This window comes from Metapseudomonas resinovorans DSM 21078 (assembly GCF_000423545.1).
Taxonomy (GTDB): domain Bacteria; phylum Pseudomonadota; class Gammaproteobacteria; order Pseudomonadales; family Pseudomonadaceae; genus Metapseudomonas; species Metapseudomonas resinovorans.
The window spans coordinates 55,921-112,283 of sequence record NZ_AUIE01000023.1 but is presented as its reverse complement, the minus strand read 5'-3'; the positions used below and the strand labels follow the sequence as shown (position 1 = coordinate 112,283).

General features: G+C 64.1%; 51 protein-coding genes and 1 pseudogene (1 of these 52 running past the window's edge). 20 read left to right on the top strand and 32 right to left on the bottom strand.

Features of this window, described 5'->3' with window-relative positions; translation table 11 throughout:
- Positions 1 to 44: 44 nt before the first annotated feature.
- Positions 45 to 959 (top strand): LysR substrate-binding domain-containing protein, encoded by a 915-nt coding sequence (locus G559_RS0117015; RefSeq protein ID WP_245586514.1) that lies wholly within the window; start codon positions 45 to 47, stop codon positions 957 to 959.
- A gap of 61 nt (positions 960 to 1,020) precedes the next feature.
- Here the strand turns inward: G559_RS0117015 and G559_RS0117010 are convergent, their stop codons facing one another.
- The 3 genes from G559_RS0117010 to G559_RS0117000 all read right to left on the bottom strand — a co-directional run bounded on the left by G559_RS0117010 (position 1,021) and on the right by G559_RS0117000 (position 4,141).
- Positions 1,021 to 1,932: a dimethylarginine dimethylaminohydrolase family protein gene (locus G559_RS0117010; RefSeq protein WP_028629384.1), complete on the bottom strand. Its 912-nt coding sequence runs from the start codon at positions 1,930 to 1,932 to the stop codon at positions 1,021 to 1,023.
- Between the two features lie 13 nt (positions 1,933 to 1,945).
- The gene (locus G559_RS0117005) at positions 1,946 to 3,193 is read right to left on the bottom strand and encodes a Zn-dependent hydrolase (protein WP_028629383.1); all 1,248 of its coding nucleotides are present in this window, start codon (positions 3,191 to 3,193) and stop codon (positions 1,946 to 1,948) included.
- Positions 3,194 to 3,301: 108 nt separating this feature from the next.
- On the bottom strand, positions 3,302 to 4,141 hold the full coding sequence (locus tag G559_RS0117000; protein WP_028629382.1) for a helix-turn-helix transcriptional regulator: 840 nt from the start codon (positions 4,139 to 4,141) through the stop codon (positions 3,302 to 3,304).
- Positions 4,142 to 4,250: 109 nt separating this feature from the next.
- Here G559_RS0117000 and G559_RS0116995 point away from each other — a divergent pair, with 109 nt between their 5' ends.
- The 3 genes from G559_RS0116995 to G559_RS0116985 are packed head-to-tail and all read left to right on the top strand — an operon-like array spanning position 4,251 to position 7,038.
- Positions 4,251 to 5,018, top strand: coding sequence for a (Fe-S)-binding protein (locus tag G559_RS0116995; protein WP_028629381.1), 768 nt, complete (start codon positions 4,251 to 4,253; stop codon positions 5,016 to 5,018).
- Positions 5,018 to 6,430 carry a lactate utilization protein B gene (locus G559_RS0116990; RefSeq protein ID WP_028629380.1) on the top strand — a complete coding sequence of 471 codons (1,413 nt, stop codon included), beginning with the start codon at positions 5,018 to 5,020 and terminating at the stop codon, positions 6,428 to 6,430. The genes G559_RS0116995 and G559_RS0116990 overlap by 1 nt, the downstream gene beginning before the upstream one ends.
- Entirely contained in the window at positions 6,427 to 7,038 is a 612-nt protein-coding gene (locus G559_RS0116985; protein ID WP_028629379.1) for a LutC/YkgG family protein, read from the top strand. The genes G559_RS0116990 and G559_RS0116985 overlap by 4 nt, the downstream gene beginning before the upstream one ends.
- On the opposite strand, the gene G559_RS0116980 is transcribed toward G559_RS0116985, so the two are convergent.
- From G559_RS0116980 to G559_RS0116965, 4 genes are all read right to left on the bottom strand, one after another.
- The gene (locus G559_RS0116980) at positions 7,027 to 8,052 is read right to left on the bottom strand and encodes a LacI family DNA-binding transcriptional regulator (protein ID WP_028629378.1); all 1,026 of its coding nucleotides are present in this window, start codon (positions 8,050 to 8,052) and stop codon (positions 7,027 to 7,029) included. The genes G559_RS0116985 and G559_RS0116980 overlap by 12 nt on opposite strands.
- Before the next feature lie 184 nt (positions 8,053 to 8,236).
- Positions 8,237 to 9,847, bottom strand: a complete 1,611-nt coding sequence (locus G559_RS0116975; RefSeq protein WP_028629377.1) for a 5-guanidino-2-oxopentanoate decarboxylase — start codon at positions 9,845 to 9,847, stop codon at positions 8,237 to 8,239.
- Positions 9,848 to 10,097: 250 nt separating this feature from the next.
- Positions 10,098 to 11,612 (bottom strand): threonine ammonia-lyase, biosynthetic, encoded by a 1,515-nt coding sequence (gene ilvA / locus G559_RS0116970; protein ID WP_028629376.1) that lies wholly within the window; start codon positions 11,610 to 11,612, stop codon positions 10,098 to 10,100.
- A gap of 299 nt (positions 11,613 to 11,911) precedes the next feature.
- The gene (locus tag G559_RS0116965) at positions 11,912 to 12,106 is read right to left on the bottom strand and encodes a hypothetical protein (protein ID WP_028629375.1); all 195 of its coding nucleotides are present in this window, start codon (positions 12,104 to 12,106) and stop codon (positions 11,912 to 11,914) included.
- Between the two features lie 160 nt (positions 12,107 to 12,266).
- On the opposite strand from G559_RS0116965, the gene mltA reads away from it, so the two are divergent.
- From mltA to fnr, 3 genes are all read left to right on the top strand, one after another.
- Positions 12,267 to 13,436: a murein transglycosylase A gene (mltA, locus tag G559_RS0116960; RefSeq protein WP_036997527.1), complete on the top strand. Its 1,170-nt coding sequence runs from the start codon at positions 12,267 to 12,269 to the stop codon at positions 13,434 to 13,436.
- A gap of 172 nt (positions 13,437 to 13,608) precedes the next feature.
- Positions 13,609 to 14,592, top strand: coding sequence for a sensor domain-containing diguanylate cyclase (locus G559_RS0116955; protein ID WP_028629373.1), 984 nt, complete (start codon positions 13,609 to 13,611; stop codon positions 14,590 to 14,592).
- Between the two features lie 286 nt (positions 14,593 to 14,878).
- Entirely contained in the window at positions 14,879 to 15,664 is a 786-nt protein-coding gene (gene fnr, locus G559_RS0116950) for a fumarate/nitrate reduction transcriptional regulator Fnr (RefSeq protein ID WP_051246729.1), read from the top strand.
- Between the two features lie 37 nt (positions 15,665 to 15,701).
- Here the strand turns inward: fnr and G559_RS29055 are convergent, their stop codons facing one another.
- Both G559_RS29055 and G559_RS0116940 read right to left on the bottom strand, forming a co-directional pair.
- Complete coding sequence (locus G559_RS29055) at positions 15,702 to 16,544, bottom strand: iron-sulfur cluster-binding protein (RefSeq protein WP_051246726.1); 843 nt, start codon at positions 16,542 to 16,544, stop codon at positions 15,702 to 15,704.
- Positions 16,541 to 17,590, bottom strand: coding sequence for a 4Fe-4S dicluster domain-containing protein (locus tag G559_RS0116940; protein ID WP_245586513.1), 1,050 nt, complete (start codon positions 17,588 to 17,590; stop codon positions 16,541 to 16,543). Before G559_RS0116940 ends, G559_RS29055 begins: the two co-directional genes overlap by 4 nt.
- A 223-nt stretch (positions 17,591 to 17,813) precedes the next feature.
- On the opposite strand from G559_RS0116940, the gene G559_RS0116935 reads away from it, so the two are divergent.
- From G559_RS0116935 to ftsH, 6 genes are all read left to right on the top strand, one after another.
- On the top strand, positions 17,814 to 18,356 hold the full coding sequence (locus G559_RS0116935; RefSeq protein WP_028629370.1) for an Hsp20/alpha crystallin family protein: 543 nt from the start codon (positions 17,814 to 17,816) through the stop codon (positions 18,354 to 18,356).
- 79 nt (positions 18,357 to 18,435) lie between these two features.
- Positions 18,436 to 19,407 carry a ribose-phosphate diphosphokinase gene (locus G559_RS0116930; protein ID WP_028629369.1) on the top strand — a complete coding sequence of 324 codons (972 nt, stop codon included), beginning with the start codon at positions 18,436 to 18,438 and terminating at the stop codon, positions 19,405 to 19,407.
- A gap of 16 nt (positions 19,408 to 19,423) precedes the next feature.
- Positions 19,424 to 19,981: a phosphoribosyltransferase family protein gene (locus G559_RS0116925; RefSeq protein ID WP_028629368.1), complete on the top strand. Its 558-nt coding sequence runs from the start codon at positions 19,424 to 19,426 to the stop codon at positions 19,979 to 19,981.
- A gap of 477 nt (positions 19,982 to 20,458) precedes the next feature.
- Complete coding sequence (locus G559_RS0116920) at positions 20,459 to 21,445, top strand: fimbrial protein (RefSeq protein WP_028629367.1); 987 nt, start codon at positions 20,459 to 20,461, stop codon at positions 21,443 to 21,445.
- Between the two features lie 294 nt (positions 21,446 to 21,739).
- Complete coding sequence (locus G559_RS0116915; RefSeq protein ID WP_028629366.1) at positions 21,740 to 24,220, top strand: putative bifunctional diguanylate cyclase/phosphodiesterase; 2,481 nt, start codon at positions 21,740 to 21,742, stop codon at positions 24,218 to 24,220.
- A 280-nt stretch (positions 24,221 to 24,500) separates the two neighbouring features.
- Complete coding sequence (gene ftsH / locus G559_RS0116910; RefSeq protein ID WP_028629365.1) at positions 24,501 to 26,339, top strand: ATP-dependent zinc metalloprotease FtsH; 1,839 nt, start codon at positions 24,501 to 24,503, stop codon at positions 26,337 to 26,339.
- Between the two features lie 40 nt (positions 26,340 to 26,379).
- Here ftsH and G559_RS0116905 read toward each other — a convergent pair whose 3' ends face one another.
- The 10 genes and pseudogenes from G559_RS0116905 to G559_RS30700 all read right to left on the bottom strand — a co-directional run bounded on the left by G559_RS0116905 (position 26,380) and on the right by G559_RS30700 (position 34,976).
- The gene (locus G559_RS0116905) at positions 26,380 to 26,625 is read right to left on the bottom strand and encodes an acyl carrier protein (RefSeq protein WP_028629364.1); all 246 of its coding nucleotides are present in this window, start codon (positions 26,623 to 26,625) and stop codon (positions 26,380 to 26,382) included.
- Positions 26,618 to 27,757: a dihydrolipoamide acetyltransferase family protein gene (locus G559_RS0116900; RefSeq protein WP_028629363.1), complete on the bottom strand. Its 1,140-nt coding sequence runs from the start codon at positions 27,755 to 27,757 to the stop codon at positions 26,618 to 26,620. Before G559_RS0116900 ends, G559_RS0116905 begins: the two co-directional genes overlap by 8 nt.
- 36 nt (positions 27,758 to 27,793) lie before the next feature.
- Positions 27,794 to 28,768, bottom strand: a complete 975-nt coding sequence (locus tag G559_RS0116895; protein WP_028629362.1) for an alpha-ketoacid dehydrogenase subunit beta — start codon at positions 28,766 to 28,768, stop codon at positions 27,794 to 27,796.
- Positions 28,765 to 29,754, bottom strand: a complete 990-nt coding sequence (gene pdhA, locus G559_RS0116890; RefSeq protein WP_028629361.1) for a pyruvate dehydrogenase (acetyl-transferring) E1 component subunit alpha — start codon at positions 29,752 to 29,754, stop codon at positions 28,765 to 28,767. Before pdhA ends, G559_RS0116895 begins: the two co-directional genes overlap by 4 nt.
- Positions 29,751 to 31,508: an acetate--CoA ligase gene (acsA, locus tag G559_RS0116885; protein ID WP_028629360.1), complete on the bottom strand. Its 1,758-nt coding sequence runs from the start codon at positions 31,506 to 31,508 to the stop codon at positions 29,751 to 29,753. The genes pdhA and acsA overlap by 4 nt, the downstream gene beginning before the upstream one ends.
- Before the next feature lie 63 nt (positions 31,509 to 31,571).
- Positions 31,572 to 32,240 (bottom strand): dienelactone hydrolase family protein, encoded by a 669-nt coding sequence (locus G559_RS0116880; RefSeq protein ID WP_028629359.1) that lies wholly within the window; start codon positions 32,238 to 32,240, stop codon positions 31,572 to 31,574.
- Between the two features lie 17 nt (positions 32,241 to 32,257).
- The gene (locus tag G559_RS0116875; protein ID WP_028629358.1) at positions 32,258 to 32,941 is read right to left on the bottom strand and encodes a phosphoribosyltransferase; all 684 of its coding nucleotides are present in this window, start codon (positions 32,939 to 32,941) and stop codon (positions 32,258 to 32,260) included.
- A gap of 84 nt (positions 32,942 to 33,025) precedes the next feature.
- Entirely contained in the window at positions 33,026 to 33,934 is a 909-nt protein-coding gene (locus G559_RS0116870; RefSeq protein ID WP_028629357.1) for a universal stress protein, read from the bottom strand.
- 280 nt (positions 33,935 to 34,214) lie between these two features.
- Positions 34,215 to 34,511, bottom strand: a pseudogene (locus tag G559_RS0116865) (agmatine deiminase family protein); the annotation flags it as partial.
- 294 nt (positions 34,512 to 34,805) lie between these two features.
- Positions 34,806 to 34,976, bottom strand: coding sequence for a hypothetical protein (locus tag G559_RS30700; protein WP_169338775.1), 171 nt, complete (start codon positions 34,974 to 34,976; stop codon positions 34,806 to 34,808).
- A 307-nt stretch (positions 34,977 to 35,283) separates the two neighbouring features.
- Between G559_RS30700 and G559_RS0116855 the strand changes: the two genes are divergently transcribed.
- The 3 genes from G559_RS0116855 to G559_RS0116845 all read left to right on the top strand — a co-directional run bounded on the left by G559_RS0116855 (position 35,284) and on the right by G559_RS0116845 (position 37,058).
- Positions 35,284 to 35,493, top strand: coding sequence for a cold-shock protein (locus G559_RS0116855; protein ID WP_028629355.1), 210 nt, complete (start codon positions 35,284 to 35,286; stop codon positions 35,491 to 35,493).
- 310 nt (positions 35,494 to 35,803) lie between these two features.
- Complete coding sequence (locus G559_RS0116850; RefSeq protein ID WP_028629354.1) at positions 35,804 to 36,601, top strand: alpha/beta fold hydrolase; 798 nt, start codon at positions 35,804 to 35,806, stop codon at positions 36,599 to 36,601.
- A gap of 55 nt (positions 36,602 to 36,656) precedes the next feature.
- Positions 36,657 to 37,058: a hypothetical protein gene (locus G559_RS0116845; RefSeq protein ID WP_028629353.1), complete on the top strand. Its 402-nt coding sequence runs from the start codon at positions 36,657 to 36,659 to the stop codon at positions 37,056 to 37,058.
- Between the two features lie 12 nt (positions 37,059 to 37,070).
- Here the strand turns inward: G559_RS0116845 and G559_RS0116840 are convergent, their stop codons facing one another.
- Genes G559_RS0116840 through G559_RS0116825 form a run of 4 tightly spaced genes read right to left on the bottom strand, consistent with a single transcriptional unit; the run spans position 37,071 to position 40,510 of the window.
- The gene (locus G559_RS0116840) at positions 37,071 to 37,625 is read right to left on the bottom strand and encodes a PqiC family protein (RefSeq protein ID WP_028629352.1); all 555 of its coding nucleotides are present in this window, start codon (positions 37,623 to 37,625) and stop codon (positions 37,071 to 37,073) included.
- A gap of 26 nt (positions 37,626 to 37,651) precedes the next feature.
- A complete protein-coding gene (locus G559_RS0116835; RefSeq protein ID WP_028629351.1) occupies positions 37,652 to 39,292 on the bottom strand; it encodes a PqiB family protein in 1,641 nt (546 codons plus the stop codon).
- Positions 39,276 to 39,893 carry a paraquat-inducible protein A gene (locus G559_RS29050; RefSeq protein ID WP_371926446.1) on the bottom strand — a complete coding sequence of 206 codons (618 nt, stop codon included), beginning with the start codon at positions 39,891 to 39,893 and terminating at the stop codon, positions 39,276 to 39,278. The genes G559_RS0116835 and G559_RS29050 overlap by 17 nt, the downstream gene beginning before the upstream one ends.
- A 20-nt stretch (positions 39,894 to 39,913) precedes the next feature.
- Positions 39,914 to 40,510 (bottom strand): paraquat-inducible protein A, encoded by a 597-nt coding sequence (locus tag G559_RS0116825; RefSeq protein WP_028629350.1) that lies wholly within the window; start codon positions 40,508 to 40,510, stop codon positions 39,914 to 39,916.
- Positions 40,511 to 40,750: 240 nt separating this feature from the next.
- On the opposite strand from G559_RS0116825, the gene G559_RS0116820 reads away from it, so the two are divergent.
- A complete protein-coding gene (locus G559_RS0116820; RefSeq protein WP_051246721.1) occupies positions 40,751 to 42,511 on the top strand; it encodes a SulP family inorganic anion transporter in 1,761 nt (586 codons plus the stop codon).
- A gap of 20 nt (positions 42,512 to 42,531) precedes the next feature.
- Here the strand turns inward: G559_RS0116820 and G559_RS0116815 are convergent, their stop codons facing one another.
- Entirely contained in the window at positions 42,532 to 43,071 is a 540-nt protein-coding gene (locus G559_RS0116815) for a cysteine hydrolase family protein (protein ID WP_028629348.1), read from the bottom strand.
- A gap of 232 nt (positions 43,072 to 43,303) precedes the next feature.
- Here G559_RS0116815 and G559_RS0116810 point away from each other — a divergent pair, with 232 nt between their 5' ends.
- Positions 43,304 to 44,170, top strand: coding sequence for a GNAT family N-acetyltransferase (locus tag G559_RS0116810; protein WP_028629347.1), 867 nt, complete (start codon positions 43,304 to 43,306; stop codon positions 44,168 to 44,170).
- Positions 44,170 to 45,093, top strand: a complete 924-nt coding sequence (locus G559_RS0116805) for a polysaccharide deacetylase family protein (protein WP_028629346.1) — start codon at positions 44,170 to 44,172, stop codon at positions 45,091 to 45,093. Before G559_RS0116810 ends, G559_RS0116805 begins: the two co-directional genes overlap by 1 nt.
- A gap of 5 nt (positions 45,094 to 45,098) precedes the next feature.
- On the opposite strand, the gene G559_RS0116800 is transcribed toward G559_RS0116805, so the two are convergent.
- The 7 genes from G559_RS0116800 to G559_RS0116770 all read right to left on the bottom strand — a co-directional run bounded on the left by G559_RS0116800 (position 45,099) and on the right by G559_RS0116770 (position 54,238).
- Positions 45,099 to 46,058: an HlyD family secretion protein gene (locus G559_RS0116800; RefSeq protein ID WP_028629345.1), complete on the bottom strand. Its 960-nt coding sequence runs from the start codon at positions 46,056 to 46,058 to the stop codon at positions 45,099 to 45,101.
- A 3-nt stretch (positions 46,059 to 46,061) separates the two neighbouring features.
- Positions 46,062 to 46,415: a DUF3302 domain-containing protein gene (locus tag G559_RS0116795; protein ID WP_028629344.1), complete on the bottom strand. Its 354-nt coding sequence runs from the start codon at positions 46,413 to 46,415 to the stop codon at positions 46,062 to 46,064.
- A gap of 117 nt (positions 46,416 to 46,532) precedes the next feature.
- Positions 46,533 to 49,082 (bottom strand): efflux RND transporter permease subunit, encoded by a 2,550-nt coding sequence (locus G559_RS0116790; RefSeq protein ID WP_028629343.1) that lies wholly within the window; start codon positions 49,080 to 49,082, stop codon positions 46,533 to 46,535.
- An 18-nt stretch (positions 49,083 to 49,100) separates the two neighbouring features.
- Positions 49,101 to 50,153 carry a WD40/YVTN/BNR-like repeat-containing protein gene (locus G559_RS0116785; RefSeq protein ID WP_028629342.1) on the bottom strand — a complete coding sequence of 351 codons (1,053 nt, stop codon included), beginning with the start codon at positions 50,151 to 50,153 and terminating at the stop codon, positions 49,101 to 49,103.
- Positions 50,154 to 50,219: 66 nt separating this feature from the next.
- Positions 50,220 to 51,578 (bottom strand): DUF1329 domain-containing protein, encoded by a 1,359-nt coding sequence (locus G559_RS0116780; protein ID WP_028629341.1) that lies wholly within the window; start codon positions 51,576 to 51,578, stop codon positions 50,220 to 50,222.
- 40 nt (positions 51,579 to 51,618) lie between these two features.
- Positions 51,619 to 53,541, bottom strand: a complete 1,923-nt coding sequence (locus G559_RS0116775; protein WP_051246718.1) for a DUF1302 domain-containing protein — start codon at positions 53,539 to 53,541, stop codon at positions 51,619 to 51,621.
- 133 nt (positions 53,542 to 53,674) lie between these two features.
- On the bottom strand, positions 53,675 to 54,238 hold the full coding sequence (locus G559_RS0116770) for an RBBP9/YdeN family alpha/beta hydrolase (protein WP_051246711.1): 564 nt from the start codon (positions 54,236 to 54,238) through the stop codon (positions 53,675 to 53,677).
- A gap of 377 nt (positions 54,239 to 54,615) precedes the next feature.
- On the opposite strand from G559_RS0116770, the gene G559_RS0116765 reads away from it, so the two are divergent.
- Positions 54,616 to 55,620 carry an AraC family transcriptional regulator gene (locus tag G559_RS0116765; RefSeq protein ID WP_028629338.1) on the top strand — a complete coding sequence of 335 codons (1,005 nt, stop codon included), beginning with the start codon at positions 54,616 to 54,618 and terminating at the stop codon, positions 55,618 to 55,620.
- A 553-nt stretch (positions 55,621 to 56,173) separates the two neighbouring features.
- Here the strand turns inward: G559_RS0116765 and G559_RS0116760 are convergent.
- On the bottom strand, positions 56,174 to 56,363 hold the 3' end of the coding sequence (locus G559_RS0116760) for a YeiH family protein (RefSeq protein WP_028629337.1). It continues 821 nt past the right edge of the window; the window shows 190 of its 1,011 coding nt (coding positions 822–1,011); its start codon lies off the right edge, out of view; its stop codon occupies positions 56,174 to 56,176.

The following is a 56,363-nucleotide window of genomic DNA, read 5'->3' as shown; positions in this document are numbered from 1 at the left end:
CGATATATCTTGCTGACAATCATTCCAAAATGTAATGAACTCCGATGCGCCGCCAGCTCCCAAGCATGATCTCCCTCAGCTGCTTCGCCGCTTTCGCCCGACACATGAGCGTCACCCGCGCAGCGGAGGAGCTGAACCTGACGCAAAGTGCCGTCAGCCGACAGATCAAGAACCTGGAGGACATGCTTGGGTGCACGCTGGTCGAGAAGGTTCGGCAGCGCCTGCTGCTGACCGACCAGGGCCGTGAGTACGTGCAGGAAGTCAGCCTGCTGCTTGACCAGCTGGAAGCCGCCACCATGCGCGTACGCAGCAGCCACTCAGGGCGGCTGCGGGTCGGCGCCGAACCCTCTTTCACCACTCGCTGGCTGCTGCCCAAGCTCAAGGAGTACGCCCGCGAGCATCCTGAAGTCGAACTGGAAATCATGAACGACCTGCGCCGTCTCTATGACCGGCACGAAGGTTATGACGTCGGGATTCTCTACGGCGACGGCGACTGGCCGGAGTTCGATGCGCGCTTCCTGATGGCTGGCGAAATGGTGGCTGTCTGCACGCCGGACCTGCTGGAGCGCTTCGGTCCGATCGTCGAGCGGCGCGACATCCTGCGCTATCCCTTGCTCCACCACAGCTCCCTCACCAGCCTGACCAAGTCCTCGACCCAGCTCTGGCTGCACAGTGCCGGCCTTTCCTCCAAGGAGATCGAGGCCCTGCCCGGCCAACGCCTGGAACACTTCCAGTTCGTCCTCGACGCCGCCCTTCACGGGCTGGGCGTCACCGTGCTGCCGCGCTTCTTTGTGGCGAAGGAAGTGGAAGACGGTCGCCTGGTCATTGCCTGCCAGGAGCCCCTGGTATCCGGGAAGTACTACGTCGTGGTGCCGAAGCAAAGCCGCGATGCCAAGATTGAGCGCTTCGCTGAATGGCTGTTGCAGTGGAGTGAAGAGCCAGCGAACACCGACGGCTGAATGCTGGCCTTGTGGGGTTCGATTTCAATCGCCTCCCACAAGGCGTCGCAGGAGACGGTCTCTAGACCGAATCGCGGCGCAGGGGCTGGCACATGCAATGCACGCCGCCACCGCCTTTGGCGATCATGCTGATGTCCGGGTCATAGACCTTGAGGCCCAGGGCCAGGCACTTCTCCTTCAGCGTCTTGCTGGTGGACGGCAACAGCACCCTGCCCTCGCCCAGCGCCACCACATTGCAGCCCAGCTCCATCGCATCCTTGAAGGGAATATCGACGATCTCGATGCCCTTGGCCTTCAGCCAGTCAACCAGCTCCGGCTCCACGGCATCCACGCACACGGCGGCCAGACGCTCGGCCAGCATCACGCAGAGGGCGTCCATGTGTACGAAGAAGGGGTCCATGCCGTAGAGCTTCACTTCCCAGCCTTCAGCCTCCAGCCAGCCCTTCATCTGCTGCACCGCCGGCTCCTGGGAGCGCTCGCCGGTATAGCCACAGAGAATCACGCCCGGCTGCAGCATCATGAAGTCGCCGCCTTCGAAAGACCCGGCGGTGACCATGTCGTAAATCGGGATGCCGTTGTCCTTGTAGAACTGGATCACCGGCGCGTACTCGCCACGACGCCACCACTGGGCCATCTGGGTGACAATCGGACCGAAGGGCGTCATCACGCTGGAGTCTCGGGCGAACACCTGATACTTCAGGCTCGGGTCCGTCGGCAGCATGTGCACCGTCACGCCCGCCTCTCGATACGCGTCCACCATCTCCGCGTGCTGGGCACGCGCCACGGATGCGTCGAAGCGATAGCCAAGGCGCAGGCTCTTGCGCGAGATGGAGCTGGTTTCCAGCCAGTGGTAGTGATCCACCGGGCCGAGCAGGACGTCACGCAGGACGCCGTACTCGGAATCAGCCCCCCAGTTTTCCAGGCGAGGGGTGTCGCCACCGTCGCGGCGGTGTTTCAGGGTGAATGCGCTCATCAGGTTCTCCAGGTCAGGATTGAGCCATGCGCAGCATGGCGTGCAGCAGGACGTTGGCGCCGGCTTCAAGGTCGGCAGGTGCGGCGTTTTCCGCCTCGTTGTGGCTGATGCCCCCTTCGCAGGGGACGAAGATCATGCTGGTGGGGGCGACTCGCGACAGGTACACCGAATCATGGCCGGCGCCGCTGCACATCCGCAGATGCGAATAGCCGAGCGCATCCACCGCGCCTTGCACGGCCGCCACGCAATCGCCATTGAACGTCACCGCAGGGGAATGCCATTCCTCGCGAATGTCGGCCTGCAAACGATGGCGACTGGCCTCTTCGGCAACGATGCGGCGAAAGTCGATGTCCAGCCGCTCCAGCACGGCCTGGTCCGGGTGGCGCAAGTCCACCGCCAGTACCAGGCGCTCCGGCACCGTATTGCGCGAGCCGGGCTCGGCGCGGATGTCGCCAAAGGTCACGCGAGCCCAGGGCCCATGTTCCTCGGCCAGTTGGTAAAGGCGCGGAAGGATGGCGCCAAGCCCCATGAATGGATCGCGACGCACCGTCATCGGCGTGGGGCCGGCATGCACCGGCTGCCCCTCCAGGGTCAGGTCGTACCAACGGATACCTTGCACCCCGGTGACCACGCCCACCTGTAGGCCCTCGGTTTCGAGGATCGGCCCCTGCTCGATATGCACTTCGAAGGAGGCCGTCAACGGGCGAGCCCGCGCGGGGTGCTCGCCCAAGTAGCCGATGCGAGCCAGCTCGCTGGCGATACTCGCGCCCTGCTTGTCAGTGCGGCCGTGGCCATAGGCAAGGTCGAAGGCACCCGCCCAGACACCCGAGCCGATCATGGCCGGCGAGAAGCGCGCGCCCTCTTCGTTGGTCCACACCGCCACCTCCAGCGGGGCACGCGTGCGAATGCCGGCGTCGTTCAGGGTCTGGATCACCTCCAGCCCCGCCAGCACGCCATAAACGCCATCGAAGCGGCCACCGGTAGGCTGGGTATCCAGATGCGAGCCGGTGAGCACCGGCGGCAGGTCGTCTTCAAGGCCGGCGCGGCGGGCGAAGACGTTGCCCATCTGGTCCACGCTGATCTCGCAACCTGCTTCGCGGCACCAGCCCACGAAAAGGTCGCGCCCGGCCTTGTCCAGGTCGGTCAGGGCCTGGCGGTTGCAACCGCCCTGCTCGGTGGCACCGATCCGCGCCATGTCCATGAGGCGCCCCCAGAGGCGCTCGCCGCTGATGCGCAATGAATGGATGTGTGTGTTGGCCATGCAGCTGTCTCCCGGTTGGCCACCGGCGCGCGGCCGGTGGTGACGATGGGGGACAGCCTAGGTTCGGCCATCGGGCGGAACCATACCCAGATTAGGGTAAGTGCCCGGTCATGCCGCGCCCGGCGTGGCGATGGCAGCCAGGAACAGCGAGAACAGTTCGCCCTGGGAGCTGATGCCGAGCTTGGCATGGATATTCTTGCGATGGACCCGCACCGTATCCGCGCTGATGGCCAGTTCATGCGCCACCGATTTCGACGAGTGCCCCCGCAGGATCAGCCGCGCGACTTCAGCCTCCCGATCAGTCAGGCAGTCACCACCGAAACGGTTGAAGGCGCGTTCCAACTGCGCGTGCAGGGCCTGCCCCGCGCCATCGCCGCTGACCGCTTCCGCAGCCCAGTGCCTGCGGGCAGCAGCGGCCACCAAAGGCTCGATAGAGGCCAACACGGCAAGCTCCTCGGGCGCGAAGGCGCCGTGCGAAGCGATTCGTCCCATCGACAGGGCAATGCCACCTGCGCGCTCCAGGCCGATGAGAATGTTCACTTCATCCGCCAGCCCGTGGGAGGCGTAGAAGTTGCGGTAGTACTCGGACTCCTGGAACTGGTCGGGGGCGATATCCGCCAGCCGCACCAATCCCTGACGACGCCCCTCGACACACGCCAGATGCACCGGGTCCAGCAGGTAAGGGCCGGCCAGATAGCGATGAACCTCCTCGCGCCGCGCGGGCAGCACCCGCCCTTCCTCCAGCATGAGCGGGGGCTGGCCCGGGGCATGGGCGACGATGAAGGCCGTGTCGATGGGCACGGCAGCGAAGAGTGCCTGCAGCAGGCGCGCGGGAAATTCCGGCTGGCCGATGGTATCGATCAGGCTGGCTTCCAGTCGTAGCCACTGGGCAAGGTCGAAGACGGAGGAGCTCAAGGCATCGCGACTCGGGAAAGGAAAACGCTGCATTCTCCACCAGCCCCGGACCGCAGGTCACCCCTGTCCGGTATCGCGTTGACATGGATGTTATCGCTAACATAGAGTCCGCCACACCCAACTTCGACTCAGCCGGTGCCCGATGTCCAACCCGAAACCTCGCGTGGCGCTCTTTCACACCTGCCTGGTGGACCTCTACCGCCCCAGTGTCGGCTTCGCTGCCGTCCGCCTGCTGGAACAGGCCGGCTGCCAGGTGGAAGTGCCCGCGAACCAGACCTGCTGCGGGCAGCCGGCATTCAACAGCGGCGCCACAGGACTCGCACGTGATCTCGCGCGGAAGCTGATCGAGGCGTTCGACGGCTATGACTACGTGGTGGGCCCCTCCGGCTCCTGCGTCAGTCTTCTCAAGCTGCACTACCCGCAGCTGTTCGAGGACGACGCAGCCTGGCATGGACGTGCGCTCGACCTGGCCGGCCGCAGCCATGAGCTGTTGAGCTTCCTAGACGACGTCATGAACTTCCGCCCCACCGCCCGCCTGCCTGGCATTGCCACTTATCACGACAGCTGCTCCGGCCTGCGTGAGCTGGGCATCAAGCACCAACCACGGCGCCTGTTGGCCGGGGTCGACGAGCTGGAACAGGTGGAAATGGACGAAGCGGAAACCTGCTGCGGCTTCGGCGGCACCTTTTGTGTGAAGTACCCCGACATTTCCGCACGCATGGCCAGCCAGAAGGTCGCGAACATCCATGCCAGCGGCGCCGACATCGTGCTCGGCGGCGACCTCGGTTGCCTGCTCAACATCAGCGGCCGCCTGACCCGGCTGGGCAGTCCGGTACGGGTATTCCACGCCGCCGAAGTGCTGGCGGGCATGGCCGACGGCCTCGCCATCGGCGAAGGGAGAAGCGACTGATGGAATTGCGTTCCGCGCGCTTCAAGTCTGCGGCCCGTGTCGCGCTATTCGATCCCGAACTGCAAGAGGCGATGGCCGACAACCGCCATTTCGCCGCCCACGTTCGCCGCCAGGTAGGTGCCACCGGCAGTTTCCAGGCCCTGCGCGACGAGGCACGCGCCATCAAGGATCACACCCTGGCGCACCTCGACCATTACCTGGAGCGCTACGAAGCCGCTGCCGCCCGACGCGGCGTCCAGGTCCATTGGGCCGCCACCCCGGAGGAAGCCCAGGCGCAAGTCCTCGCCATCTGCCGGCAGGCCGGAGCGCGCCAGGTCATCAAAGGCAAGACCATGATCGGCGAAGAAATGGGCATCAACGCCGCCCTGGCCCGCGCCGGCATCCAGCGCTTCGAAACCGACCTGGGCGAGTACATCCTTCAGTTGGCCGACGAACCGCCCAGCCACATCAACGGCCCGGCGATCCACAAGACGCTCCGGCAGGTACAGGCGCTGTTCCATGAGCATCACCAGGAGCTGGGCCGCGACGAGTACCTGCTCGACCCGGCAGACCTGCTGGCGGAAGCCCGTCGGCTGCTGCGCCAGCGGTTCATCGATGCGGACGTAGGCATCACCGGCGCCAACTTCCTCGTTGCCGAAGACGGCACGCACGTGCTGGTGACCAACGAGGGCAACGGCGACCTCACCAGCTTGCTGCCACGGGTGCGCATTGTCCTGGCGAGCATCGAGAAGGTGTTGCCGACGCTGGCCGACGCGGGCACCCATCTGCAACTACTGGCCCTCAGTGCCACCGGCCAGCCGCTGACCAGCTACACCTCGATCTACGGCGGCCCAGCCGATGACGGTCCCGAGGAATGCCATGTGGTGTTGCTGGACAATGGCCGCAGCGAAATGCTCGCCGGCGCATTCCGCCCCATGCTGCGCTGCATCCGCTGCGCCGCGTGCATGGACAACTGCCCGGTGTACAACTGGGTCGGCGGACATGCCTATGGCTGGATCTATCCCGGCCCCATGGGATCGGTCTGGACGCCGAACCTGGCCGGTCTTGAGGACACCCGCGACCTGCCCAACGCCTGTACCCTGAATGGCCGCTGCAAAGAAGTCTGCCCGATGCAGATCCCTCTGCCCGACATGCTCCGCGAACTGCGCCATCAGCAGTGGCAACGGCACCTGACGCCAACCGGCAGTCGCTGGGGCCTGCGCCTGTGGGGCGCCCTGGCGCGCCGCCCTGCCCTTTACCGGTTCGCCAGCGCGATGCTCGCGCAAATCCTGCGCCGGGTTGCCGGCAGCCGAGGACGTTTGCGTCGCCTGCCCCTTGCCGGTGCCTGGACAGCCGAACGCGACATGCCGGCGCCACAGGGCGCGACCTTCCAGCAACTCTGGGAAAAGCAACAGAAGAGGAACGGACCATGAGCGGCTCACGCGCAGCGATCCTCGACAAGATTCGCCTGGCAGTCGGGCGTCAGCCGGGTGATGCACCGGCGCCCAGGCCGTTCTCCAGCGCAATTGCCCTCGCCGCTGCCGGCAACCTGGAACAACACCTGCGCGAACGGCTCGCCGTCACCGGCGTGACCATGGAATGCCTGCCAGGCATGCAGGCGCTGCCCGACGCCCTCGCCGGCTATCTGGCGCGGCGGCGACTGGCAGGACCGGTCGCCCTCGCCCCATCCCTGGCCAGCCTGGATTGGCGCGACCTGCCGGTGGACGTCGGCAGCGCCCTGCCCCATCACACTGTCGCCGTGGGCAAGGCCTTCGCCGGCATCGCCGCAACGGGCAGCCTGGTGATGCTCGCCGATGCCGACAACCCGCCCCGGCTCAACTTCCTGCCGGAGCATCACCTGGTGGTGCTGTCACGCAGCCGGCTGCTGGCTCGCCTGGAGCAACTCTGGCCGTTGTTGACGGGGCGCGACACCCAGGCAGTGCATCTGGTGACCGGTCCGTCCAGCACGGCGGACATCGGCGGCCAGTTGCTCTACGGCGCCCATGGGCCGCGCGCGGTGCACGTGTTGTTAACGCCTTAGCGCCGTCGACTCCCGCGCCACCAGTTCGCTGCCCACGTCCACCAGTGCGTCCCAGGATTGCTCGCCGCGAATGCGCTGGCAGAGCAACTCCACGGTGGCGTTGGCCACACGCTCGGCGGGGATTCGCACGGTCGTCAGCGAGGGCATCGCCACCCGCGCAATGGGCAGGTCACCGAAGCCACAAATGGCCAGTTCGTCCGGAACCCGGACGCCCAGGCGTTGGCAGGTGAAGAGCGCACCAATGGCTGGCATGTCGTTGGTAAAAAAAGCGCTGTCGCAGTTGATCTCGCCGCGAGCGATGCGCTGGATCACCTCCACGCCGTCATCGATGTGCGGCACAGGCGAAGTATTGAAACGCTGCGGTTCGATGCCCAAACCGTCGAGAACGGCCTGGCGGAAACCGGCGAAGCGCAGGTTTTCGCGCTCATCGTCGTACCCGAAAAAGGCCGGTCTGTGGTAACCGCATTCCACCAGGTGGCGCCCCGCCGCAGCGCCGGCGGCCCAGTTGGAGAAGCCCACCACTTGCCCCACCGGCTGGCGCGGCATTTCGCCCTCGGGCAGGTCCCAGAGTTCGATCACCGGAACATCGGTGGACTGGAGCAGCTCCAGGGTTTCCGGCGCGTGATAGCCATAGGCGAGGATCAGGCCATCCAATTGCCGGCCGAGGAACGCCCGCAGCAGCTTGCCTTCTTCTTCCTGGGAGAATCGGGTTTCACCGATCAGCAGGTGATAGCCGGCGCGGGCCAGGCCCTGCTGGAGGATCTCGATGGTGGTGGCGAGGATGGGGTTGGTGATGGTGGTGATCAGCGCCCCGACGATGCCGCTGCGGCGCGTCACCAGCTGGCTGGCGGCGAGGTTGGGCACGTAGCCCAGCTCGCGCACCGCCTGCTCGACCTTCAGCCGGGTCTGCTCAGAGACCACGTCGGGCTTGGAGAGGGCCCGCGACACCGTCATGCCGGAAACCCCGGCGAGCCGGGCTACGTCCTGCAGCGTGGGTTTGCTCTTGGTCGACATCCTGGCCTCTGGCGCCATTTCAGGGGAGGCGCATTATCCCCATTGGCGCCCAGTGGAGCACGCACTTGTAGGGGCGATTTCAATCGCCAAGCGGACCGCAGGTTCGCCCTGCAGCCTCGATGGGGGCAGCTACGCTGCCCTTGGCGAATGAATTCGCCCCCACAGAAAAACGGAAGCCACTCCGTTACTGCAGGAACTCCGCGTGCTCCCACACTTCGATCACCGTCGGGCGGTCGGCTTTGGCGGCGGTCTTCAGCAACTCGGCCAGGTGGTCCAGGCTTTCCGCCTTTTCGGCATTGCAGCCAAAGGCACGGGCCAGGCCCTGGAAGTCCGGGGTGTAGATGTCGACGCCGATGGTGGGGATATCGCGGTTCTTCATGTAGCGCTTGATCTCGCCGTAGCCGCTGTTGTTCCACAGCAGCACGATGATCGGCGCGCCGGCTTCCACGGCCGAGGCCAGTTCCGGCAGGGTGAACTGGATACCACCGTCGCCGATCAGCGCGATCACCGGGCGCTCGGGGGCGGCCAGCTTGGCGCCAACGGCCGCCGGCAGGCCGTAGCCCAAGGTGCCGTAGCCAGTCGCGGAGTTGAACCAGCTACGCGGGCGGGTGGCCTCGAACAGGTGGTTGCCGGAATACACCGGCTGGGTCGAATCGCCCGCCACAATCAGGTCCGGCAGGGTCTGCTGCAGAGTCTCCAGCACCTTGCGCTGACCATTCCAGCTTTCCGGCCACTGGGCGTCCAGTTGCTCGCGTACAGCGGCGGCGCGCTTCGAGCCCGCGCTGTCGGCATTGAAGGCAGCACCCGCGCCGAGGGCGTCGGCCAGGGCAGCAATGGCCTTGCGGGAATCACTGAGGATGGCGATGTCGGCCGGGTAGTTGCGATTCAATTGCTCGGCGTCGATGTCGATGCGAATCAACTGGCTCTCGATACGGAAGTTGCCGTCGAACACCACGTCGTAGTCGGTTTCGCCCAACTCGGTACCGATGGCCAGCACCACGTCCGATTCCAGCACCATCTGGCGCACCGGCACCCAGGCCTGGTTGCAGCCCAGCGCCAGCGGGTGGCCCTTGGGCAGTACGCCCTTGGCGTTGATGGTGTACGCGGTAGGTGCATCCAGCGCTTCGACCAGACGCTGGGCTTCAGCGCCCGCATCAGCGCAGCCGCCACCCAGCAGGACCAACGGGCGCTTGGCACCCTTGAGCATTTCGGCCGCGCGGGCGATGGCGTCCAGGCAAGGGCCGGGGCGGCTCGGCAGTGCGCCCAGCTTGCGGCGTACGTGGTCGGCCGGGGCGGTGATCACGTCGATCGGGATCTCGATGTGCACCGGGCGCGGACGCGCGCCATTGAACACGGCGAAGGCGCGGGTCAGTACCTCCGGCAGTTCGTCCGGGCGCATCAGGGTGTGGCTGAAGGCGGCGACACCGGACACCAGGTTGCGCTGCGACGGCAGCTCATGCAGGCGGCCACCGCCCATGCCCAGTTGTTCGGTGTTGTTGACGCTGGAGATCACCAGCATGGGAATGGAGTCCGCATACGCCTGGCCCATGGCGGTGGTGATGTTGGTCATGCCCGGGCCGGTGATGATGAAACACACACCCGGCTTGCCGGAGACACGGGCATAGCCGTCAGCCATGAAGCCGGCGCCCTGTTCGTGGCGGGGCGTCACATGACGGATAGCGGTATTGGGGAGGCCGCGATACAGCTCCACCGTGTGCACACCAGGGATACCGAACACGGTATCCACACCAAAGCCTTCCAGCAGCTCAACCAGCAGCTCTCCGCAGGTCAACATGGGCAGTCCTCCAAAGGATCGGTCAACGAATGTGGCGCACTCTAACACCAGATTGTTAGCGTTAACATCGCTTTTGTCGGAATTGCCTGACGAGGTCGATCTGAATGCCTGGACACAAGAACTGTGGGGGCGAATTCATTCGCGCGGGGGGCGCAGCTCCCCCTGGAAATTTGAAGGGCGAACCTGCGGTTCGCTTGGCGATTGAAATCGCCCCTACAAAATTGAAATCGCCCCCCCGCAAAAACAGACGCTATCCCAGGAACAGCTTGCAGGCCGGGTTATCGCTCTCGTCGCGGTAGGGGTAGCCGATTTCGTCCAGTGCTTCGTGGATCAGGTGGGAGTCATCCTCCGGCACTTCCAGCCCGGCCAGCACGCGTCCATTAGCGGCGCCATGGTTGCGGTAGTGGAACAGGGTGATGTTCCAGCGCCCGCCCAGCTTGTCGAGGAAGTTGAACAAAGCACCGGGGCGCTCGGGAAACTCGAAACTGAACAGCCGCTCTTCGCCGATGTACGCAGCGCGGCCTCCCACCATATGACGGACGTGCAGCTTGGCCAGCTCGTTATCGGTCAGGTCCAGCACCGGAAAACCCTGCTCCTGCAGGTTCTCCACCAAAGCCTGGCGCGGATCGGTCAGCGGATGGGTTTGCACACCGACGAAGATGTGCGCCTCGTCCCCCGAGTTGTAGCGGTAGTTGAACTCGGTGATCTGGCGCCGGCCCAGGGCCTCGCAGAACGCCTTGAACGCACCGGGGCGCTCCGGCAGGGTCACGGCGACGATGGCCTCGCGCTTTTCCCCCAGCTCGGCACGCTCGGCCACATGGCGCAGACGGTCGAAGTTGATATTGGCGCCCGAGTCGATGGCCACCAGGGTGTGGTCGCTCACGCCATCGCGCTCCACGTACTTCTTGATCCCCGCCACCGCCAGGGCACCGGCTGGCTCGGTGACAGAGCGGGTGTCGTCGTAGATGTCCTTGATCGCCGCACAGATCTCGTCGGCGCTCACCGTCAGTACCTCATCGACGAAATGCCGGCAGACCTCGAAGTTATGTGCGCCGATCTGCGCCACCGCCACGCCATCGGCGAACAGCCCCACCTGACTGAGCACCACCCGCTCACCGGCGGCCATGGCGGCTTGCAGGCAGTTGGAGTCCTCCGGTTCGACACCGATCACCTTCACCTCGGGGCGCAGGTATTTCACGTAGGCGGCGATGCCCGCGATCAGGCTGCCGCCGCCGACCGGTACGAAGATCGCGTCCAGGCGGCCGGCGTGCTGGCGCAGGATTTCCATCGCCACAGTGCCCTGGCCAGCGATCACGTCCGGGTCGTCGTAGGGCGGAACGAAGGTCAAGCCGCGCTCCTCCGCCAGTTTCAGCGCATGGGCCAGGGCATCGGGGAAGGCATCGCCATGCAGCACCACCTTGCCGCCACGCGAACGCACGCCCTGCACCTTCAGTTCGGGTGTGGTGCGCGGCATCACGATGGTCGCTTGCACGCCCAGCTCACGCGCTGCCAGCGCCAGCCCCTGCGCATGGTTGCCAGCCGAAGCGGCGATCACCCCGCGCGCACGCTCTTCGGCGCTCAGTTGCACCACGCGGTTGTAGGCGCCGCGAATCTTGAACGAGTACACCGGCTGCAGGTCTTCGCGCTTGAGCAGCACCTGGTTGCCCAGGCGCTCGCTGAGCTGGCGTGCCGGCTGCAGGGGCGTTTCGATGGCCACGTCGTACACGGGCGCGGCGAGGATCTCGCGCACGTAGTGTTTGAGCAGGCCTTCGCGCTCATCCAGTGGGCGCTCGGTGAGCGGGGTGCCGGGTTGGGTGGTGAAGGTGGTCATGCTGGGCTCCTGGTTTCGATTTCAGCGCCCAGGAGACAGAAGGAAAAAACCCGCCTCGAGGGCGGGTTTTTGTTTGGTCGTCGGCTAACCCGCCACTGCTGGAATGGCGGTAATTATCGCGGGGCCGGACAACCAAGGGAATTGAGTCATGGCGGGCAATCTAGAAGCCCGGGTGCCTTCAGGTCAAGCAGCAATTTCATTCGATCGAAGCAGAAGCATCCCCCTGCAGCTGTTCAGGAGACATGGTCACGCACCACGCGCAGCTCGGCCGCGTCCTGATTCATTCGCTGGATCACATTGAACAGCTGTTCTTTCAGCGCGGCGTCGCCGATTCGGTCGGCTGCGCGCATCACGGCCACGGCGGCGGCCTCGTTGTTCAGGGCCACGGCGTCGAGGGTCTTGCGGAAGTTTCTAACGATACGGGTCACACCAAAGGCCTCTGTAAAAGCTGCGAGCACCCTATTAGATGAATATTTCCTTATGATTTCAGTGGCTTGGATCAATACAACCGTGCGTCGAATTTGACGTTGACCCAGCCATTCACCAAGCTACCGCGCTCGAATCACTCACCAGGAACACCACGACGTGATGACCCCCCTCTTCCGCCGGGGTCGGCTGGCGCTCTGCGTCGCCGCCCTGCTCTCCCTGCTCGCCGGTTGCGACAAGGAGCCCGCCAAGCCCGAACCGCCAAAGGTCGACACCTATTCCAAGGCCCGTTGGGAAGACCTCCCTGCCAGCAGCGATGCCGATGTGATTGCCGGCTTCAACGCCTGGCGTTCGGCCTGCGCGCGACTGGCCAAGGACCCGGTCTGGTCCGCTACCTGTACCAGCGCCACCCAGGTACCGGAAGATCCGGTCGCCGTGCGCGCCTACCTGCAGTCCCAACTGGACGTCTACAGCCTGCGCAACGCCCGCAACAGCCCCGAAGGCCTGATCACCGGCTACTACGAGCCGGTGTATGCCGGCAGCCTGGAACAGACCGAGCAAACGCCGATTCCGGTCTACGGGATTCCCGAAGACATGATCGTGGTCGCCCTGGACAGCCTCTACCCCGAGCTCAAGGGCAAGCGCCTGCGCGGCCGCCTGGAAGGTCGCGTCCTCAAGCCCTATGACGACGCCGCCACCATCCGCACCCAGGGCGTCAAGGCCCCGGTGCTGGCCTGGCTGACCGACCCGATGGACCTGCAGTTCCTGCAGATCCAGGGCTCCGGCCGCATCCAGCTGGAAAGCGGTCGCCAACTGCGTATCGGCTATGCCGACCAGAACGGCCACCCGTATCGCCCGGTGGGGCGCTGGCTGGTGGAGCAAGGGCAACTGAACAAAGAAGACGTCAGCATGGGCGCAATCCGCGACTGGGCGAAAGCGAACCCGCAACGGGTGCCGGAACTGCTGGCGAGCAACCCCAGCTTCGTTTTCTTCGGCCTCAATCCGGACAGCAACGAAGGCCCGCGCGGTTCCCTCAACGTGCCGCTCACCGCCGGTTACAGCGTCGCCATCGACCGCAAGGTGATCCCCCTGGGCAGCCTGCTCTGGCTCTCCACCACCCGCCCCGACGGCAGCCTGGTGACCCGCCCGGTGGCCGCCCAGGACACCGGCGGCGCCATCGCCGGCGAAGTACGCGCGGACCTGTTCTGGGGTACCGGTGCCGAAGCGGGCGAACTGGCCGGCAACATGAAGCAGCAGGGCCAGATCTGGCTGCTTTGGCCCAAGGGCGTCGCCCTGCCCAATGCCGCCCCCGCCGCGCAACCGGGCGCTTGACCACGCACCGCCCCGGCACGCCCTGGCTGGGGCATTCTGCGGCGCCTGGGCGCAAGGCAACGAGATCGATCTCCTGGCCTTCGAGGCCACTGCCTGAATCCCGGCTGATTCGGTATAAGAAGGCTTTGCGCAAGGGAAGGCGCCAACCGAATCGGCCAGCACGGGGGCAGCCATGAGCGACGACATCGAATCCACCCAGGAGGTCTACAAGGCCTTGCTGGAGTCCACCCGGGCGATCCCCTGGAAGATCGACTGGCAGACCATGACCTTCGCCTACATCGGCCCACAGATCGAAGAACTGCTGGGCTGGAGCCAGTCCAGCTGGGTGACGGTCAATGACTGGGCCGAGCGCATGCATCCGGACGACCGAGACGCGGTCGTCGCCTTCTGCGTTTCCCAGTCCCAGGCCGGTACCGACCACGAGGCGGACTATCGCGCCCTCACCGCCAGCGGCGACTACGTGTGGATTCGCGACGTGGTGCACGTGATGCGCAACAGCGAGGGCGACGTGGAAGCCCTGATCGGCTTCATGTTCGACATCAGCGAGCGAAAGAAAGCCGAGCAGCAACTGATCGACCTGCAGAAGCAACTTGAGGAGTACTCCTACAAGGATGGCCTCACCGGTGTCGCCAACCGCCGTATGTTCGACTCGATGCTCGACATGGAATGGGCCAACGCCCAACGCACGGGTGAGCCGCTGTCGCTGATCCTGCTCGATATCGACTACTTCAAGCAGTACAACGATCACTACGGCCATATCCAGGGCGACGACTGCCTGAGGAGCGTCGGCCGCGCCCTGATGAATGCCGCCATTCGCCCCCGCGACTTCGTCGCCCGTTTCGGCGGCGAGGAATTCGTGCTGATCCTCCCGGCTACCGACGAGCCCGCCGCCCGCCAGGTGGCCGAGCGCTGCCGCAAGCTGATCCGCGAACAGTGCATCCCCCACGAGAAATCCGGCGTTGCTTCCCTGCTCACCATCAGCCTTGGCGTCGGCACGGTGGTTCCCCGTCACGACGACCAGCCCCTTCCCTTCATCCAGGCCGTGGACCGGTTGCTCTACCAGGCCAAGCAACGCGGTCGCAACCGCCTTGAATCGGCCCGGTGGGGGCCGCACGACGCCGTGCTCCTGTCGAACGAACAAATCGAAGGTCACTGACCTTCACCGATACTCGACCGGGATTCCGGACGGTGGACAAAAAAAGCGACGTCCACCCTACGCCAAGCAGCCCCTGCACCTGGCACATCCGTAGGGTGGGTCACGCTTCACCGACCCACCATCCAAGCTCGACCGGGACTCCGGAAGATCGAATATCAATAAATCAAAGACTTAAGATCACCAGTAAAGAGCGCGAAATAATTCGCCATAAAACAGACGAACTGGCCTCTCCAACGCTCTTCAACCACCTAGACTTTGTGTTTGAAATCTTGAACGGTCGAATTTCATGCCACATGACTCGCTGGGCAGCATCCAGAAATCGGAGGCGCGGTTGCATATCAACTGCCACGACTGCTCGCTGAGCCGTTTTTGCCTGCCCGTAAGTCTGTGCGAAGCTGAAATCAGTGAGCTTGAAAGCATCATCAAGCGAAACCGGCCGATTCATAAGCACGACTACCTGATCCGCGCGGGTGAACCCGTTCAACACGTCTATGCACTGCGTTCAGGTGCTATCAAGACCTACCTGCTCTCCGCCGACGGCGTGGAACAGATCATTGGATTCCACCTGCCGGGGGAACTGATCGGTCTGGACGCCATAGGCAGCGACAATTACCCCAGCTATTCGGTCGCGCTGGAAACCTCGGCGGTCTGCACCATTCCCCTGCATCAGCTCGAAGAATTGGCGGGGACGATGCCCGGGCTGCGAAAGCAACTGCTGGGCACCATGAGTCGGGAAATTCATGTAGAGCATGAACGTCACAGCCACTCACGGGACAGCGCAGAGCAGCGCTTCGCCGCGTTCCTGCTCAACCTCTCCGCTCGCTACAGCCAGCGCGGCCTGTCGGCATCGAACTTCGTGCTGCCGATGAAGCGCTGCGATATCGGCAACTTCCTGGGCATGACAACAGAAACGGTCAGCCGCCTGTTCACCCGCTTTCGCGATCAGAGCCTGATCGACAACGAAGGCCGGGAAGTGCGACTGCTGGATATCCAGACCCTATGCCGGCAGGTCCATCCCCACGACGAAGAAGGCAGCCTGGAACAGAACTCGGACGTCCCGACCCAACGTTAGAGTGCCCCTGACCAACTCGCTCCAGGCATCTGCCCCCTCAACATAGCCATTCGCCCAGCCGTGGTACGTGCGGTTCGCAGTAGCGCATCTGTTGCCAGTAGTGGTCGTAGCGCAAGACTGGTCCGTGCATGCAAACGTAGGTCGTGCCGAAGTGGCAGTGACCGCACAGGCCGACGCCGCACGACATGCGCCGCACGATCGACAGCCAGATACTTTCCGGCGCCACGCCCTTGGCCACGCACAAGCGCCCGGCGGCCTGCATGAAGGGCTCTGGCCCGCAGCAAAGCACAGCATCCGGCCGTTCGGCAGCAAGCAGGTCCGCAAGCAGCTGCAGCGCCGCACCATGGGGCCGGGCGGTCGAAATGTCCGGCACTACCAGCTCCACCACGTCCAACTCGGATTGCCAGCGCGCACGGGCCGCGTCGAGCGCGAGGGATGCGCGGCCGTTGCTGATATGCAGCAGGCGCAGGTTCCCTGGCAGGCCCCAGTTGCAGGCTTCCTGAATATAGGAAGCCAGGGAAACCAGCCCGTATCCAAGGGTAATGATCAGGACGGAATGGCGGCCGATAAGCAAGGGCCAACCGACCCCGTATGGCCCTCGGTAGCCCAGCACCGTCCCTTCGGGCTGGGACAGGAGCGCTGAAGTGAGGCGCCCCCTGGAACGAACGAGCGCGCGAAAGTTTCCCAGGCTGTCCGGCATCTCCAGATAACTGAACGGGCCCTCTCCTACACCCGTCAGGCTAAGCATGAAGAACTGCCCGGGGATGGTCTCAAGGTCGCAATCCAGGGGATGATCGATGACGAGTTGAAGCACTTGTGAGCTGTCGCCGTCCTCCTGCCGCCTTGCCAGCTTCAGCCTTCTGGGTGTGAGACTGATCATGACGCATTGACCCGTCGCAACACCTGCAACGCTCCCATGCCGGCACGCTCGCATCGTCCGCACCCCACGCACCCATAACCGCCGTAGCGCTCCTTGAAGGCATTGCCGAACTTGTGCAACCAGAAGTGCTGCGTACGCTGCCCGGCACGACTACTGGGATTGCGCCCTTGGGATTCCAACTGGAACGTTTCTGACAGGCAGCTATCCCAGACTCGTTCCCCGGCGCAAGCCAGAGCGCCATCGACCGGGCGCATTTCCGTCGAAAAGCAGGTGCAAGTCGGGCATAGCCGCGCGCAATCGCCAGCGCCCAGGAAATCCAGCGCGATCCCTTCCCAGGTCTCGGCAGCCACCAACCCCGCATTGATGAAGGCAATGCCATTGGCGACGTCATCGTCGCCTCCCTGAGCCGCCGATACCCTTGCCGAATTTCGCACCCGCTCGGCTTGCCACTCCACCTCAGCCGGTTCCAGGTCGAGCCCCTGCAGGGCAATCGCCCCCGCCGTCGACGTCACCAGCAACGCGTAACCACAGCGTTCGAGCGGCAGCAGTACCAGATCCGCCATGCTCTGGCGAACGCGCGGACCGCTCGACAGGGCGGTGCAGAAGCCGGCGTTGCAGCTGCGGTGGCAATCGAGTCCCACCAGCAAGGTGGCACGACGGCGGGCCTGGTAGTGGGGATCATCGGCAAATACCAGGTCCAGATAGGCAATCGCCTGAAGATCGCAACTGTGCACGCCGAACAGGACCTGGGGCGCCGGCTCGGGCAGGGCTGAATAGAAGTTGCCGCCCTCGAATCGGAACAGCAGCTCACGCTCGGCGAAGAGGAAGCGCCGCGGCGTATCGACGGGGGGATCGAGTGGAGCCTTGAAAGGTTGAACGTCGGCTGCATCCACCTGTTGCCAACGCCACATCTCCCCCTCGTCCGGGCGCACCTCGAAAAGCCTGCGACCGTTCGCCAAGTGTGACCGCAGCTTCTCGGGATGTTCCAACCTGTAGACCCCCATGGTGCTCCTCGCTCGACGCTTGTCGATGATTGTCAAATCCACGCTATGCCCTGCACAGGCTGGCGCGATTGATCAACATCAAGGAATCCCCCATCGCTCCGACCGGGTAGAGGAATCACCCGGCGCAGCCTTTGCCCCACCGCGCAACCGGACCGGGGGTCAGGGGTAGAAATCAACTACTTGACGAAGATCAAAAATCCTCGCAGGCAGGCTCACAGAATCATTGAAGAGCAGTTCCGAGAAACCGATTGAGGAGCAAACCACCATGGCCGACACCGAACGCAGCCGTCCTGAAGAGATCAAGTCCCCGCCTGCCACGACCCCGGCTGTACCGGAGCAATGGCATCCCTTTGAATCCCTTCGCCAGCAGATAGACCACCTGTTCGAGGATTTCGGCCGGTCTCCCCTGCACTTCCCGCTCGGGCGCAGCACGTCGGACGTCGATTCGTTCTGGGGGCGTACCTCCCCCGGACGCGGCATACCGGCAATCGACATTGCCGAGAAGGAAAACTCATTCGAAGTCACCGCCGAGCTGCCAGGGATGGAAGAGAAGGACATCCAGATCCGACTCTCCAATGGCAACCTCGTCATCAGTGGCGAGAAGAAGGCCGAAAAAGAGGAAAAGCAAAAGGACTACCACCTGTCCGAACGGCATTACGGTGCATTCCAGCGCGCGTTCAGTCTGCCCAAGGGCGTCGACATAGAACGCATCGAAGCCAGCTTTACCAAGGGCGTGCTGACGGTTTCACTGCCCAAACGCCCGGATACCATCAAGCCCGAGAAGCTGATCCCGGTGAAGTCCGCCTGAAGTCCCTCACATCAGCGCCGGTGGCTGACCGGCGCCGACGGGTCAAAGGCCTCGTTACCGCCTGTTTGAAGGTGAACCGATGAGTCGAGACAACCCGCTACTGTTCGCACTCCATGAGGCGCGCCCCTTTGCGGAACGGGTCGCCCGGCACCTGGGTATTCCCTTGGGAACAGTGGCGGAGCGAACCTACGAGGATGGCGAATACAAGTGCCATCCCCTGGAACCGGTCGCCGGCAGGCAAGTCGTGGTGTTTGCCGGCCTTTATGCGGAACCCGGCCTCAGCGTGCACGACAAGCTGTGTCGGCTCCTGTTCCTCTGTTCCGCCATCAAGGATGCCGGCGCGAGTCATCTGCTGGTGGTCTCACCCTACCTCTGCTACAGCCGCAAGGAGCGGCGAATCCAGGCGCAGGACCAGGTGATCACCCGCTACATCGCGACGCTGATGGAAGCCTCGCGGGTCGACAGCCTGATCACCATGGAAACGCACAATCAGGCCGCCCTGGACAATGCCTTCCGGATTCCCACCGTCAACCTGGACAACGCCCGGCTGTTCGCGGATGGCTTCATCGGCTGGGACGACGGCGGGCCAGTGGTAGTCGCCTCTCCAGACCTCGGCGGAATCAAACGTGCCGAGTTGTTCCGGCAAGCGCTCGAGGTGCGCCTGGGCCGTGCAATCGGCCATGCCTGCGTGGAAAAATATCGGCGCGATGAAACGCTGAGCGGCGGCATGCTCGTGGGCGAAGTCGAGGGCTGCACCGTGATCCTCCTGGACGACCTCATCAGCACCGGCTCCACCCTCCTGCGCGCAGCCCAGGCCTGCCATGCCGGAGGTGCACGCCGAATCTTCGCGATGGCCACCCACGGCCTCTTCACCGAGGGCACGGGGCTGCTGGAGTCACCCCTGCTGCAGGGCGTCGCGATCAGCGACAGCGTCCCCCTGCCGGGCGTGGAACGGGCCCTGAAAGCCGGTCGCCTGGTCGTTGTGGAGACCGCCGAGAGCATCGCGGCGACCCTTGTAGCCCGCTACGGCTTGATCCACGACGCCGACTGACGCCAGGGGCTGATCCGTGACCGATCGCATCTGCCTGTATGACGCAGAAGAAATCGACCTCGTGCTGGCAGCCATGGCACGGCAGATCGTCGCCTGCTACTCCGGCACGCCCTTTGCCATGGTCGGCATCCTGCGCCGGGGAGACCCGCTCGCGGGCTTGCTCCAGGCGCACTTCCGCGCCCTGACCGACGCCCCGGAACCACCGTTCTACCCGCTCAAGGTAAAGCGCTATGCCGACGACCTCACACTGCTCCACCCGGAAACCTCGCTCACCGGCAATGACGAGCTTGCGGCCCTGAACCTGGCAGAACTGCCCTTGCTGGTAGTTGACGATGTGCTCTACGAGGGCCACTCACTGCTGCGCACCTGCGCCTATCTGGCGCAACAGGGCGCACGCCGAGTGCATACCGCCGTCCTGGTGGACCGCTGCACCAGCACCCAGCCAGTCCGTGCCGATATCGTGGGCATTCGCCTGCAGGCCGCACCCGGAGACATCGTCGAGTGCCACGTCCCGCCCTATGAAGCGGATTTGCGGATCGAACTCATCCGTCACGGTCAAACCGCCAAACACTAATGCCACACCGAACCTTCGCTGCACCCGGCACATCCGTTCGGGTGGATCACGCTTCACCGCCCCACCATCCGCGCTCGACCCAAACTCCGGACGGTCAAATGCACGACCTTAGCGGCGCACCGCACGATGCGAAAACGATGCATTTTAAGAATGCTCATCGTTCGTGAGTTTGACTGTCACGGTATGACGTGCCGGATTGCGCCTTGGCACCGTGACGGTCCTTTTTGCGCAGAACGCAGCGGCATTCAATATGGGTAAAAGCTGCCCTGTGTTAGCTCCGACGCTATCGCCCTCCCATCCGCCTACAACGCGCTCGGACATTTAGCACAACCCGCGCATACGTCCTCGCCTTGTCCTCATTTCCCGCAACACAGAAAGTGATGCCCCACAAAATCTGGCGTTACTCACGGCCGTTCGCCCTCATGCGTACGCGTGCGGCCATCGATGATCGAGAAATGGATTCAGGACACCCGACCCATGCGCTACATCAGGAAACTCATTCTTCCGACGCTACTGTTGATACTCCTTCACCCCTCCACCAGCTTCGCACTGCTTTGCTCTGGAAACGGTGGAACTTTTGTGCTGCCCAGCGGACTGGCCATCGGCGCCGACCTGGAGGATGGAACCATCGCCTGGGAATCCGAAACGTTCAGCCGATCAGTGTCTTGTCAGCCGGACGGAACCGATCCTGGGAGCATCACAGATCAGATCCCCATTTCCATCTACGTGAATCCGAAGAACCACGTAATCGATGGCGGCATTGAAGTGGGGATGCGTTTCAACGGAAAGATATACACGCGCGCGGGAGAGAAAATCCCTACCGGCATTCAGACAGAAAAGGTGTGCGGAATCGACGGAATTCCGGGCATGTGTGAGCGGCGTGCCCATTTCACCCTCGATTACAGCATTGTCGTGATCAAGCGCGGCGTCTTTCCACCGTCGGGCCAAGCCACCCAAGTGGCGGCATACACTGTATTCACCGTTGACCGCGAAAAATCCCTGTCAGCCAGACAGATGTTCAACCCTACTGTCTACAACTTGCAACTTTTACGCTCTTCCGCCTGTACTCCCACACTCAACATCGTTCCCGATCACATCACCTTCCCCATGGTCCACGCACGGGATGCACAACGGGGCAAGGTCGCCAGCGCCGTCGACTTCAACCTTGAAATATCCAGGACGTGCTCCCGCGACCTGTTTACCTCTGAAGCCAAGTTCACACCGGTCACCGCCACCGATGCTGCCGGCATGCTCGTTCCCGACGACAACCCCTCGGTCGGTATCTCCCTGGTAAGGGCCGATAACAGAACCAAAGCGCCCTTCAACAAGTGGTTCAACCTGCACAGCGCCTCCTATCGCGAAGTCGTCAGGGTTCCCTTCCGGGCCGACCTGATCTGGCGGGAAGACCAACCCAAGGTCGGGCCATTCAATGCTGCCGTTGTCGTCGAGCTGATCCACTACTGACTCGTCGAAACGGCGATCAACGAAAACAACCGGAAGCCAGGGCCTACGCCCTGGCTTCCGCTTTCGGGGCCAGGACACCACTACAGTCGCAGTTGAAAAGCCAGCAGTCGTCCGGCCGAATAGTGGCCATTTCACGGCTATGCTTAGGCCATAGTCGAGCCCCATCGATGCGGCCCAGGCCGCTCCGGTCATATCCAGTCTCGACTATCACCCAGCTGTATCCATTTGCAGATGCAGCGCCTGAGTGGACGTTTGCGCGACGCCGTTACAGGGACTTTGCCTGGAGATCGTGAAATGGATTCTTTCGAAGGAGAAAGCGCTGCCAACCAGGCCCTATCCAGCCATTCCGACAAGCCACGCTCGACCAGGTGGCACCGCATGTACTTCTTCCTCGCGGGTTTCGACGTACTGGTCGTCGTGCTCAGCGTGCTGCTGAACCACCTGATCGTCGACACCTATCACCGCTCCATCAAGGCGAACCAGTCCTGGGTCCAGCAACTGTCGGCCTACTCGACACTGGGCAGCCTGGCATCGGAAGTGAACGCCCCTGGCAACAACGTGTTCGACACCCACGATGTCGAAGCCGAGTCGCGCAATATGACGGCGGCCTTGCAGGCCTTCAACGAACACCTTTCCACCGTCAAGCAGCAACTGCAGGAGCGGATCGCCCATCAGGCAGAGCACAGCGCCGAGATCCAGGTCTTCACCCTGGCATTGAAGGACGAGGTGGCCGAAGTCGACACTGCGATGGGCGAGATGGTTAAGGAGGCCTCGCTGATCTTCTCCTTTTTCCGGGAAGGCCAATCGGACGACGCCGGCAAGCGCATGGCGACGATGGACAGGCGATACGCCAAGCTGCTCGACGCGCTGGCCGCGGTGAGGGAGCGCGTTGGCCTGATCCAGAGCAAGCTGCTGGAAGAGGAACTGGCGTCAGTCGAAGAACTGCGACGGATCGAGTACTCCATCATGCTGTTCGTGCTGCTGATGGTCAGCGCGGCGGTGTTCTATGGCCGCCGGATCAAGCGCGAAATGGAAGCGCACGCAGCTGAGCGCGAGGGCTACCTGGCCAGGTTGCGCGAAAGCGAAAAGCAGTTCCGCCAACAGGCATCGCTGCTGGACAAGGCGCAGGACGCCATCGTCGTGCACGACATGGATCACCGCATCCTGTACTGGAACAAGAGCGCCGAGCGGCTCTACGGGCTGTTCAAGGAAGAGGCGCTGGGCAAGTCGGCACAGGACCTGATCTACCAGGGACACGCGGCTGTCGATGTGGCCACCCACTGCCTGATAGAGACCGGGGACTGGTCGGGTGAAGTGACGCTGCGACGCCGGGATGGCAGCACGATCACCTTCGAAAGCCACCGAACCCTGGTACGCGACGATAACGGCCGGCCGCAATCCGTTCTATCCATCAACACGGACATCACCCACCGCAAAGCCGCCGAACAGGAGGTCCGACGCCTGGCCTTCTACGATCAACTGACCGGCCTGGCGAACCGCCGGCTGCTCCTGGACCGCTTGCAGCATGTATTGGCCGGCGGTGCCCGCAATCTGCACACGAGCGCCGTGATTTTGATCGACCTGGACAATTTCAAGGCGCTGAACGACACCCTGGGGCATGACCGTGGCGATATGTTGCTGCAGGAAGTGGCCCACCGCCTTTGCGGTTGCATCCGCGAAAGTGACACCGTAGCCCGCTTGGGAGGGGATGAGTTCGTCGTCCTGCTCGAAGGGCTCAACGAAAATCCGCCAGATGCCGCTATCCAGGCCAGGGCCGTCTGCGAAAAAATCCTCAACGCGCTCAACATCACCTACCAGATGGATGGCTACGAGCACCACAGCACGCCCAGCTTGGGCATCGCGCTGTTCCAGGGGCAGCTGAATTCGGTTGACGACGTCATGAAGCGCGCCGACCTCGCGATGTATCGCGCCAAGGCGGCGGGGCGCAACACGCTGCGTTTCTTCGACCCCGAGATGCAGGCAGTCGCCACCGCACGCGCCCGGCTGGAAGCGGATTTGCGCCAGGGTCTGCAGGGCAAGGAGCTGCTGCTGCATTTCCAACCGCAGGTGAACATCGAGGGCCGCATCATCGGCGCAGAGGCGCTCATGAGATGGCAACACCCCGAGCGCGGTCTCGTGTTGCCTGCCATGTTCATTCCGCTGGCCGAAGAGACAGGGCTGATCCTGCCGCTGGGCCACTGGGCGCTGCAAACCGCCTGCGCCCAGCTGGTGGCCTGGGCCAGGCATCCGGAGACCGCCCGGCTGGTTGTGGCGGTGAACGTCAGTGCCCGTCAGTTCCACCATCCCGACTTCGTCGAAGAAGTACTGACCGTATTGCGGTACACCGGGGCCGATCCGAAGAAACTGAAGCTGGAGCTGACCGAAGGCCTGCTGGTGGAGGACATGGAAAGTACCGTCGCCAAGATGATCGAACTGAAGGAGATCGGCATCGGCCTTTCGCTGGATGATTTCGGCACCGGCTACTCGTCACTCTCCTACCTGAAGAGCCTGCCGCTGGACCAGCTCAAGATCGACCAGTCATTCATCAGGGATGTGCTGGTCGATCCCAACGATGCGGCCATCGCCTGCGCGATCATCAGCCTGAGCCAGATTCTCGGGCTCTCGGTGATCGCAGAGGGCGTGGAGACCGAAGCGCAACGCGCTTTCCTGGCCACCCATGGCTGCCAGACCTACCAAGGCAACCTGTTCTCCCGCCCGCTGCCGGCTGAACAGTTCAGGCAGTACGTTCACGAACGGATACTGGCCGAGCACTGAATGTCGCTTCGTTGATGGGTATCGCTTCGCTCCACGCCATCCTACAAACCGCGGTTTTTCCCTTGTAGGGGCGAATTCATTCGCCAAGGGCAACGCAGTTGCCCCCCGGCCACCAGGGCAGCCCTGCGGCCTGCCTGGCGATTGATATCGCCCCTACAACGCCCCCCCGAACACTGCAACGACTTGATGCGCATCAACTCGGCCCGCCACGACGCGATCAGACTCGAACAGTGAGCGTTCGCAGGCGCTTGCTTCCGCGATTCCAGCAGGAGGGGCCGTCATGGAGAAGCAGCATCAGTGGAACATCTGGTACTTCATCGTCACCTTCAGCGCGCTGATGTTGCTGCAGAGCTGGTGGACGGAACAGCGTGCCGTCGAAACCCTCCCCTACAGCGAATTCCTGATCCTTTTGCAGCAGAACAAGCTCGCTGAACTGCAGATCACCGATCAACGCATCTCCGGCACGTTGAAAGAACCGATCAATGGTCGAGCCCACTTCGTCACCAATCGGGTGGAACCTGCCCTTGCCGACGAGTTGGCCTATGCCGACGTACGCTTCACGGGCATACGCGAAAACACACTGATCAGCACCCTGCTCGGCTGGTTCCTGCCGCTCGTGCTTATCTTCGCTCTCTGGAGCTTTCTTTTTCGGGGCCTGGCGGAAAAACAGGGGTTGGGCGGCCTGGTCAACGTCGGCCGGTCCCGCGCCAAGGTTTTCGTGCAGCGCGACACAGGCGTCACCTTCAATGATGTGGCCGGTATAGACGAGGCCAAGGCCGAACTGGAGGAAGTCGTGTCCTTCCTCAAGGACCAGCCACAGTACAGCCGGCTGGGCGCGCGGGTACCGAAAGGCATTCTGCTGGTCGGGCCGCCAGGCACCGGCAAGACGCTTGTCGCGAAGGCCGTAGCGGGCGAGGCAGGCGTGCCGTTCTTCTCGATCTCCGGCTCGGAATTCGTCGAGATGTTCGTGGGCGTTGGCGCCGCGCGCGTCCGCGATCTGTTCGAGCAGGCGCGCAAGGCGGCCCCCTGCATCATTTTCATCGACGAACTGGATGCACTGGGCAGGATGCGCGGCATGGGCTCCTGGGGCGGGAATGACGAAAAGGAACAGACCCTCAACCAATTGCTCGCCGAGCTGGATGGGTTCGACCCTCGCGAAGGGGTCGTGCTGCTGGCCGCCACCAACCGACCCGAGATACTGGACCCGGCACTGCTGCGCGCAGGCCGTTTCGACCGGCAGATCCTGATCGACCGGCCCGACCGCCGTGGCCGTGCGGCGATCCTTCGGGTGCACCTCAAGCAAATCCGCGCCGGTAGCGACGTCGATTGCGACCAGGTAGCCGCAATAACCACCGGGTTTACCGGCGCCGAACTGGCCAATCTCGTCAATGAAGCCGCACTGGCGGCAACCCGCCGAGGCGATGACGCGGTGCACATGGGCGACTTCAACATCGCCGTCGAACGTATCGTTGCCGGTATCGAGCGCAAGAGCCGGCTGCTGCAACCCGAGGAACGCCGGCGGGTGGCCTATCACGAAATGGGCCACGCCCTGGTTGCAGTCGCCATTCCGGGCATGGACCCGGTGCACAAGGTGTCCATCATTCCCCGTTCCTTCGGCACCCTGGGCTATACCTTGCAGCGCCCGACCGAAGACCACTTCCTGGTCAGCAAGCAGGAGCTGAAGGATCGCATCGTGGTGCTCCTGGCCGGACGCGCCGCGGAATTCCTGGCGTTGGGAGAAATCTCCACGGGTGCCGCCGACGACCTGGCCAAGGCCACGGACATCGCCCGGCAACTGGTCACGCGGTTCGGCATGAGCGACGAGCTGGGCCAGGCCGTGCTGGAGAAACAGGGCGGAGCCTACCTGGGCGATCATTTCCCGCTGGCGCACGACAAGGACTATTCGGAACAGACGGCGCGGGAAGTCGACCTGTGTGTGCGCCAGCTTCTGGATGAGGGCTATGCACGCGCAAAGGCGCTGCTGACTGAACGCCGCAGCGACCTTGACCGAGGCGCTCGCCTCCTTCAGGAAAAGGAATCCCTGACCCCTGACGAATTTGCCCCCCTGGCGCGTGGTTTGAGCAGCGTACCGGTCAAAGGCGCCAGGGCTGCGTCGTAGGACCAGGCTCGCATGTGTCCCCGCTCATCGAGGTCAGCCCTCAGCGGAGCCGCTGGCCGAGATAGGCCACCAATGCGTCAAGGCTGTCGAGTTGCCGGTAATCCGTTTCCGGAATGCTCACCCCGGTGGCCTGATGCAGCATGCCGAGGAACCGCAGCCAATCCATCGAGTCCAGGTCCACGCCTTCGCGCAGGGAGCGATCAGCGCGCAGTAACTGCGGTTCGATCTCGGGCGCAACCGTCTTCAGCGCGTCCAGCACCTGCCGGCGAATTTCCTCGTCATTCATCATTCGTTCCCCCTAGCAGCTCGGGTGTCTGCAACAGTTGCTCGATCTCAGCGAGGAAGCGGGCACCAGCGTGCCCGTCACTGGCCCGATGGTCAGCCGCCAGACTCGCCACGACGGTGGGTCTGACACAAAGCTTGCCGTCCTCGACCCAGGGCCGCTCCGAAATGCGGCCGAAACCGACCAATGCCACCTGCGGTGGATAGATCACGCCGAACACGGACTCCGCGCCCTGATCACCCATCTGGGTCACCGTCAGGCCCGCCTCCGCCAACTCCGAACTGCGCAAAGAGCCATTGCGCGCCCGCGCCACCAGGTCGCCGAGTTCGAACATCACCTGCGCCAGGCCCTTTTCCGCCACGTTCTGCAGCACCGGAGCGACCAGCCCGCCCTGGCGTAGCGCAATGGCAACGCCCAGGTGGGTACCCGCGGTGGGCTGGAACGCCCCGTTCTTCCAGCAGCCGTTGAACTGCGGGTGCCGGCGCAATGCCAGGGCGACCGCCTTGAGCAGCATGGCTGCCGGCAGCAGGCGCTCCTGGGGCGGTTTCGCGGCGTTGTAGGTACTCAACCACGCCAGGCAGGCTGCGAGGGAAATGGTCTCCGACAGGTAGTAGTGCGGAATCTCACGCTTGGATCGGCTCATCAACTCGGCAATTGCCTGGCGCATGGCTGCGGCACGGTCGACGGGCGTGTTGGCGGTGGCGGCCCGCTCCACGTCCTCCAGCGACACGACGCCGTGAGGTCCGCTCCCCGACAAGCTGTCCGGGTCGATGCCAAGCTCACCGGCGCGCCGACGTGCGGCCGGCGACACCTTGTGCCGGGTCGGTGCCGGGTGCTGGTTGGTCTCAGGAGCGGCGACTTCCGGTTCCGGCCTGCGCGGGGCGGTTTCGGCGGATTCGCCCGCCTCCAGCAGTGTCGCGATCAAGGTGCCGACCGGTACCTTGCCGCCGGGCTCGAGGAGCAGCTGGAATACCTCACCGTCGTGCCAGCACTCCACATCCACCGCCGCCTTGGCCGTGTCGACGACGGCGACCACCTGGCCCCGCCGAACCTTGTCGCCAGGCTTGACCCGCCACTCGAGCAACGTCCCCTGGTCCATGTCCGCGCCCAACGACGGCAGTTTGAACTCGATCATCCACACCTCATTGGCCCGATGCGGGCCGCAAAGCGATCAACCACAGATGCCATGCGCCGCGGCGACGATAGCCGCTACCTGGGGCAGCGCGGCGTCCTCCAGGTGCTTGGCGTAGGGAATGGGTACTTCGGCGCTGCATACCCGCACCGGCGCCGCATCCAGCTCGAAGAAGCCCTGCTCGACGATCCGCGCGATGATCTCGGCAGAGAGGCTCCCGCTACGCCAGCCTTCGTCCACCACCAGCACGCGGCGCGTCTTGCGCACCGAGGCCAGAAGCGTCGCGTCGTCCAGAGGGCGAAGCACACGCAGATCGATCACTTCGGCGTCGATCCCTTCGCCCATCAACTGCTCGGCCGCCGCCAGCGCCTTGTGCAGGGTTCCGCCGTAGCTGATCAGCGTCAGGTCCCGCCCGGCCCGGCGCACCTTTGCCGAACGAATATCCACGGGTTCGTCGGGATTCAATTCACCTTCCAGGTTGTACAACTGGGCATGTTCGAATATCAGGACCGGGTCCGGGTCCTGCAACGCCGGCCAGAGCATGCCGCGAGCATCCTCGAGGGTCGCCGGGGCGAGTATCTTCAGGCCCGGGATGTGCGCGTACCAGCCTTCCAGGCTATGGGAGTGCTGCGCCGCCAACTGGCGACCGGCGCCGGTCGCCATGCGCAGCACCAGCGGCACCGAAAATTGCCCGCCGGACATATGCCGCAGGGTCGCGGCTGTATTCATCAAGGGGTCCAGCGCCAACAGGCTGAAGTTGACGGTCATTACCTCCACGATCGGCCGCATGCCACCCAGCGCTGCGCCGATTCCAGCGCCGACGAAGGTCAGCTCCGACAGGGGCGTATCACGGATTCGCTCCGCGCCGAACTCCTCCAGCAAGCCCTTGGTCACTGCGTAGGTACCGCCGTAGCGGCCCACGTCCTCGCCCATCAGGAACACCCTGGAGTCGCGCTGCAGGGCATCGCGCAGGGCCTCGCGTATCGCCGCGCGGTAGGTGGTTGGCTGGCTCATGGCGCCGCCTCAGGGGTGTACACATCACGCATCAGCTCGGTGGCAGGCTCAAGGCTTCCCGCCTCTGCAAAGGCCACGGCTGCCTCCACTTCCTGGTCGACCGTGCCGGCAAGCGCGAGAAAACCGGCCTCATCGAGCATGCCCTGCGCTTTCAGCCGGGCGCTGAAGGTATGGATCGGCCCCCGTGCTTTCCACTGCTCCACCTCGGCCTTGTCGCGATAGAGCTCGGGGTCGAACATCGAGTGCGGCCGAAACCGGTACGTCTGGAACTCCAGGAAGTACGGCCCGCCACCCGAGCGAATAGCCGCAACGGCTTCGCAGGTGGCCTGGTGCACGGCGACCACATCCATGCCATCCACGGCCCTGGCCGCAACCTTGAATGCCGCCGCCTTGGCGCAGAGGTCCAGCTGGGATTGCGAGCGCGCCAGCGCTGTGCCCATTGCGTACAGGTTGTTCTCACAGCAGAAAAGCACGGGCAACTGCCAAAGTGCGGCCAGGTTCATCGACTCGGCGAATGCCCCCTCGGCCATGGCGCCCTCGCCAAAGAAGCAGGCGCTGACACGGCCGCCGCCCTGCATCCGCTCCGCCAGCGCCAAACCCACCGTCAGCGGCAAGCCCCCGGCGACGATGGCGTTGCCCCCAAAGAAACGCGCGCCCGCATCGAACAGGTGCATGGAACCGCCACGCCCCCGTGAGCAGCCTTCCTGCTTGCCGAACATCTCGGCCATGATCGCCCCCATGGGCACCCCCTTGAGCAAGGCATGGCCATGCTCGCGGTAGGTCGCAACCACCGCGTCGTCGCTGCCCAGGGCATGCAATGCGCCAACCGCTACCGCTTCTTCCCCGATGTACAGGTGCAGGAAACCCCGAATACTGCCCTCCCCGTACAGCTCGGCTGCGCGCTCTTCCAGGCGGCGGATGCGCAGCATGTCGCGCAGCAGGCACAAGGCGAAATCAGCCGGGTAAGGCACCGGGGGCACGTTCATGACGGATTCTCCAAGGTCGAGAGATCGCCTTCCGGCAGGCCGAGTTCACGGGCCTTGAGCAGCCGCCGCATGAGTTTTCCGCTGCGCGTGTGCGGCAGGCTCGCAACGAACTCCAGCTCTTTGGGAGCCACCGCAGCCCCGAGGCGTTTGCGCGCGTGCCCCAGCAGTTCGTCATGCAGGACCGGGCTGGCGATATACCCGCCCTTGAGCGAGACGAAGGCCTTGACCGTCTCCCCCACCAGCGGGTCGGGCTTGCCGATCACCGCGGCCTCCGCCACGGCCGGCAGTTCCATCAGCACACTTTCCACTTCGAAGGGGCCGATCAGGTGCCCGGCGGACTTGATCACATCGTCATTTCGACCCACGAACCAGTAGTAGCCGTCGCGGTCCCGCCGGGCCAGGTCGCCGCTGAGGTACCACTCCCCGGCGAAGCAGCGCCGGTAGCGCTCTTCCTGGCCCAGATAGGCCCGGAACAGAGCCGGCCAGGGCTTCTTCAACGCCAGTTCGCCGACCTGATCATCACCCTGGAGCGTCAGTTGACCGTTCTCAATGGAAACGATCGCCGCCTCTACCCCCGGCAGCGGTTTCCCCATGGAGCCAGGCTTGATGGCCATGCCGGCGGTATTGGCCACCATGATTCCGCCGGTTTCGGTCTGCCACCAGTTGTCATGGATGGGTTGGCCGAGCGCTTCAAGCCCCCACCAGACGGCCTCGGCATTCAAGGGCTCGCCGACGCTGGCAACGAAGCGCAGCGCCGGAAAGCGGTGGGCAGCGGCCAGCGCGGTGCCGGCCTTCATCAACATGCGGATGGCCGTGGGGGCGGTGTACCAGACGCTGACACGCTGCCGTTCGAGTATCTGGTACCAGCGCTCGGCATCGAACTCGGCGCAATCGACGATGCTGGTCACACCGAGCATCAAAGGCGCGAGGATGCCGTAGGAGGTGCCCGTGACCCAGCCGGGGTCGGCGCTGCACCAGTAGATGTCGTCGGGGTGCAGGTCCAGCGCGTACTTGCCGGTGACATAGTGCGTCACAGCGGCGCCGTGAACGTGCAGCGCGCCCTTGGGCGTACCGGTGGTGCCGCTGGTGAAATGCAGCAAGGACGGACTGTCAGCCGTGGTGGCAGCCATGGTGAAGCTGTCGTCGGCCTCGGCCAGCAGGGCGTGAAGGTCCAGCGTGCCTTCGGGCATCGGCTCGCCCTCAGGGACGCCGAACAGCAACACATGCCTGAGCGACGGCAAACCACTGCGAATGCCAGCCACCTTGCGCCGGTACAACGCCTCGCTGGTCACCAGGATGCTGCCGTCGCCCAGGCGCATGCGGGTCGCGATGGGTTCCGGCCCGAACGCTGAGAACAGCGGCGAAACCACACAGCCCTGTTTCAAGCCGCCCAGCACCCCCAGGTACAGTTCGAGGCTGCGCTCGCAAAGCACGAACAGGCGCTCGCCTGCGCTAACGCCAAGGCCCCGCAACAGGTGCGCGAAGCGGTTGGTCTGCAAGCTCAGGTCTCGGTAACTGATGTCGCTTGCCTGGCCTGCCCGGTCCAGCAAACGCAACGCCACTCGGTCCGGCTGCGGACCGCGGGCATGCCGGTCGACCGCCTCGAACGTCAGGTTGAGTCCGCCATCGGGCAGGCCGGCCAGGGCGCTCGCCTCATTGTTCCAGGAGAACGCCGCCCGCGCCTGCACGCTGTCCTGCCAGTTCGGGGTTACCCGAAGCTCGTTCGTGACCTTTTCGATAATGCCTGGACGCATGGCACCCTGCCCCTTCAAGAATGCTGCCGTTGGAACCTGTCGGAGGTGGGCGCTACCGGTTGGCTAGGCGCTCGCACGCGTTGCTTCGCCCAGATGTGCCTCGAACCAGTCGCCCGCCAGGCGGGCGACTTCCTGCAGCGTGCCAGCCTCCTCGAACAGGTGCGAAGCGCCTGCAACCACCTCCAGTTGCTGCTCGCAGGACAGGGCTCGGCACACTTTTCGATTCAGTCCCAACACGTGAAGATCATGGTCCCCTACGATCTGCAGGGTAGGCGCGCGAACACGGCCAAGCGCCTCTTCGGCCAGATCGGTGCGGCCGCCGCGACTGACGATCGCCTGCACATTCGCCGGCCGCTCAACCGCAGCCGACAAGGCTGCAGCCGCGCCGGTACTGGCACCGAACAGGCCGACCGCCAGCCGGCGCAACTCCGGTTGCACCGACAGCCAGTCGAGGACACCCACAAGCCGGCCAGTCAGCAGCGGGATGTCGAACCGCAGCTCACAGGTCACCCGGTCGCGGCGCTGTTCCCGCTCGGTAAGCAGATCGAACAACAGCGTGGCGAAGCCCCGCTCGCTCAAGTACTGGGCAACCTGCTGGTTTCGTGGGCTCAAGCGACTGCTTCCGCTGCCATGCACGAACACCACCAGGCCCGTGGCGGCGGGCGGCAACAACAGGTCACCGGACAACTGCACATCCGCCAATTCAATGTACTGGGGTCGACGCTGAAGCATGGAGCACCTCCGGGCATTCAGCCCTGTCGTTGCTGCTCGAGGCGCCAGGCTCGCTGCAGCAGGTCGATCACCGTCTGGTCCATGACCTGGCAGAAGTCCACATACCAGCGGCCGATCGCCGTGAACCACTCGGGCTGGAAGGGACAGATCACCTCGTCGGCCTCCTCCTGCAACTCGGCTACCGTGTCATCCGGTCCCACCGGTACGGCCACCACTATCCGTGCAGCGCCCTGTTGCCGGGCCGCGCGTACCGCAGCCAGCATGGTGGCGCCGGTCGCCAGGCCGTCATCCACCAGGATCACCACGCGCTCACGCAGGTCAGGCGCGGGGCGCATACCGCGATAGGCCTGCTCACGGCGCTGCAGTTCCAGAGACTCACGCGCCACTTCCGCATCCAGCGTGGCGTCGTCGATGCCGTGCATGCTCACTACGTCGCGATTGACCACCCGCACGCCACCGCTGGCGATAGCGCCCATGGCCAACTCCCGATGCGCCGGAACACCCAGCTTGCGTACGAGCATCAGGTCCAGGGGCAGCTCCAGCGCCGTGGCAACCTCGTAGGCCACGGGGACGCCACCGCGCGGCAAGGCCAGCACAATGGCGTCTGACCTGCATCGGTAATCCGACAGCAGCGGCACGAGCGCCTGGCCCGCAGCCACTCGATCACGGATGGGGATTTGTATCGAACCGGAACACAACATCAGTCAAGCCTCCAACCTGGTTAACGACGCGCCCGGCAGTGCATGGGCGAGCGCCCCTCGCAACACCGTCTGGTTCGGCCAGCCTCACCTTTCGACAGGCGGCCTGATGGCGAAGATGCTGCTGGCGACCTGGTAAAGAGCGTGCTCGGTCGTGCTGCCCAGTACCTTTTCCAGCCCCTTGTGGGTCAGGGTTCCCATCACCACCACATCCATGCCGGCTTGCCGCGTGAAGTCGGCAATGACCCGCAGCGGTGTACCCAGCACCAGGTGCCGGCGGTCGTTCGGAACGCCGAAGCGATCGGCCAGCGCGTCGAAGCTGGCGCGCCGCTGCCTGTTCAACTCGCGCTCACGCGCCGAAGGCCACTCCAGCGTGTCGGTGCCGTATACCGGGTAGCCGGATGAATGCTCGTAGGCATGCAACAGGTGCAACTCGGCATTGCATTGCAGGGCCAGGTCGCGGGCTGCCGCGAGAATTCGTTCATCGAGGGGGTCCATCTCGCCAGCTGGCGTGGAAAGGTCTACCGCGGCAGCCACTTTCCACGGCAGCGGGTGTTCCGCGAACGACACCAGGTGCAACGGCACCGGGCACTCACGCAACAACTGCCAGTCCAGCGGCGTCATGAAGGCCCGCTGGAGCGCTGGCTCGCGAAAGGTGTCCTTGATCACCAGGTCCGCAGGCAGTTCTTCTACATGGCGAAGCAGCTCATCCAAGGGGTCCTCGGTCCAGAGCACTTCCGTGGTGGCCTGGATACCTCGGGCGCGCAACTGCTCGGCGACCTCTCGCAAGCGCGACTCCTGGCTTTTGATGAACTCGACATGCAGGCGTTCCTGAACCACCCTGTCCATCAGCCATAAAGCGGCATAGGGGCTGCCACAGGTCACGATATGGATCGCGGCACCGCTGGCTTCAGCCAGGGCAGCCGCCCGATTCAGTGCAGAAGATGGACCCGGCCCAGGCGCTAGAATCAGCAGCAAGCGGTGATACACGCTCATGGAATCCTCCAGGGGCTCTGTTGATTGCCGCCCGACGGTTCTTTCGATTCCAGACTCAGCCTGCAAGAACTCGGAGCTGGAGATTGGCACTGCCCTGTATGGGTAAAACATGCTGCCAGCCGAGCCGGCCCGAGTTGATATGCATCAAATTCACCGCGAACTCGCTCGCTGTCGCCGTTGACTGGACGACCGGCAAGGCAAGGGACATCGCGGCGACCAGCACGCGGCCGGCCCCTGGCCGGTAGCCGGATGCACCTCAGGTCAGACCGAACCGCGAACCTCAAGCGAGCGGAAGATTCTTGGTCACGCAATGGATGCCGCCACCGCCGGCGGCAATCGGATCGATGTTCACCTGCACCACCTCTCGGCCCGGATACAGCCTGGCCAACAGGTCCTTGCAGTACTTGTCGGCGGCGGCATCGCCAAACTCCGGGACGATCACGGCGCCGTTGATCGGCAGGTAGTTGATGTATCCCGGCGCGAAATCCGGGTTGTTGCGGGTGTACTGATTGCTGCGCACGCGCAGCGGCGGCGGCAAGGTGTGGACCACCAGCTTGCGCCCATCGGCGTCGGTGGCGGCCAGTTGGTGCCGCTTGCGGAACAGACGGTGCGAGGTCCGAACTGGAGCTGGGAGCATCGCGACAGCGAGGGCGACCCGCTCACCGGCGGTTTCTGCGATTGGCTGGTTGAGGCACTGCGAGCGTAGTTGGCGACAACCTGGTGCGGGTCGCTGGTTTGCAGCAAATTGTTCCATTGGTCAAACAAGGTCGAGATTTCTTGCCCGCTGGTTGCCTTGCGACGCGACCGGTCGTTCAACCTATAAAAAAGCCCGCTTCAGCGGGCTTGGTCGTTGCGGGCAGCGTGCCCCGATTCACGCATCGGGCTTCTTCGTCTGCGCCTTGGTCCATTGCGTCTTCTTGCGGTCGGCGTTCCACCCGGTTGCTCCGGTGGGTATTTCCTTGATCTCGCCGCCCTTTGACAGGAATGCTTGCGTCTGCTCGTCCAGCTGCGATCTCGATCGGCTTGTCGGTGTATCGGACATCGGAGTCACCTTTGAGTGATGAGCCGTCATTGCGAGCGACTCACATGGGACTATACAGGCATACCCATTGCCGCGCCGGGGCAATTGTCCGGCCCTCCAGCGCATTCCAGGAGTCGTCCCCAGGCAGAAAAAACTATTCAACGCCAACAAACCCTGTATTCTCACAGCACTGCCTGCCCAGTCTTGCGGCACCGTCTTGATGTTTTGTCCTTACGATTCTCCATCTCCTCGGCACCCTTCACTTCGCATTCAGTCACGGTCACGCTATTGCCGACCCCGTATTCCTGCACCTTGGAGATTCATCATCATGTCGACCCGCCAAAACGGAACCGTCAAGTGGTTCAACGCCGAAAAGGGCTTTGGCTTCATCAGCCCCGAATCCGGTCCGGACGTGTTCGTACACTTCCGTCAGATTGAAAGCTCTGGCTACAAGAGCCTGGACGAGGGGCAGCGCGTCTCCTTCCTCGTCACCGATGGCCCCAAAGGGCCTCAGGCCGAGCAGGTTCGCCCGCTGTAACGCCGTTTTAAGAAAAAGCCCCGCACATGTTGCGGGGCTTTTTCGTTTGAGCTTGGAAAACCACGTCGTTTGGGCGTGGCCATGAGTCATTGGCGCTGCCTGTGACGATCGAAATGCCTGATTTACAGGATGAAGGCGTGTCTTCAGTAGCCCGGATGAAATCCGGGGAAAGTCCAATCGTCTCTCCCGGATTTCATCCGGGCTACGATCTGCCTGATGTACAGGATGAAGTCGGATTGTCTGTAGCCCGGCTGCCGGGCGCGCCATTTTCTGGCAGCCTGTGGGGCGTCCCCTTGCCCTGGAGTCAGCCGTGCCAAGCCCCAGCCACCATACTCAGGACCTCTGGATCAGCAGCCTCCACGGTAGGCTCTTCGTGCGCATCTGGAGCCCCGACCACCTCAGCCCATCCTTTGACGAAGCGCCCATCGTGCTATTCCACGACTCGCTCGGCTGCGTGGAGCTGTGGCGTGAATTTCCCGCCAAACTGGCGAGCATCACCGGCAGGACCGTAGTGGCATACGACCGGCTGGGCTTCGGCCGCTCGAGCGCACATCCGGGGCAGCTCGCCTACGGCTTCGTTGGTGATGAAGCCGAGCGCGACTTCCCGCTGGTCAAGGACAGCCTCGGTATCCGCGAATTCATCGCCTTCGGCCACAGCGTCGGCGGCGGCATGGCCACTCACTGCGCAAACCTCCACCGGGAGCATTGCCTGGCCTTGATCACCGAGTCGGCGCAGGCCTTTGTCGAAGACCGCACACTGGCGGGCATCCGTGAAGCCAAACAGGGTTTTCAGCAGGATGACCAACTGGATCGTCTGCGCAAGTACCACGGCGACAAGGCCCGCTGGGTGCTGGAGGCCTGGACGGAGACCTGGCTATCGCCCGGCTTCGCCGACTGGAACCTTGAAGCGGAGGTGGGGCGGCTGGACTGTCCTGTACTCGCTATCCATGGCGACCAGGACGAGTTCGGCTCCGAGTTGCATCCTCAGCAGATCGCGCGCCTGACCGACGGCCCGTCGCGGATGCTGCTCATCGAAGACTGCGGCCATGTCCCCCATCGCGAAAAGCCGGAGACAGTGCTCCTGGCGGTGGCTGAACTGCTACGTTGAACCGGCCCTGGGCGCCGTTGGCGTCCGGACACTCGGCTGACTATGATCGGAAGCCATGACACCCACTCTCCCTACCCGCCAACCCTGCCCTCCCGGCGCCTGCAATTGCGGGCGTGAGGAGTTGCTGGAGGTACCCGGTGCCGACGTCCGCATCCTGCTGCTGACCCGTCAGGAGGAAAAGCGCCTGCTGGAGCGGCTTGAGAACATCCGCAGCCTGGAAGACCTGGAGCATATGCAGCGGCGCATTTACGAACAGCTCGGCGTGCGCCTGCATATCACCCCCGGCTACAACGAAGTGCGCAGCATGCGCGGCATCGATATCCGCATCGACGAACTGCCCGGTCTTTGCCGCAAGACCCGGCAGTCCATTCCGGCGGCCATCCGCCGCGGACTTGAGCTGCATCCGGAAATCGCCTGGCGGCTGCTCGACGCCCACGACCTGTTGCGCGACGCCTGACGCCCTCGCCGGTCAGTTGACTGAAGCCGTCGGGCACACCGTCAGCTGCCCTCGGCTGGCCTGGCCGATGATTTCCGCGAGCTTTCGCAAGTTGACCTGATGCGCCGCTACCAGTTCGTCCACCGAGTTGCCAGCAGGGGTTTGCAATGTGGTCCGGCAGGCTGTGATGGCACCCGCCCCCGCCGGTTTCAGGCGCCATCTGGCATCCAGCAGCGAAAACTGACCGGGCACGGAATCGAAGCGCTGCACATCCACCCGCAGGGACGCCTGCGCCGAAGCCGCGGGTGTCGAGCCGAGCTGGTCGACCAGGGCATTCTGCAGCTCATCGGCCAGGCTGGCACCCCACCATTCGGTCTCCAGGATCGCCAGGCCGGTATCACCCTGGCGCACGACGATCTGCGAACGATCGACCTGCGGCGGCACCGTCACCTGGTCGACGCGGATGTCCATGGCGACGCCGCTCGCCGATTGCTTGGGAACCAGCGTGTGGTAGCGGATCGGTGCGCTGCTGCAAGCGCCCAGCATCACCAGCAGCCCGGTCAGAAGTACTTTGTGCAGTATCGTCATTCGACTCGACTCCTTGTTCGCGGCGCTCATGGCTGCAGGTTCTGTGCATCGGTGGCTGCCGGACGGCCGCGGATCAGCGATTCGGGGTGCCTGCCCAGATAATCCGACAGGTCCCGCAGCGAGCGGGACATCCGCTCCAGCTGTTCGAGGGTATCGGTCATCTGTTCGCGTTGTGGGGAGTCCTCCGCCAATGCCGAATTGGCCGCTTGCACCGTCTTGCGAATCTCGTCCAGGGTGCCCTGGACGCCGGGCAGGGTCCGGGTGTTGAACTGCTTCAGGCTGCGGTTCAGTTCGCTCAGGTTGCCATCGAGGTTGTTGGCGATACGCTCCAGCGGCAGCGCATTGATCCGGTTGACCATCTGCTGCAGCTGCTCCTGAACTTTCTCCAGACTGCCAGGTACCGTGGGAATCATGTACGGCGTCTGGTTCGGATCGAAGGCAACCTTCTCCGCATCTGGATAGAAGTCCAGCGAGATGTACAGCTGGCCGGTGAGCAGGTTGCCACTGCGCGCCTGGGCACGCAGGCCGTGTTCGATAAAGCTGCCGAGCAACAGGCCGCTGGCCTTTTCATCGTCGGGAGAGTGTTTGAGGGCCTCCAGCATCTTGTTGTGGGCCGGGCCTATGCGTTGGGGGTAAATGATCGCATCGACGATCACCGGGAACGTCCGCTTCACGGGGTCGAAGTCCAGGTGAACGGCGGTGACCTTGCCAAAATTCACGCCCATGAACTCCACGGGCGCATCAACGGCCAGGCCACGCAGCGCCTGGTCGAATCGGAGGCGCAGGCGGCGTGCAATGCCATCGGGTGGCGCCAGGGCGGTTTCTTCATCGGCGAACAGCACGAAATCGGTTTTCTCCGCCGCCGGCTTGTCGTCGACGATATGTTCGGGGGTGCGAAACGCCAGGCCACCAATCAGTATTGAAGACAGTGACTCGGTGTTGACCTTCACGCCCTTGGAGTCCAGGGCGACATCAATGCCACTTGCGTTCCAGAAGCGTGTGTTGTCGGTGACGAACACGTCGTTGGGGGCCTCGATGAATATGCCGATGTCGACGCCTGTCCCCTTGGCGTCCAGCGCATAGGAAACCACCTCACCCACCGGTATCTTGCGGTAGTAGATCGGCGAGCCGATATCCAGCGAGCCCAGGTCTTCGGCGTGCAGGGTGAAGATCTTGCCCTTCTCGCCGTACGTGATTGCCGGGGGCGATTCGAGTCCGGTGAAGCGCTTTGCACGCTTTGTCGATTGCCCGCCATCGGCGCCAATGAAATTGCCTGACAGCAAGGTGTCGGTACCGGTGACGCCGCCGGCACCGATGCGCGGGCGCACCACCCAGAACACCGAGTCTTCGCTGGCGAACGACTCCGCCTCGCGGAACAGTTCCACGGTGGTGTTGACGCTCTTCTTGTCCGGGGCCAGCTCGACCGCGGTGACCTCGCCAATCACCACGTTGCGGTACTTCACCAACGTCTTGTGCGCGGCCAGGCCTTCACCGGTCTTGAAACTGATGGTGATGGTCGGGCCTTGCTCCATCCAACTGCGCACCACCAACGACGCGCCCACCAGCAACGCGACAATGGGCACTATCCAGACCAGCGACACGTTCCAGCGCCGTGTCCGGATCTCCGCCTGCCCAGGCGCTGAACCGCCTTCAGTGTGTTGCTGCATGGGTTGCATCCCCCGTGGATGATTCGCCGTCCCAGATCAGGCGTGGATCGAAACTCATGGCCGAGAGCATGGTGAACACCACCACCACGCCGAAGAATAGGATGCCGGGGCGCGGTTCGATGGTGCCCAGCTCCTGCATCTGTACCAGCGCTGCGACCAGGGCCACGACCAGCACGTCGAGCATCGACCAGTAGCCGATCAACTCGACGAAGCGATAGAGCTGCGCGCGCTGGCGCCGCGCCCAGTCGCTGTGCCTCTGCGCAGTGACCAGCAACAGCAGCAAGGCCCCGAACTTGATGGCTGGCACACCGATGCTGGCAATGAAGATGATCAGTGCGATATCCCAGGCGCCGCTTTCCCAGAACTCGAGGACGCCGCCCACGATGGTGCTGTCGAGGCCACTGCCGAACATGCTGGTGTTCATCACTGGCAGCAGGTTGGCGGGTATGTAGAACACCAGGGCAGCCAGCAGGTAGGCCCAAGTGCGCGTGATGGAGTCGGTCTTGCGTGCATGCAAAGGCGCGCCGCAGCGGCTGCAGTGGTGCCGATGGCTGCCCATGTCGCAGGCCAGTCCGCAGCCGTGGCACAGGCACAGGTTCATCTCGCTTGCCAGCGGCGGGTTCACAGGCACTCCCAGAGGTCGCGAACGTCGCGGCCAGCGATGTAGATGATCAACACACTCAGTGCGGCGAGCGAGACCAGGCCGATTCCCGGAATCACATCCAGCATCCCGGCCAGCTTGATGACCGCCACCATGGCGCCCAGCAGGCAGACCTCCAGCATGCTCCAGGGTCGCAGTGCCTCCAGGCTGCGCATGCAGACGGAAAACCCCGGCGCACGCTGGGCCGCGACGGCGAAGCCGAACACCCAGATCAACAGGCCGACCTGCAGCACCGGGGCGAAGATGATCGCCAGCGCGGCGACCAGCGCGATGAAGGTGATGGGGCCGTTACTGAGGATCAGCACTGAGTCCCAGAGCGTCGCCGAATTGCTGAGCCCCTGCAGGCTGATGCTCATGACCGGGTAGACGTTGGCGAACACCAGCAGGATCGCCGCCGTGATACTCAACGCCAGGCGCTGCTGCACCGAAAGCCCCCCGTGCCGCTGAATCAACCCGCCGCAACGCACGCACAAGGCGCGTTGGTGCTTGCTCAATGCGGCCTTCCGGTACACCGCATCGCAGTACTCGCAAATGATCAGTCCGTTGCTATTTGCCATTTGGGCGCCCCCCGACGCAGACATGGAGACACCCCGCACGGCGGTTGTCCCCATCAGAGCCCGCCTAGAGCAGACCACTTAGCACAAAGCCTAGCCAATGAATGCGAAAAGCAAGGCTGAATCTGCCGCAAACAGCTTTCGATGCCGGCAAGTTGCCCGCGCCCTGCGTGGGCCCCGACTAAGCTTCACTCCACACGCACCAGTCACCTGATCCTTGCCGGTCCGGCGCAGGTACCGCCCATGAACGAACCACCCTCAATCAAGCCTGCCGACTCGGGGCAGACACCACGAGCGCCGGATCCGTCTGGATGGCAACGCTGGCTGCCGGGCTTGCAGACACTGCGCCATTACCAGGCGGGTTGGTTGCCAAAAGACCTGCTCGCCGGCCTCGTGCTGACGGCCATGCTGGTACCCGTCGGGATCGCCTATGCGGAAGCCTCGGGCGTTCCGGGCATCTATGGCCTGTATGCCACCATCGTTCCGCTGCTCGCCTACGCGCTGTTCGGCCCCAGCCGTATCATGGTGCTCGGCCCGGATTCGGCACTGGTCGCCATCATCCTGGCCGTTGTGCTGCCGGCTTCCGGTGGCGATCCGCTGCGCGCGATAACCCTCGCCAGCGCCATGGCCCTGGTGTCCGGGCTGGTCTGCATCGGCGCCGGCCTGTTGCGGCTGGGTTTCATAACCGAGCTGCTGTCCAAGCCCATTCGCTACGGCTACATGAACGGCATCGCCCTGACGGTGCTGATCAGCCAGACGCCGAAGCTGTTCGGCATCTCTTTCGAAAGCGCCGGTCCCCTGCGCGATACCCTGAACCTGTTCCAGGCCCTGTTCGATGGCAAGGCCAACTGGCACGCCTTTGCCGTGGGCGCCGGCACCCTGGCCATCATTCTCCTGCTCAAACGATATCCGCGCGTGCCGGGCCTTCTCATCGCGGTAGTGGCCGCCACGCTGGTGGTGGGCCTGTTCGGCCTGGACGCGACCCATGCCGTCAAGGTGGTGGGATCACTGCCTGAGGGATTGCCGAGCTTTAGCCTACCCCTCATCGGCGCAGGCGACCTGGGCACTGTGCTCGTCGGTGGATTCGCCGTGGCCCTGGTTTCCTTCGCCGATACCAGCGTGCTGTCACGCACCTATGCGGCCAGGACGCGCACACGGGTAGATCCGAACCAGGAAATGCTTGGCCTGGGTGTAGCTAACCTGGCGACGGGCTTTTTCCAGGGCATCCCCATCAGCAGCAGTTCTTCGCGCACTCCAGTCGCCGAGGCGGCCGGTGCGCAGTCCCAGCTGACCGGAGTCTTCGGCGCCCTGGGGGTGGCCTTGCTGCTGTTGCTGGCCCCCAATCTGCTGCAGCACCTGCCCAACAGTGCACTCGCAGCCGTGGTGATTGCTGCCGCCATTGGCCTGTTCGAATTCAAGGACCTGCGCCGCATCTACCGCATCCAGCGATGGGAATTCTGGCTATCTGTCACCTGTTTCGTTGGCGTCGCCGTACTGGGAGCGGTACCCGGCATCGGCCTTGCGGTGGTCATCGCGGTGATCGAGTTCCTGTGGGACGGCTGGCGCCCGCACTTCGCCGTGCTCGGCCGCGTCGACGGCATCCGCGGCTATCACGATGTTTCCCGTTACCCCCATGCCCGCCTCGTCCCCGGCCTGGTGCTGTTCCGCTGGGACGCACCGCTGTTCTTCGCCAACGCCGAACTGTTCCACAACTGTGTGCTGGAAGCCGTTGCGAACAGTCCGACGCCAGTGCGCAGAGTCGTGGTGGCGGCGGAGCCGGTCACCAGCGTGGATGTCACCTCAGCCGACATCCTCATCGAGCTGGAGCAGGCGCTGCGGGCGTCAGGCGTAGAACTGCGGTTCGCAGAAATGAAGGACCCGGTGAAAGACAAGCTCCGGCGGCTGGAAGTGCTGTCACGGATCGGCAGCGACATCTTCCAGCCGACGGTGGGCGCCGCCGTGGACGACTACCTTGAAGAGCACGGGGTGGACTGGACGCCCTAGCCGTGCCCGGGGCGAGATCGTCAGCCCTCGATACACACCGCCTCGGCGGGCACCACCAGCGCCTGCACGCCGAAACTCGACATGCTGCCGAGCACCGCGTTGTGATGGGCGATGATCTGCGGCGCGCTGATGGCAGCGTTGTCCAGGGTGGAGTGGGCATCCGCCGGTAATACCACCTGGTAGCCCAGGGCCAGGGCCCGGCGTACGGTGGTGTCCACGCAGTAGTCGGTCTGCAGGCCACAGATGATCAGGCGCTGGATGTCACGCTGCTGGAGCGTTTCCTGCAACTCGGTCTTGTGGAAGGAGTCGGGGGTGGTCTTGCGGATGCGAATGTCGCTGTCCGCAACGCCCAGGTCCTCCGCCAGTTGCCAGCCCTCGCTGCCGAACTGGAAATAGTCGCCGGGCTCTTCGTGCTGGATCACCACCACCGGGACGCCCGCGGCTCGTGCCTTGGCGCTGAGGAGGTTGATGGTGTCGATCACGCGATCGATCTCGAAGGCGGCGTATTCACCGACGCTGATGGCGCGCTGGACGTCGATGATCAGTAGAGCGGTGTTCATGGAGAGTCGTCCCTGGGAAGAAAAATGGAGCTTAGAGCGGCAGACAAATCGACGCCAGTTAGCTGCGGGAAGGATTTCAATGGGGTCTTGAGCTGCATCCGCAGATCACCTGGCAGCTGTTCGATGCCCACGACCTGTTGCGCGACGCCCGACGCCCGCCGGGCGGTCTGGCCGCCCTCCCCGGTTGGCGCTATACCGAAAGCGTTCGCTTCACGCCGAGGAGTAGCGCCCGATGTCCATCCCGCTGGTGATCCGCAACATGCTCCGCCCCGAGCTGGACGAGCTGGTCGGCTGGGCCGCGCGCGAGGGCTGGAACCCTGGCCTGCACGATGCCCAGCTATTCTGGGCGACCGATCCCGAAGCCTATATAGCGGCTGAGCAGGACGGCGAACTGATCGGCGGCGGCGCCATCACGTCCTACGGCGGCGAGTTCGGCTTCATGGGCTTTTTCATCATCCGTCCGGAGTTTCGCGGACATGGCCTCGGCGACCGCCTCTGGCATGCCCGCCGTGACCGCCTCCTGGCCCGGCTGCATCCGGGCGCCGCCATCGGGATGGACGGTGTGTTCGCCATGCAGGACTACTACGCCAAGGGCGGCTTCGTCTTCTCCCACCGCAATCTGCGTTTCCAGACAGAGATCACCGAGCCACCGCAGCGGACGCCTGATGAAGAGGTGGTCCCCCTCGCCGACTTCGCCCTGAACGAAGTGCTCGCTTATGACCGCACCTGCTTCCCGGCACCGCGCCGCGTTTTCCTCCAGGGCTGGATCACCCAGCCCGACGCGCTGGCACTTGGCTGTCGGCGCAATGGCCGTCTCGCCGGTTTCGCGGTCGTCAGGCGCTGTCAGGATGGCTGCAAGATCGGCCCCTTGTTCGCTGATGACGCCAGCGCGGCTGAAGCGCTTTACGCACCGTTGGCAGGCTTTGCTGCGGGCGGGCCGCTGTTCCTCGATGCTCCGGAGAACAATCCCGCGGCCATGGCACTGGTGCAGCGCCACGGCATGAGCGAAGTCTTCGGCTGCGCGCGGATGTACCTCGGCCCAGCACCCGTGGTGGCCCAGGACCGGGTCTTCGGCGTCACCACCTTCGAGCTCGGCTGATGGTCGAGCGCGACCTGCTCGGCTATGGCGGCAAGCCGCCCCACCCCCGCTGGCCCGGGGGTGCACGGCTGGCGGTGCAGTTCGTGCTGAACGTCGAGGAAGGCGCCGAATCCTGCGTACTCAATGGCGACGCCCAGTCGGAAGCCTACCTGCACGAACTGCCGGGCCGGCCCGCGCGCGCCGGCGAGCGTGACCTGAGTGTGGAAGGCCTCTACGAATACGGCTCCCGCGCCGGCGTCTGGCGCATTCTCGACCTGTTCAACGAGCGTGGACTGCCGTTGACCGCCTTCGCCGTCGGCCGCGCCCTGGAGCTGGTCCCGCAAATCGGCCACGCCTTGCGCGCCGGTGGCCACGAGGTAGCCGGACACGGCTACCGCTGGCTGGACTACCGCGAGATTGCCGAAGAAGAGGAGCGGCGCCACATCCAGCTGACCATCGAACTCATCGAGCGCATCTGCGGCCGCCGTCCGCTGGGCTGGTACACCGGCCGGGTCAGCGCCAATACCCGCCGGTTGCTGCGCGAGGAAGGTGGCTTTCTCTACAGCTCGGACGCCTACAACGACGACCTGCCCTATTGGCTGCCCGGCTCGCCGCCTCACCTGGTGATCCCTTACACCCTGGTCAACAACGACGCCCGCTACCTGATGCCCCACGGTTTCGCCTCGGGACAGGACTTCTTCCAGCTCCTGAAGGACGCCTTCGACTGGCTCTGGCAGGAAGGCGCGCGGCAGCCAACGCTGATGAGCATCGGCCTGCACGGCCGGATCAGCGGCCACCCGGCCCGTGCCATGGCCCTGGCGCGCTTTCTTGACCATGTGCGGGGACATGACGGGGTCTGGGTGTGTCGGCGGGAAGACATCGCCCGGCACTGGATGGCCGAGCATCCATACGAGGCGGGCCGCCCCGGGGGCAGCCCGCCTTAGCGCCGTCAGTGGAACGGGAAGATGTAGTTCATCCAGGCCGCCATGCGCAGGAGAATCTTGCGCATGATCGCCACATGGTGGAAATGCTGGCTGTACAGCGCCGCCTGGCCATAGGCCCCGCCTGGCATCTGCGCGGCGTACTGGGCGTAGGCCGGATCGGTGATTTCGATGAACACCGGCACCCGCCCCGGAGGGGGTGAGCCCGTAAAACTGATCAGGGTGCCGGACGGTTGCACCTGGCCTTCGCCAATCACCCCGATCACCTGCTTCACCTTGCCCGAAAACACCTTGCCAGGGATGCCGTCGAAGGCGACTTCCGCCTCGTCGCCAACGCTCAGGCGCAGCTGGCTGTTCTGGCGCATCCAGGCGATGAAGTAGAAGCCTTCGTCAGGGATGAAGACCATGGACGGGCGCAACGGCAGCTTCACTGCACGCACGCCCGGGCGCAGGGACACATGGGTGACGAACCCCTTGCTCGGCGCCCGTATCACCGTGTTGTCGAGATCGAACTGGGCAATGTTCAGCTGCGCCTGCAGGTCGTCCACCCGCGCGGTGGTGAGGTCCACATCGCGGCGATTGCCGACATTGCGTGCGGCCAGCTCACGGGCGCGGGACTGATCGGCACGGGCCGATACCAGTTGGGCCTTGATCGACTTCAGCTTGTTCTCGAAGGGCGTCGGGTCGATACGGAACAACACATCACCCTTCTCCAGTGGCTGGTTGGTCGTAACCGGCACCTCGATCACCTGGCCGGACACCTCCGGCACGATGGGTACCGAGACGAAATAGGTACGCGCCACCTCCGAATAGGGGTGGTTGTAGTTCATCAGGAAGATCAGCGCGCCGATCAGCACGATGCCGCCCAGCACAGCGGTGGGTACGGTCCACTTGTTCAGCGGGATCTTGAAGATCTTGAAGATGGCGATGCAGATCGAGGCGTAGGTGAGTACCAGCAACAGGTCCATGGCTCAGAGCTCCTTCTGCTCGCCCTGCGGGGCCGGTTCGCGTCCTTCGAGTTGTTCGATGCGCTGGCGCAGCTCCGCCAATTGGCGCGCGAGCTCCGTTTCCGTGCCAGAGCCGGGCACGCCAGCGCTGAACCCCCATCCCCGGTCCTCGCGGTACAACATGGCCCAGATCCACAGGAAGGGCCAAAGGGCGTGCAGGGTGAACAGGCTGACCCAGCCAGCGGCGTGGATGGCGTCCTGGTGTGGATGGTTGCGGTGCACCGCGATCTCGTAGGGAATGTCGTGGAGAACGATGATTCCGTAGAACAGCACGATCCCCACGAAGATAAGAACGCCCAGAGCGAAGTAGTCGAGCATGATGTCCTTTCCTGAGTGCGACCATCACAACGGGAGCAGTCGCATCGACAAATCCGGAAACGGCATCGCCACCGGCCGCAATGCGGCCGGTGGCGATCCCCCGTGTTCCAGATTAGTTCAACTTCTCTCGCTTGCTGGCTGCCGTGGTGAAGACTCCATGCGGGTGATCTCCACCGCTTCGGCGGCAGGCGTCGCCTTGGGCACGCCGGCCGGACTGACCGGCTGCTCCGCCTCGCCGCGCTCACGGAGGAGGAAGTACGACAGCGCCGGGATCAGGATCAGCGCGCCGATCATGTTCCAGAGGAACATGAAGGTGAGCAGGATGCCCATGTCGGCCTGGAACTTGATGGGCGACCAGGCCCAGCAGACCACGCCGGCAGCCAGGGTGATACCGACCAACGCCACCACCCGACCCGTGAAGGACACCGCCTGCTTGTAGGCAGCCGACAGTGGCATGCCCTGGCGCTGGTACTGCAACTGCACGCTGAGCAGGTACAACGCGTAGTCCACGCCGATACCGACGCCGAGGGCGATGACCGGCAGCGTGGCAACCTTCACCCCGATGCCCATCACCACCATCAACGCCTCACAGAGCACCGAGGTAAGCACCAGCGGCAGCAACGCCACCAGGGTCGCGCGCCAACTGCGGAAGGTAACCAGGCAGAACAGCGTGACCGCCAGGTAGACGTAGAGCAGCATGGTGCGGTTGGCGTCGCGCACCACGATGTTGGTGGCAGCTTCTATACCTGCGCTGCCGGCCGCCAGCAGGAACTGGCGATCCTCGCTGCTGTTCTCGGCGGCAAAGCGCTCGGCGATGGCGACCACTTCATCCAGGGTCTGCGCCTTGTGGTCCTTGAGGAAGGCGATTACCGGCATCAGCGAGCAATCGGTGTTGAACAGCTCAGGCGTGTTCACCGACGCCTGCTGGGCGGCGTAGTTCAGCACATCCTGGTTGCGCTGCAGGCTGAGGAACTTCGGGTTGCCCTCGTAGGTACCGGCAGTGATCTGGCGCACCGCGTTAGCCAGGGACGAGGTGGCCTGCACGTTCGGGTGCTGCTGCAGCGCCCAGGCCAGGCGGTCGGCCTGGATCAGGGTCTGGTAGTTCAGGCAGCCCTCGGCAGGCGTTTTCACCATCACCGCGAACAGGTCGCTGGACAGCGCGTAGTGGCTGGTGATGTAAGCGTTGTCGCGGTTGTAGCGTGAATCCGGCCGCAGTTCGGGCGCACCGGCATCCAGGTCGCCGATCTGCAGGTTCAAGCTGACCATGAAGCCCGCTACGCCCAGGACAGCAGCCACGCCGACCGTGGTCAGGGCCCAACGCTTTTCGGTGAAGCGGTCAAGGAAGTCCCAGACATGGCCGAAGCCCTTATGCGCGGCGGCATTGGTATCGATGCGCAGGGCGCGCTCGGCGGCTTTCTTGCCCACACCGACGTAGGACAGCGCCACGGGCATCATCAGCAGTGTGGTGAGGATCAGCACCGCCACGCCGATACTGGCGGTGATAGCCAGATCCTGGATCACCGGGATGTCGATCAGCATCAGCACGGCGAAGCCCACCGCATCGGCCAGCAAAGCTGTCACCCCGGCGAGGAACAGGCGGCGGAAGGTATAGCGCGCGGCCACCAGGCGATGGGTGCCCAGGGCGATGTCCTGCATGATGCCGTTCATCTTCTGGGCCGCGTGGGACACGCCGATGGCGAAAATCAGGAAGGGCACCAGGATCGAGTACGGGTCCAGGGCATAACCCAGCCAGGCGACGATACCCAGTTGCCAGACCACGGCCAGCAGCGAGCAGACGATCACCAGCAGGCTGCTGCGCAGGCAGCGGGTGTAGGCCAGGATGATGAAGAAGGCAGTGCCAACGGCCAGGCCGAAGAAGGCCATGACCCGCAGCAGACCATCGATCAGGTCGCCCACCAGCTTGGCGAAGCCGATCACCCGGATCTTGATCGCGCCCTGTCCTTCCTCGCCCGAGGCTTGCGCCTGGGTATCGCCGGCGTATTCGAAGCGCAGGCGGAACTTTTCTTCCAGGGTGCGCGAGAACTGGTGGTAGTCCACGCCCTTGCCGCCGGCGGTGGCCTGGTCCAGCAGTGGCACCACCAGCATGGTGGATTTGAAGTCATTGGCGACCAGGCTGCCGACGATGCCGGCGCGGGCGATGTTCTGCCGCAACTGTTCGATGCTGGCGGGGGAACCGTCATAGCCATCGGGCATCACCGGTCCGCCCTGGAAGCCCTCTTCGGTCACTTCGGTCCAGCGTACGCCGGGTGCCCAGAGTGACTTCATCCAGGCGCGGTCCACGCCCTCGGTCAGGAAGAGTTCATCGTGTACTTGCTTGAGTGCGTCGAGATAGGCCGGGTCGAAGATGTCGCCCTGGGTGTTTTCCACCACCACGCGCACGCTGTTGCCCAGACCCCGCAAGGCCTTGCGGTTGTCCAGGAAGTTCTGGATGTAGGGGTGTCCCTGGGGAATCATTTTCTCGAAGCTGGGCCGCAGTTCGAGGCGCGTGAGGGCCATGTAGCCCAGCAGCAGCGTGACCAGCAGGATGCCGACCACGAACGGAACGCGATGGTTGAACACCATGCGCTCCAGCAGGTTGCCACTTCGTGTGTCGAAGTCCTTGATGTCCCGGATCACCGGCATTGCGTCTTGTTTCATGCCACCCATGATGGGTTCGCCTCGCTCTTATTCTTGTTTGCCAGAGGCCAGGGGCCGTTGGCTGAATCCGCGCGCGCCCACCAGCAGCAGGCCGCTATCGGCTGATGCCAGGGCACCGTAGACGGGCACCGGCTGGCCGATGTCCAGGGGCTGGAAACTGCTCCCGTCGTCACGGCTGGCCAGCACCTGACCGGTCTGTCCGAACAGATAGATGCTGCCGCCGGCATCACGGGCCGACGCAGTGATGCTGCTGTTCAGCCCGGTCTTCACCGGACTCCAGCTGGCGCCGTTGTCATGGCTGCGATAAGCGTGGCCGCGCAGGCCGTAGGCCAGCACCAGGCCCGGCTGGACGGCAATGCCGAAGAAGCTGCCCTGGTAGGGTGATGCCAGCGCCTGGAAGCGCTCCTCACCGTCGTCCAGGCGCAACAGCAGCCCTTGCTCGCCGCCAATGAAAATGTGCTCACCGTCACCCGCAATCGCGTTGAGGTGGTAGGCAGACGGATTGTCGGTGCGGTCCGCCCAAGGCTCCCAGCTCTGGCCGCCGTCGCGGGTGCGGAAGATCAGGTTGAAGGCACCGACGACGAAACCATTGCGCTCGTCGCTGAACCAGAGGTCGAGAAAGGGCTTGTCGGCGCCTTCCGCCTCGATCCGCTTGCCCTCTTCCACCCAATGCCCGGCATCGGAACGGGCGCTGTAGTAGTCCTGCATCAGGCGGCCCAGTTGGCGGCCATCGAGCTGCTTCTGCCAGCTGGCGCCACTGTCGCGGCTGTGTAGGACGACGCCGTCGTGCCCCACTGCCCAGCCTTCGCTGGCCGTGGGGAACTGGACGGCATTGAGATCGGAACTGACCGGGACGCTGGCCTGGGTCCAGCTTTTGCCCTGGTCGTCGGAGTACAGGATATGGCCACGCTGCCCCACGGCTACCAGCCGCGTACCCGCCTGCGCCAGATCGAGCAGGGGGCTGCGTACTGCCAGCTCGCTGCGCTGCGCAGGAAGGTCGAGCACATCCACCAGCGGCGCGGCGCCACAGCTGCCAGCCGCCAGGGCCAGGCCCAGGGCGACGAACTTGAAAGAAAACATCGGGACGTCCTCTAGAAAAAACATGTTGCCGCTCCCCCACACAAAGGGAGCGGCAACCAACCTGGCTCAGCGAATGCCGGCGCCGGCCAGGGACTCGGCTGCCCACTGAGCCTTGGTCAGCGGGTCGATGTAACGAATGCCGCCGTACGGGCCGACGATGCCGTTGATGTTGTAGGAGTTACCCACCAGGTCGTAGATCACGAACGGGGTGGTATCCGGCACTTGCTTGTCATAGCTCTGGCTGAGGAAGGCGAAGGAGCCACGGTAGATCTGCCCGCGGGCGTCGTACTGGTCGGACGCCAGGGCCACCCAGCTGTCCTCATCCAGGTAGAAGCGGCGCTTGGCGTAGATGTGACGGGCGCCATCCTTGAGCGTGCCTTCCACGACCCACACGCGGTGCTTCTCCCAACGCACATGATCTGGCGCCAGGTGGCTGGGGGTGGTCAGGGATTTCGGGTCCTGGGCGTAGGTCAGCTCGTAGGTGTTGTAGGGCACGATCATTTCCTGCTTGCCCACCAGCTTCCAGTCGTAGCGGTCCAGCGCACCGTTGAAGACGAATACGTCGTCATAGGTGCCGGCACCGGCAGTACCCGGGTTCGGCGTGTCATAGGCCAGGCTCGGCGCCAGCTTCACGCGGCGCTGACCGGGCAGGTACTGCCAGGCGCGACGCGGCTGCTCGACGGCGTTGGCGGCGTCCTTGAGCATGATCGCTTCACCGGCACGGCGCGCCGGGCCCGAGTAGTACAGCTTCATCTGGTAGTACACGTCGGTGTTGGCGATCGGCTTGGACAGGTCTTCGTAGATCGGGTAGTTGATGAACGCCTGCCCGGTGGTAGCCAGGGTGGCCACGCCCGCGGAGTCGACGTTCCAGGAGTCGTACTTGGAGTTGATGGTCACGCCCTGGTAGCGCAGCAAGTGATTCCACATGGCTTCGGCGCCCGACTGCGGGATCGGGAAAGGTACGCCCGGCAGCACGTTATCCAGAGCCAGGCCGCCATTGGCGGTCTTGGCGCCCGTGGCGTTCTTCACTGCGTTGTCCAGTACAGGCTTGGGCATGGCCACGGTGCGGTGGGTCGGGAAGACATCCACACGGAAGCTCGGATAACGCTTGGCCAACTCCACGGTCGTGGCACTGAGCACGTCTTTGTACTGATCGACGTTCTTGCCATCGATCACCAGCACGGGCTGCTCGCTGGCGAAGGGGTCCGGACGCATGCTGTCACCGGGCTTGAAGCCGGCCGGCGCAGTGGTCAGGCCGCCCTCATAGGCGGGAATCGAACCGTCGGCGTTGGCGGCCTTTTCGGCCCCCACGAGGGTCAGGCTGGTGCCCAGTTTGGCAGCTTCTTCAGGCGACACGGCAGCTTGTACGTAACCTGCGAAGGCCACCGCAAGGGAAGCCGCCATCAGAGTTTTCACGAATTTCATCTCGTTGTTCTCCTGCTCGGGTTGCGAGCAATGCGGATTGTCAGAAGGTGGTCTTTAAGGTCAGGTACACCGCGCCACGGTCTTCCGTGGTAGCCCCGCCGCCGGAGAAGGAGGAATAGCCCCCGGCGTAGCAGGTGTAGCGCTGCGTGGCATCCAATGCGTTAGGTGTCGAGCCGTCTGTGGCTCCGTTGGTGCATTTCTCGGCATCGCCGAAAGAGTCCACGTACTTCAGGTCAACGAAGTACTGGTTGTAGATCGCCGCGCCGACACCGACCGAGTAGGTCCCGGTGTCTTCGGCGCCGCCACCCTGGACCGGGGACACGCCATCCAGGCCGACGTTGACGGACATCGGCGCGGAGAGGTCGACGCCCGGGAACACCTGGTACCAGGTGGGCGTGAAGTTCACCGCCAGGCCCCAGTTGTCGCGGGTCGGCTTGTCGATGCCGCGGTAGCTGTCCTCGCCCTTGTAGAGCGCTTCGTTCTGGCTATCGAGCTTCAGCAGGTTGCTGTAGTAGAGCTCGCCCAGCAGGGTCGCCGCGTCGAACAGCGGGGTATCGCCGATGGCCATCAGGCCGTTGACCGTCCAGTGCAGGGTGTCGCCGGTGGCGCTCATGCTGTCGCCACTGCTCGGCAGGTCGGTGACGACGCCGGTGCCCGGAACACGCGCCGGCAGCAGGCCGAGGCCGGCGGCCAGGCCGCCAGGGCCGGACGCACTGACGATGGCCGGGATGCTCGCCAGCGGCATGTTGTGACGGATGTTCAGGTCACTGGACACACTGATGCCGGCGATGTCCTTGGACAGACTCAGACCGAAGATGTCGATGTCGTCGCCATAGGCGAACTTGTAGTTGGTGGTGCGGATGGAGTTCTGCACGTTGGCGATGGGGCCGCCCGCACCGCGCGCTGTCAGCCCGGTGCCATCGAGCACGGCTTGCGGGAGGATTTCCGAGGTGTTGCGGTAGTAGGCGCCGAGTGTGCCGTCCAGCCACTCCGGCGACCACTTGAGCATCAGGCCCCAGTCACCGTGCTTGTCCGGCGTGATGTCGTGGCCGCGGCGAATGGTGGTCAGGTTGCCGTTCGCCCCCGCCAGGCCCGGACCGCCGGTGTGACCGAGCAGGAACGACTGGGCGCCGAACCCTACCAGGTCGGAGCTGCCGTAGTAGGTGCCGGCCTCGGGGAGGCGAGCGGCATCCCAGTCGAGGAAATACTGGGCGGCCACGGTCAGTTCCGGGTTGATGGTGAAGGAAGTGGACACCTGGTTACGCGGTACGAACAGCTCCTTGGCCTCGGTGCCCGGCGCCGCGGAGAGCTTGGCCAGGTCCAGGCCGGACTGGCCGTAGCTGATGCCATGCACCGGGTTGAGGATGGTCTCGCCCCAGTAGACGTTGTGCTGGCCGGCCTTGATGCTGAACATCGACTCGTCGCCCACTTCGGTGCTGTAGAACACGAAGGCGTCGAGGATCTCGCCGGACGGGCCGCTGTAGTAACGCTGGGCGTAGTTGGAAAGGTGCGGGCTGCCGAACGCCGGGTTGCTGGTGCTCGGCTGGCCGACGATGCTGGAAAACGCGTCGTTGCCGTTGACGAAGGGGTTGGAGTTGGACCCGGTGTTGTCGTAGGCCTTGTCGTACCAGCTGGCGGCACTGACGCGGAAGCCCTTGTTGCCCTGGTGGATCACGTCCAGCTCGGTCAACAGGTCGACACGGTTGGTGATGTTGGTGCCGGAGCGACGGAAGTTGAAGTCGCCGTCGTTGTTGTTCGGCGTAGCCAGCATGCGCTTGTCCGCGCTCTCGGTGCGCACGCCGTAGTTGTACTTCACGGTGTTGTCGAAGCGTATCGACCAGTCCGGGTTACCGGTGTCGACTTCGAAGGCCTGCACCATGGCCGGTGCGCCCATCCCGGCGGCAATGGCCGAGGCGAGCAGGCACTTGCGCAAGTTGAGGTTGTGATTGTTCTTGTACTTCATGCGTTGGCTCCGCTTCTTGTTGTATTCGCTACCGCAACCTTTCCGTGCTCCTTGCTTCGTTGACGCGCAGTCGGTTGCATCGCCGCGCGCTGTATTCGCCGGTCTCCCCGGCCGAAATCGATCTGGTTGTGCTTCAGCGGTCCAGCAGCTGGATCAGCTCATGGGCAAACGGCCATTCGCCGTAACCCGATGCCGGGTTGAGGTGTCCGACCTTGCCCAGCTCGACCAGACCGCTGTCCCAGTCATTGGCCAGGCTGCGAACCGCGTCCAGGCTGGCCAGGTGATCGTCGTCACTGGCGCAGACCAGGCTGGGGAACGGCAGTGGCTGTCGCGGCAGTGGCGTCCAACCGTTGGCCTGCAGGGATTCGGAGCTCGGGTAGTTCTCCGGCCAGGTGGCATCCAGGTCCGGCGGGGTCGCCAGCAGCGCCCCCTTGATCGGTCGGCTGTAACGGGCCGCCCAGTGCGCCACCATGAGCACACCGGCGCTGTGGGCCACCAGGATTACCGGTCCGTCGATCTGCTCCAGCTCGCGCTGGATGGCCTCTACTCGGGCCGGCAGGCTCAGCTTGTCCTGCTCCAGTGGCGGTACGCTGCGCACCTTGGGCAGTTGCTCGGCCAGCAGGGTTTGCCAGTGCTCCGGCACATGCTCCCGAAGGCCCGGGACGATGAGGATGGTTGCGTTGTTGTTGTCGATCACGGCACTACCCTTTTGCGTTCGATGGGATCGCCATCGCGGCGGAAGGAACTTCGTGATGCAAACAGTAGAGACGCAGGGGGGTGACCGCTTTTCATAGAACGTCAGGCGCTTCGCATTTCATGACAGGGTCATTCCACCCCGCCCCGCTTCCTTCCCAGCGGCTGTGCCCGCCGTCCGTGGCGCGCGCCAATTTCCAGGGTTTGGCTTTACTTGCATCAGCCATGAACGAAGAAAAGAACCGGCGTTGTCATCAAAGACAAATTCGAAGACCATCCAATGCGACGCACTCACTTCGCTTTCAACGACAATAACGACCGGAGCCTGGAGCACCAGCGCCTCACCGGCACAACAGCAGCGTGGCGATCGACATGACCCCAATGGTTCGCGCAGCGGCCCTGACCAACTACATCGAAGTGGCCCAGCACCTCGGCCTGAACCCGCAGCAGATGCTGCGCCAGGTCGGCCTCAGCCAGGCGTTGGTGGAAAACCCTGAGCAACGTATTCCCACGTCCGCCGCGGCCACACTGCTGGAAGACTCCGCCCGCACCAGTGGCTGTCCCACCTTCGGCCTGCGCATGGCCGAATCCCGCCAGTTATCCGATTTCGGCGTCATCAGTCTGCTGCTGTCGCACCAGCCAACCCTGCGCGATGCCCTGGAAACCATCGTGCAGTACCGCCACCTGCTCAACGAATCCCTGGCGCTGTTCGTGGACGAAGTCGGCAAGACCGTGGTCCTGCGCGAGGAAATCATCACGGACCCGCCGGTGCCCATTCGCCAGGGCATGGAGCTGGCGATCGGCGTCCTGTTCCGCATGTGCAGCGCCCTGCTCGGTTCGGGCTGGCGCCCGCTTTCGGTGAACTTCAGCCACGACGCACCGCCGGACCTGCAACTGCATCGGCGCGTCTTCGGCTGCAAGGTGGAGTTCGGCAGCGAGTTCAACGGCATCGTTTGCCAGGCCTCGGACCTGGACAAAGCCAACCCCCTGGCCGACCCGGCCATGGCCCGGCACGCCCTCCGCCTCGTAGAGACCCTGCCCGGCGCCGCCAAGCAATCCACCCTGAACGACGTGCGCAAGGCCATCTACCTGCTCCTGCCGATGGGGCGCGCCACCATCGAACAGATCGCCCAGTCCATGGGGTTGAACGTGCGAACCCTGCAGCGCCGGCTCGAAGACAGCCAAGTGACCTTCTCCGACCTGATCAACGAAGTGCGGCGCGACCTGGTCCTGCGCTACATGGAAAACCCGCGCTACTCCCTCGGCCGTATCGCCGACCTGCTGGGCTACTCGGTGCCCAGCTCCTTCACCCGCTGGTTCACCACCCAGTTTGGCAGCTCGCCGGCGGCATGGCGGCGGGAGCACCAGGTGAAGGCAGAAGAGTGAGGACCGCCGCCAGCGTCGGGTGGCGAAGGACAGCGCCGTAGGCTGGGTAGAGGTACGAAACCCATCAATCCGGCGATGGGTTTCGCTGCGCTCTACCCATCCTACCAACGGGTTCACTACCCAGTTCGGCAGCTCGCCGGCGGGTTGGCGCCGCCGCCAGCGTCGGGTGGCGAAGTACAGCGGCGTAGGATGGGTAGAGGTACGAAACCCATCAATCCGGCGATGGGTTTCGCTGCGCTCTACCCATCCTACGAACGGGTTCACTACCCAGTTCGGCAGCTCGCCGGCGGCGTGGCGCCGCCGCCAGCGTCGGGTGGCGAAGGACAGCGACGTAGGATGGGTAGAGGTACGAAACCCATCAATCCGGCGATGGGTTTCGCTGCGCTCTAGCCATCCTACCAACGGCCTTTCGGCCCGTTTCGCCTCTGTATTCGGGCCCACAAAAAACGCAAAAAAAAACCGCGCTACGAAGCCCGTCCCACAAAGCTTCGGCGCGGTGAAAGCCCGCTGTGGCAGGCGTCGATGACCCCCTCACGGGAGCAGGAGTAACGCGTTAGAAACCCCAGTGCAGCATGGCCAGGACCAGGGCGGCGAGGAATGCGGTTTCACCCACCATCAGCAGGATCGGCTTGATACCCACCGCGGCCAGTTCCTTGAGCTGGGTCTTCATCCCCAATGCGCTGATGGCGATGACCAGGCACCAGCGCGACAGTTCGTTGCCGGCCTCCTGCACCGCCGGCGGA

What these genes read in the sequence shown, in the direction of transcription:
- G559_RS0117015 (WP_245586514.1), top strand. Translation starts at nt 45, where the DNA reads ATGCGCCGCCAGCTCCCAAGCATGATCTCCCTCAGCTGCTTCGCCGCT.
- G559_RS0117010 (WP_028629384.1), bottom strand. Translation starts at nt 1,932, where the DNA reads ATGAGCGCATTCACCCTGAAACACCGCCGCGACGGTGGCGACACCCCT.
- G559_RS0117005 (WP_028629383.1), bottom strand. Translation starts at nt 3,193, where the DNA reads ATGGCCAACACACACATCCATTCATTGCGCATCAGCGGCGAGCGCCTC.
- G559_RS0117000 (WP_028629382.1), bottom strand. Translation starts at nt 4,141, where the DNA reads ATGCAGCGTTTTCCTTTCCCGAGTCGCGATGCCTTGAGCTCCTCCGTC.
- G559_RS0116995 (WP_028629381.1), top strand. Translation starts at nt 4,251, where the DNA reads ATGTCCAACCCGAAACCTCGCGTGGCGCTCTTTCACACCTGCCTGGTG.
- G559_RS0116990 (WP_028629380.1), top strand. Translation starts at nt 5,018, where the DNA reads ATGGAATTGCGTTCCGCGCGCTTCAAGTCTGCGGCCCGTGTCGCGCTA.
- G559_RS0116985 (WP_028629379.1), top strand. Translation starts at nt 6,427, where the DNA reads ATGAGCGGCTCACGCGCAGCGATCCTCGACAAGATTCGCCTGGCAGTC.
- G559_RS0116980 (WP_028629378.1), bottom strand. Translation starts at nt 8,052, where the DNA reads ATGTCGACCAAGAGCAAACCCACGCTGCAGGACGTAGCCCGGCTCGCC.
- G559_RS0116975 (WP_028629377.1), bottom strand. Translation starts at nt 9,847, where the DNA reads ATGTTGACCTGCGGAGAGCTGCTGGTTGAGCTGCTGGAAGGCTTTGGT.
- mltA (WP_036997527.1), top strand. Translation starts at nt 12,267, where the DNA reads ATGACCCCCCTCTTCCGCCGGGGTCGGCTGGCGCTCTGCGTCGCCGCC.
- G559_RS0116955 (WP_028629373.1), top strand. Translation starts at nt 13,609, where the DNA reads ATGAGCGACGACATCGAATCCACCCAGGAGGTCTACAAGGCCTTGCTG.
- fnr (WP_051246729.1), top strand. Translation starts at nt 14,879, where the DNA reads ATGCCACATGACTCGCTGGGCAGCATCCAGAAATCGGAGGCGCGGTTG.
- G559_RS29055 (WP_051246726.1), bottom strand. Translation starts at nt 16,544, where the DNA reads ATGATCAGTCTCACACCCAGAAGGCTGAAGCTGGCAAGGCGGCAGGAG.
- G559_RS0116935 (WP_028629370.1), top strand. Translation starts at nt 17,814, where the DNA reads ATGGCCGACACCGAACGCAGCCGTCCTGAAGAGATCAAGTCCCCGCCT.
- G559_RS0116930 (WP_028629369.1), top strand. Translation starts at nt 18,436, where the DNA reads ATGAGTCGAGACAACCCGCTACTGTTCGCACTCCATGAGGCGCGCCCC.
- G559_RS0116920 (WP_028629367.1), top strand. Translation starts at nt 20,459, where the DNA reads ATGCGCTACATCAGGAAACTCATTCTTCCGACGCTACTGTTGATACTC.
- G559_RS0116915 (WP_028629366.1), top strand. Translation starts at nt 21,740, where the DNA reads ATGGATTCTTTCGAAGGAGAAAGCGCTGCCAACCAGGCCCTATCCAGC.
- ftsH (WP_028629365.1), top strand. Translation starts at nt 24,501, where the DNA reads ATGGAGAAGCAGCATCAGTGGAACATCTGGTACTTCATCGTCACCTTC.
- G559_RS0116905 (WP_028629364.1), bottom strand. Translation starts at nt 26,625, where the DNA reads ATGAATGACGAGGAAATTCGCCGGCAGGTGCTGGACGCGCTGAAGACG.
- G559_RS0116900 (WP_028629363.1), bottom strand. Translation starts at nt 27,757, where the DNA reads ATGATCGAGTTCAAACTGCCGTCGTTGGGCGCGGACATGGACCAGGGG.
- G559_RS0116895 (WP_028629362.1), bottom strand. Translation starts at nt 28,768, where the DNA reads ATGAGCCAGCCAACCACCTACCGCGCGGCGATACGCGAGGCCCTGCGC.
- pdhA (WP_028629361.1), bottom strand. Translation starts at nt 29,754, where the DNA reads ATGAACGTGCCCCCGGTGCCTTACCCGGCTGATTTCGCCTTGTGCCTG.
- acsA (WP_028629360.1), bottom strand. Translation starts at nt 31,508, where the DNA reads ATGCGTCCAGGCATTATCGAAAAGGTCACGAACGAGCTTCGGGTAACC.
- G559_RS0116880 (WP_028629359.1), bottom strand. Translation starts at nt 32,240, where the DNA reads ATGCTTCAGCGTCGACCCCAGTACATTGAATTGGCGGATGTGCAGTTG.
- G559_RS0116875 (WP_028629358.1), bottom strand. Translation starts at nt 32,941, where the DNA reads ATGTTGTGTTCCGGTTCGATACAAATCCCCATCCGTGATCGAGTGGCT.
- G559_RS0116870 (WP_028629357.1), bottom strand. Translation starts at nt 33,934, where the DNA reads ATGAGCGTGTATCACCGCTTGCTGCTGATTCTAGCGCCTGGGCCGGGT.
- G559_RS30700 (WP_169338775.1), bottom strand. Translation starts at nt 34,976, where the DNA reads ATGTCCGATACACCGACAAGCCGATCGAGATCGCAGCTGGACGAGCAG.
- G559_RS0116855 (WP_028629355.1), top strand. Translation starts at nt 35,284, where the DNA reads ATGTCGACCCGCCAAAACGGAACCGTCAAGTGGTTCAACGCCGAAAAG.
- G559_RS0116845 (WP_028629353.1), top strand. Translation starts at nt 36,657, where the DNA reads ATGACACCCACTCTCCCTACCCGCCAACCCTGCCCTCCCGGCGCCTGC.
- G559_RS0116840 (WP_028629352.1), bottom strand. Translation starts at nt 37,625, where the DNA reads ATGACGATACTGCACAAAGTACTTCTGACCGGGCTGCTGGTGATGCTG.
- G559_RS0116835 (WP_028629351.1), bottom strand. Translation starts at nt 39,292, where the DNA reads ATGCAGCAACACACTGAAGGCGGTTCAGCGCCTGGGCAGGCGGAGATC.
- G559_RS29050 (WP_371926446.1), bottom strand. Translation starts at nt 39,893, where the DNA reads ATGAACCTGTGCCTGTGCCACGGCTGCGGACTGGCCTGCGACATGGGC.
- G559_RS0116825 (WP_028629350.1), bottom strand. Translation starts at nt 40,510, where the DNA reads ATGGCAAATAGCAACGGACTGATCATTTGCGAGTACTGCGATGCGGTG.
- G559_RS0116820 (WP_051246721.1), top strand. Translation starts at nt 40,751, where the DNA reads ATGAACGAACCACCCTCAATCAAGCCTGCCGACTCGGGGCAGACACCA.
- G559_RS0116815 (WP_028629348.1), bottom strand. Translation starts at nt 43,071, where the DNA reads ATGAACACCGCTCTACTGATCATCGACGTCCAGCGCGCCATCAGCGTC.
- G559_RS0116810 (WP_028629347.1), top strand. Translation starts at nt 43,304, where the DNA reads ATGTCCATCCCGCTGGTGATCCGCAACATGCTCCGCCCCGAGCTGGAC.
- G559_RS0116805 (WP_028629346.1), top strand. Translation starts at nt 44,170, where the DNA reads ATGGTCGAGCGCGACCTGCTCGGCTATGGCGGCAAGCCGCCCCACCCC.
- G559_RS0116800 (WP_028629345.1), bottom strand. Translation starts at nt 46,058, where the DNA reads ATGGACCTGTTGCTGGTACTCACCTACGCCTCGATCTGCATCGCCATC.
- G559_RS0116795 (WP_028629344.1), bottom strand. Translation starts at nt 46,415, where the DNA reads ATGCTCGACTACTTCGCTCTGGGCGTTCTTATCTTCGTGGGGATCGTG.
- G559_RS0116790 (WP_028629343.1), bottom strand. Translation starts at nt 49,082, where the DNA reads ATGGGTGGCATGAAACAAGACGCAATGCCGGTGATCCGGGACATCAAG.
- G559_RS0116785 (WP_028629342.1), bottom strand. Translation starts at nt 50,153, where the DNA reads ATGTTTTCTTTCAAGTTCGTCGCCCTGGGCCTGGCCCTGGCGGCTGGC.
- G559_RS0116780 (WP_028629341.1), bottom strand. Translation starts at nt 51,578, where the DNA reads ATGAAATTCGTGAAAACTCTGATGGCGGCTTCCCTTGCGGTGGCCTTC.
- G559_RS0116775 (WP_051246718.1), bottom strand. Translation starts at nt 53,541, where the DNA reads ATGAAGTACAAGAACAATCACAACCTCAACTTGCGCAAGTGCCTGCTC.
- G559_RS0116765 (WP_028629338.1), top strand. Translation starts at nt 54,616, where the DNA reads ATGGTTCGCGCAGCGGCCCTGACCAACTACATCGAAGTGGCCCAGCAC.